The 56438-nt window shown below is 74.4% G+C and carries 55 protein-coding genes and 1 pseudogene (2 of these 56 only partly in view); 36 read left to right on the top strand and 20 right to left on the bottom strand.

Annotation, left to right across the window (positions count from 1 at the left end; all coding sequences use genetic code 11):
- The 3 genes from hemG to hemQ form a co-directional block, all read left to right on the top strand.
- Positions 1-220 carry the 3' portion of a protoporphyrinogen oxidase gene (hemG, locus tag BM414_RS19805; protein ID WP_093582190.1) on the top strand. Its footprint begins 1148 nt before the window's first position, so only the last 220 of its 1368 coding nucleotides appear in the window; its start codon lies beyond the left edge, outside the window; the stop codon is at positions 218-220.
- Positions 221-251: 31 nt separating this feature from the next.
- The gene (locus BM414_RS19800) at positions 252-695 is read left to right on the top strand and encodes a hypothetical protein (RefSeq protein ID WP_093582188.1); all 444 of its coding nucleotides are present in this window, start codon (positions 252-254) and stop codon (positions 693-695) included.
- Positions 696-765: 70 nt separating this feature from the next.
- On the top strand, positions 766-1494 hold the full coding sequence (gene hemQ / locus BM414_RS19795; protein ID WP_093582186.1) for a hydrogen peroxide-dependent heme synthase: 729 nt from the start codon (positions 766-768) through the stop codon (positions 1492-1494).
- A 74-nt stretch (positions 1495-1568) separates the two neighbouring features.
- Here hemQ and msrB read toward each other — a convergent pair whose 3' ends face one another.
- On the bottom strand, positions 1569-1988 hold the full coding sequence (msrB, locus tag BM414_RS19790) for a peptide-methionine (R)-S-oxide reductase MsrB (protein ID WP_093582184.1): 420 nt from the start codon (positions 1986-1988) through the stop codon (positions 1569-1571).
- Positions 1989-2101: 113 nt separating this feature from the next.
- Between msrB and BM414_RS19785 the strand changes: the two genes are divergently transcribed.
- Complete coding sequence (locus BM414_RS19785) at positions 2102-2566, top strand: hypothetical protein (protein WP_093582182.1); 465 nt, start codon at positions 2102-2104, stop codon at positions 2564-2566.
- A gap of 71 nt (positions 2567-2637) precedes the next feature.
- Here BM414_RS19785 and BM414_RS19780 read toward each other — a convergent pair whose 3' ends face one another.
- On the bottom strand, positions 2638-2841 hold the full coding sequence (locus BM414_RS19780) for a cold-shock protein (RefSeq protein ID WP_093582180.1): 204 nt from the start codon (positions 2839-2841) through the stop codon (positions 2638-2640).
- A 364-nt stretch (positions 2842-3205) separates the two neighbouring features.
- Between BM414_RS19780 and BM414_RS19775 the strand changes: the two genes are divergently transcribed.
- Entirely contained in the window at positions 3206-3448 is a 243-nt protein-coding gene (locus tag BM414_RS19775) for a hypothetical protein (protein WP_093582178.1), read from the top strand.
- 64 nt (positions 3449-3512) lie between these two features.
- On the opposite strand, the gene BM414_RS19770 is transcribed toward BM414_RS19775, so the two are convergent.
- A complete protein-coding gene (locus BM414_RS19770) occupies positions 3513-4946 on the bottom strand; it encodes a GmrSD restriction endonuclease domain-containing protein (RefSeq protein WP_245784842.1) in 1434 nt (477 codons plus the stop codon).
- On the bottom strand, positions 4874-5260 hold the full coding sequence (locus BM414_RS19765; RefSeq protein WP_093582176.1) for a hypothetical protein: 387 nt from the start codon (positions 5258-5260) through the stop codon (positions 4874-4876). Before BM414_RS19765 ends, BM414_RS19770 begins: the two co-directional genes overlap by 73 nt.
- Before the next feature lie 213 nt (positions 5261-5473).
- Between BM414_RS19765 and BM414_RS19760 the strand changes: the two genes are divergently transcribed.
- Positions 5474-5677, top strand: a complete 204-nt coding sequence (locus tag BM414_RS19760; protein ID WP_093582174.1) for a hypothetical protein — start codon at positions 5474-5476, stop codon at positions 5675-5677.
- Positions 5678-5793: 116 nt separating this feature from the next.
- On the opposite strand, the gene BM414_RS19755 is transcribed toward BM414_RS19760, so the two are convergent.
- Complete coding sequence (locus tag BM414_RS19755) at positions 5794-6150, bottom strand: DUF6223 family protein (RefSeq protein WP_093582172.1); 357 nt, start codon at positions 6148-6150, stop codon at positions 5794-5796.
- A gap of 194 nt (positions 6151-6344) precedes the next feature.
- Here BM414_RS19755 and BM414_RS19750 point away from each other — a divergent pair, with 194 nt between their 5' ends.
- The gene (locus BM414_RS19750) at positions 6345-7580 is read left to right on the top strand and encodes a sensor histidine kinase (protein ID WP_093582170.1); all 1236 of its coding nucleotides are present in this window, start codon (positions 6345-6347) and stop codon (positions 7578-7580) included.
- Positions 7577-8257: a response regulator transcription factor gene (locus BM414_RS19745; protein WP_093582168.1), complete on the top strand. Its 681-nt coding sequence runs from the start codon at positions 7577-7579 to the stop codon at positions 8255-8257. Before BM414_RS19750 ends, BM414_RS19745 begins: the two co-directional genes overlap by 4 nt.
- Here the strand turns inward: BM414_RS19745 and BM414_RS19740 are convergent.
- On the bottom strand, positions 8254-9987 hold the full coding sequence (locus tag BM414_RS19740; protein ID WP_175551696.1) for an alpha-keto acid decarboxylase family protein: 1734 nt from the start codon (positions 9985-9987) through the stop codon (positions 8254-8256). The two genes, BM414_RS19745 and BM414_RS19740, sit on opposite strands and share 4 nt — an antisense overlap.
- On the bottom strand, positions 9984-11186 hold the full coding sequence (locus BM414_RS19735; RefSeq protein WP_093582166.1) for an alpha/beta hydrolase family protein: 1203 nt from the start codon (positions 11184-11186) through the stop codon (positions 9984-9986). Before BM414_RS19735 ends, BM414_RS19740 begins: the two co-directional genes overlap by 4 nt.
- Before the next feature lie 173 nt (positions 11187-11359).
- Here BM414_RS19735 and BM414_RS19730 point away from each other — a divergent pair, with 173 nt between their 5' ends.
- The gene (locus BM414_RS19730; RefSeq protein ID WP_093582164.1) at positions 11360-12841 is read left to right on the top strand and encodes a class I adenylate-forming enzyme family protein; all 1482 of its coding nucleotides are present in this window, start codon (positions 11360-11362) and stop codon (positions 12839-12841) included.
- A gap of 7 nt (positions 12842-12848) precedes the next feature.
- On the opposite strand, the gene BM414_RS19725 is transcribed toward BM414_RS19730, so the two are convergent.
- Positions 12849-15773 (bottom strand): AfsR/SARP family transcriptional regulator, encoded by a 2925-nt coding sequence (locus tag BM414_RS19725; protein ID WP_139245957.1) that lies wholly within the window; start codon positions 15771-15773, stop codon positions 12849-12851.
- A 256-nt stretch (positions 15774-16029) separates the two neighbouring features.
- Between BM414_RS19725 and BM414_RS19720 the strand changes: the two genes are divergently transcribed.
- Positions 16030-17631, top strand: coding sequence for an FAD-binding oxidoreductase (locus tag BM414_RS19720; protein WP_217644825.1), 1602 nt, complete (start codon positions 16030-16032; stop codon positions 17629-17631).
- Positions 17632-17643: 12 nt separating this feature from the next.
- Here the strand turns inward: BM414_RS19720 and BM414_RS19715 are convergent, their stop codons facing one another.
- Positions 17644-18378 carry a hypothetical protein gene (locus BM414_RS19715; protein WP_245784841.1) on the bottom strand — a complete coding sequence of 245 codons (735 nt, stop codon included), beginning with the start codon at positions 18376-18378 and terminating at the stop codon, positions 17644-17646.
- 138 nt (positions 18379-18516) lie between these two features.
- Between BM414_RS19715 and BM414_RS19710 the strand changes: the two genes are divergently transcribed.
- Both BM414_RS19710 and BM414_RS31460 read left to right on the top strand, forming a co-directional pair.
- Positions 18517-19719: a cation:proton antiporter gene (locus BM414_RS19710; RefSeq protein WP_093582159.1), complete on the top strand. Its 1203-nt coding sequence runs from the start codon at positions 18517-18519 to the stop codon at positions 19717-19719.
- 7 nt (positions 19720-19726) lie between these two features.
- Positions 19727-20062 (top strand): annotated as a pseudogene (locus BM414_RS31460) (DMT family transporter); the annotation flags it as partial.
- 45 nt (positions 20063-20107) lie between these two features.
- Here BM414_RS31460 and BM414_RS30970 read toward each other — a convergent pair.
- Entirely contained in the window at positions 20108-20716 is a 609-nt protein-coding gene (locus BM414_RS30970; RefSeq protein WP_245784847.1) for an OB-fold nucleic acid binding domain-containing protein, read from the bottom strand.
- 152 nt (positions 20717-20868) lie between these two features.
- Between BM414_RS30970 and BM414_RS19700 the strand changes: the two genes are divergently transcribed.
- The gene (locus BM414_RS19700) at positions 20869-22398 is read left to right on the top strand and encodes a polysaccharide deacetylase family protein (protein WP_093582157.1); all 1530 of its coding nucleotides are present in this window, start codon (positions 20869-20871) and stop codon (positions 22396-22398) included.
- 16 nt (positions 22399-22414) lie between these two features.
- On the opposite strand, the gene BM414_RS19695 is transcribed toward BM414_RS19700, so the two are convergent.
- The 4 genes from BM414_RS19695 to BM414_RS19680 all read right to left on the bottom strand — a co-directional run bounded on the left by BM414_RS19695 (position 22415) and on the right by BM414_RS19680 (position 27302).
- On the bottom strand, positions 22415-24037 hold the full coding sequence (locus BM414_RS19695; protein ID WP_093582155.1) for an FAD-dependent monooxygenase: 1623 nt from the start codon (positions 24035-24037) through the stop codon (positions 22415-22417).
- Positions 24038-24143: 106 nt separating this feature from the next.
- Positions 24144-24989, bottom strand: coding sequence for a carbohydrate ABC transporter permease (locus tag BM414_RS19690; protein ID WP_093582153.1), 846 nt, complete (start codon positions 24987-24989; stop codon positions 24144-24146).
- Complete coding sequence (locus BM414_RS19685; RefSeq protein ID WP_093582151.1) at positions 24986-25975, bottom strand: carbohydrate ABC transporter permease; 990 nt, start codon at positions 25973-25975, stop codon at positions 24986-24988. Before BM414_RS19685 ends, BM414_RS19690 begins: the two co-directional genes overlap by 4 nt.
- Before the next feature lie 40 nt (positions 25976-26015).
- Positions 26016-27302 (bottom strand): ABC transporter substrate-binding protein, encoded by a 1287-nt coding sequence (locus tag BM414_RS19680; protein ID WP_175551695.1) that lies wholly within the window; start codon positions 27300-27302, stop codon positions 26016-26018.
- 277 nt (positions 27303-27579) lie between these two features.
- Between BM414_RS19680 and BM414_RS19675 the strand changes: the two genes are divergently transcribed.
- A complete protein-coding gene (locus tag BM414_RS19675) occupies positions 27580-28338 on the top strand; it encodes a FadR/GntR family transcriptional regulator (protein ID WP_093582147.1) in 759 nt (252 codons plus the stop codon).
- Between the two features lie 6 nt (positions 28339-28344).
- Here the strand turns inward: BM414_RS19675 and BM414_RS19670 are convergent, their stop codons facing one another.
- The 3 genes from BM414_RS19670 to BM414_RS19660 are packed head-to-tail and all read right to left on the bottom strand — an operon-like array spanning position 28345 to position 31076.
- Positions 28345-29109 (bottom strand): crotonase/enoyl-CoA hydratase family protein, encoded by a 765-nt coding sequence (locus BM414_RS19670; protein ID WP_093582145.1) that lies wholly within the window; start codon positions 29107-29109, stop codon positions 28345-28347.
- The gene (locus tag BM414_RS19665; protein WP_093582143.1) at positions 29106-29873 is read right to left on the bottom strand and encodes an SDR family NAD(P)-dependent oxidoreductase; all 768 of its coding nucleotides are present in this window, start codon (positions 29871-29873) and stop codon (positions 29106-29108) included. The genes BM414_RS19670 and BM414_RS19665 overlap by 4 nt, the downstream gene beginning before the upstream one ends.
- A gap of 12 nt (positions 29874-29885) precedes the next feature.
- A complete protein-coding gene (locus BM414_RS19660; RefSeq protein ID WP_093582141.1) occupies positions 29886-31076 on the bottom strand; it encodes a thiolase family protein in 1191 nt (396 codons plus the stop codon).
- 140 nt (positions 31077-31216) lie between these two features.
- Between BM414_RS19660 and BM414_RS19655 the strand changes: the two genes are divergently transcribed.
- The 3 genes from BM414_RS19655 to BM414_RS19645 are packed head-to-tail and all read left to right on the top strand — an operon-like array spanning position 31217 to position 34296.
- The gene (locus BM414_RS19655; RefSeq protein WP_093582139.1) at positions 31217-32347 is read left to right on the top strand and encodes an acyl-CoA dehydrogenase family protein; all 1131 of its coding nucleotides are present in this window, start codon (positions 31217-31219) and stop codon (positions 32345-32347) included.
- A gap of 25 nt (positions 32348-32372) precedes the next feature.
- On the top strand, positions 32373-33419 hold the full coding sequence (locus BM414_RS19650; protein ID WP_093582137.1) for an LLM class flavin-dependent oxidoreductase: 1047 nt from the start codon (positions 32373-32375) through the stop codon (positions 33417-33419).
- A gap of 49 nt (positions 33420-33468) precedes the next feature.
- Complete coding sequence (locus tag BM414_RS19645; RefSeq protein WP_093582135.1) at positions 33469-34296, top strand: mycofactocin-coupled SDR family oxidoreductase; 828 nt, start codon at positions 33469-33471, stop codon at positions 34294-34296.
- A gap of 148 nt (positions 34297-34444) precedes the next feature.
- Here the strand turns inward: BM414_RS19645 and BM414_RS19640 are convergent, their stop codons facing one another.
- Both BM414_RS19640 and BM414_RS19635 read right to left on the bottom strand, forming a co-directional pair.
- A complete protein-coding gene (locus tag BM414_RS19640; protein ID WP_093582133.1) occupies positions 34445-36115 on the bottom strand; it encodes a flavin-containing monooxygenase in 1671 nt (556 codons plus the stop codon).
- A gap of 67 nt (positions 36116-36182) precedes the next feature.
- Positions 36183-37124, bottom strand: coding sequence for an alpha/beta hydrolase (locus tag BM414_RS19635; RefSeq protein WP_093582132.1), 942 nt, complete (start codon positions 37122-37124; stop codon positions 36183-36185).
- Between the two features lie 275 nt (positions 37125-37399).
- Here BM414_RS19635 and BM414_RS19630 point away from each other — a divergent pair, with 275 nt between their 5' ends.
- The 19 genes from BM414_RS19630 (at position 37400) to BM414_RS19540 (ending at position 56198) form a co-directional block, all read left to right on the top strand.
- Positions 37400-38521: an NDMA-dependent alcohol dehydrogenase gene (locus BM414_RS19630; RefSeq protein ID WP_093582130.1), complete on the top strand. Its 1122-nt coding sequence runs from the start codon at positions 37400-37402 to the stop codon at positions 38519-38521.
- A gap of 8 nt (positions 38522-38529) precedes the next feature.
- Positions 38530-38976, top strand: coding sequence for a nuclear transport factor 2 family protein (locus tag BM414_RS19625; RefSeq protein WP_093582128.1), 447 nt, complete (start codon positions 38530-38532; stop codon positions 38974-38976).
- A gap of 66 nt (positions 38977-39042) precedes the next feature.
- A complete protein-coding gene (locus tag BM414_RS19620) occupies positions 39043-40509 on the top strand; it encodes an aldehyde dehydrogenase (RefSeq protein ID WP_093582126.1) in 1467 nt (488 codons plus the stop codon).
- Positions 40510-40670: 161 nt separating this feature from the next.
- Positions 40671-41876, top strand: a complete 1206-nt coding sequence (locus BM414_RS19615; RefSeq protein WP_093582124.1) for an ABC transporter substrate-binding protein — start codon at positions 40671-40673, stop codon at positions 41874-41876.
- A gap of 123 nt (positions 41877-41999) precedes the next feature.
- The gene (locus tag BM414_RS19610; protein ID WP_093582230.1) at positions 42000-42887 is read left to right on the top strand and encodes a branched-chain amino acid ABC transporter permease; all 888 of its coding nucleotides are present in this window, start codon (positions 42000-42002) and stop codon (positions 42885-42887) included.
- A complete protein-coding gene (locus BM414_RS19605) occupies positions 42884-43888 on the top strand; it encodes a branched-chain amino acid ABC transporter permease (protein WP_093582122.1) in 1005 nt (334 codons plus the stop codon). The genes BM414_RS19610 and BM414_RS19605 overlap by 4 nt, the downstream gene beginning before the upstream one ends.
- On the top strand, positions 43885-44718 hold the full coding sequence (locus BM414_RS19600; RefSeq protein WP_093582120.1) for an ABC transporter ATP-binding protein: 834 nt from the start codon (positions 43885-43887) through the stop codon (positions 44716-44718). Before BM414_RS19605 ends, BM414_RS19600 begins: the two co-directional genes overlap by 4 nt.
- Positions 44711-45427: an ABC transporter ATP-binding protein gene (locus tag BM414_RS19595; RefSeq protein WP_425432364.1), complete on the top strand. Its 717-nt coding sequence runs from the start codon at positions 44711-44713 to the stop codon at positions 45425-45427. Before BM414_RS19600 ends, BM414_RS19595 begins: the two co-directional genes overlap by 8 nt.
- A complete protein-coding gene (locus BM414_RS19590) occupies positions 45427-45915 on the top strand; it encodes a nuclear transport factor 2 family protein (protein ID WP_093582116.1) in 489 nt (162 codons plus the stop codon). Before BM414_RS19595 ends, BM414_RS19590 begins: the two co-directional genes overlap by 1 nt.
- Positions 45912-46694: an SDR family NAD(P)-dependent oxidoreductase gene (locus BM414_RS19585; protein ID WP_093582114.1), complete on the top strand. Its 783-nt coding sequence runs from the start codon at positions 45912-45914 to the stop codon at positions 46692-46694. Before BM414_RS19590 ends, BM414_RS19585 begins: the two co-directional genes overlap by 4 nt.
- Before the next feature lie 104 nt (positions 46695-46798).
- The gene (locus BM414_RS19580; RefSeq protein ID WP_093582112.1) at positions 46799-48466 is read left to right on the top strand and encodes an AMP-binding protein; all 1668 of its coding nucleotides are present in this window, start codon (positions 46799-46801) and stop codon (positions 48464-48466) included.
- Positions 48467-48476: 10 nt separating this feature from the next.
- Positions 48477-49643, top strand: coding sequence for an acyl-CoA dehydrogenase family protein (locus BM414_RS19575; protein ID WP_093582110.1), 1167 nt, complete (start codon positions 48477-48479; stop codon positions 49641-49643).
- A 16-nt stretch (positions 49644-49659) separates the two neighbouring features.
- Positions 49660-50586 carry an HpcH/HpaI aldolase/citrate lyase family protein gene (locus tag BM414_RS19570; RefSeq protein ID WP_093582108.1) on the top strand — a complete coding sequence of 309 codons (927 nt, stop codon included), beginning with the start codon at positions 49660-49662 and terminating at the stop codon, positions 50584-50586.
- Positions 50587-50588: 2 nt separating this feature from the next.
- Positions 50589-51122 (top strand): MaoC family dehydratase, encoded by a 534-nt coding sequence (locus BM414_RS19565; protein ID WP_093582106.1) that lies wholly within the window; start codon positions 50589-50591, stop codon positions 51120-51122.
- Positions 51119-52591, top strand: a complete 1473-nt coding sequence (locus tag BM414_RS19560) for an aldehyde dehydrogenase family protein (RefSeq protein WP_093582104.1) — start codon at positions 51119-51121, stop codon at positions 52589-52591. The genes BM414_RS19565 and BM414_RS19560 overlap by 4 nt, the downstream gene beginning before the upstream one ends.
- Positions 52588-53838, top strand: a complete 1251-nt coding sequence (locus BM414_RS19555) for a CaiB/BaiF CoA transferase family protein (protein ID WP_217644823.1) — start codon at positions 52588-52590, stop codon at positions 53836-53838. The genes BM414_RS19560 and BM414_RS19555 overlap by 4 nt, the downstream gene beginning before the upstream one ends.
- Positions 53835-54608 (top strand): SDR family NAD(P)-dependent oxidoreductase, encoded by a 774-nt coding sequence (locus BM414_RS19550; protein WP_093582102.1) that lies wholly within the window; start codon positions 53835-53837, stop codon positions 54606-54608. The genes BM414_RS19555 and BM414_RS19550 overlap by 4 nt, the downstream gene beginning before the upstream one ends.
- The gene (locus tag BM414_RS19545; protein ID WP_093582100.1) at positions 54605-55435 is read left to right on the top strand and encodes an amidohydrolase family protein; all 831 of its coding nucleotides are present in this window, start codon (positions 54605-54607) and stop codon (positions 55433-55435) included. The genes BM414_RS19550 and BM414_RS19545 overlap by 4 nt, the downstream gene beginning before the upstream one ends.
- Complete coding sequence (locus BM414_RS19540) at positions 55428-56198, top strand: enoyl-CoA hydratase/isomerase family protein (protein ID WP_093582098.1); 771 nt, start codon at positions 55428-55430, stop codon at positions 56196-56198. The genes BM414_RS19545 and BM414_RS19540 overlap by 8 nt, the downstream gene beginning before the upstream one ends.
- A gap of 22 nt (positions 56199-56220) precedes the next feature.
- Here the strand turns inward: BM414_RS19540 and BM414_RS19535 are convergent, their stop codons facing one another.
- Positions 56221-56438 carry the final stretch of an iron chaperone gene (locus BM414_RS19535; protein WP_093582226.1) on the bottom strand. It continues 232 nt past the right edge of the window, so the window shows 218 of its 450 coding nt (coding positions 233-450); its start codon lies off the right edge, out of view; the stop codon is at positions 56221-56223.

Raw genomic sequence — 56438 nt, 5'->3', positions numbered from 1 at the left:
CCTGCTCGGCCTCGAGCGCCGCGAGCCGCTGCAGACCCACCTGGTGCGCTGGGGCGGCGGGCTGCCGCAGTACCTGGTCGGTCATCCGCAGCGGGTGGTCGCCATCCGGGACGCCGTCGCCGCGGTGCCGGGACTGGCGGTGGCGGGGGCGGCCTACGACGGCGTCGGCGTGCCGGCCTGCATCCGGGGCGCCCGCCGCGCGGTCGAGGCGCTGGTCTGACGTCCGCGCGCGGCCTGACAGTCTGGGCGCCGTGACCGCCTCCCTCGTCCTGCGGGCCGCGCTGCTGGGGACCGCCGCCGGGGGACGCAGCTCCCTCGGTCTCGCCGCGCCCGCGCTGACCGCCCCGTCCCGCCTGCCGTGGCCGGTGCGCCTGGCCGCCATCGCCGCCGTGGTGGGCGAGGTGGTGGCCGACAAGCTGCCGGGCACCCCGTCCCGCACCATCGCGCCGAGCGTCGCCGTCCGGCTGGCGTCCGGTGCCGGCGGGAGCGCGCTGCTGGCCCGGCGGGGGAGCGGGAGCGGCGTGCTGCCCGTCCTGGCCGGGGCGGCCGGCGCCGCGGCGGGGACGATCGGCGGCGCGCGCTGGCGGGGCTGGGCGTCGCAGCGGGTGCCGGACCGGCAGGCGGCACTGGCCGAGGACGTCGTCGTCCTCGTGCTGGCCGCGCTGGCCGGACGGGAGCGCGCCGCGCGTCCCTGACCGCCGGTGTGTGCAGGAGCGCACGGACGGCGGGCGGACGGCGCGCTCGGGGGCGCGGGACAATGGGCGCATGAGCGAGCAGACGCAAGCCCCGACCGAGACGAAGAGCGTCGGCAAGCGGGCCAACGAGCTCAACACCCTCATCCGCTACACGATGTGGTCGGTGTTCCGGCTCGCCCGGCCGCTGGCCGACGACCAGCGCACCACGGCCGCCGACGAGGTCGCCGGGCTGTTCGAGGAGCTGGCCGGCAAGGGCGTCGTCGTCCGCGGGACCTACGACGTCGCCGCGCTGCGGGCCGACGCTGACGTCATGGTCTGGTGGCACGCCGAGACGCCCGAGGCGCTGCAGGAGGCCTACACGCGGCTGCGCCGCACCCAGCTCGGCCGGTCGCTGGACCCGGTGTGGTCGCAGATGGCGCTGCACCGGCCGGCGGAGTTCAACCGCAGCCACATCCCGGCGTTCCTCGCCGAGGAGGAGCCGCGGCGCTACGTCTGCGTCTACCCGTTCGTGCGGTCCTACGAGTGGTACCTGCTGCCCGACGAGGAGCGGCGGGACATGCTCAAGGAGCACGGCATGCAGGCCCGGCCCTACCCCGACGTGCGGGCCAACACGGTGGCCTCGTTCGGCCTGGGCGACTACGAGTGGATGCTCGCCTTCGAGGCCGACGAGCTGCACCGCATCGTCGACCTGATGCGCGACCTGCGGGCCAGCCGTGCCCGCCGGCACGTGCGCGAGGAGGTGCCGTTCTACACCGGCGTCCGCAAGCCCGTGGCCGAGCTGGTCCGCGACCTGGCCTGAGCCGCGGCCCTGCCCTGACGCACCGAGGGCGGCCCCCCTCCCCGGGGAGCCGCCCTCAGCCGTGGAACGCGCGCTCAGCCCTCGGCGGGCTGCAGCCGGATGCTCACCGAGTTGATGCAGTAGCGGTCGCCGGTCGGCGTCTGCGGGGCGTCCTCGAAGACGTGCCCGAGGTGGCTGTGGCAGGTGCCGCAGAGGACCTCGACGCGGGTCATGCCGAGGCTGCGGTCCTCGCGGAGCACCACGTCGTCCGCCGAGGACGGCTCGTAGAAGGACGGCCAGCCGCAGTGCGAGTCGAACTTGGTCTCCGAGCGGAACAGCTCGGCGCCGCAGGCGCGGCAGGCGTAGACGCCGACGGTCTTCGTGTCGACGTACTCACCCGTCCACGGCCGCTCGGTTCCGGCCTGCCGCAGCACCGCGTACTCCTGGGGGGACAGCTGGGCGCGCCACTCCGCGTCGCTCTTGGTCACCTGGGGCTGCGAAGGGGACGTCGTCATGCCAGGGGGAACGACCTCGGCCGCAGGCGGATTCCCCGCGTCCCCGGGCCCGGACCGGCCCTCGCGACTCCGTGTGGCGGGGTGCCGCCGTGCGCACGGGGAGACTGGAGGGCGTGACACCGCCCGACGCGCCCCTTGCCGACACCTGGTTCTCCCGCGACCTGCCCGTGCTGCGGGCCGTCGCCCGGCTGGTGGACGAGCCGAAGCACGGCGGTGCGCCGTACCTGCTCGGCTCCGTCGTCCCGGGCAGCGGGTTGCCCAAGGAGCAGGTGGTGGCCGCGGCGAAGGCGCTCGCGGCGGCGGGCTACATCGAGCCGCTGACCAACCACGCCGGCGACATCGTGCGGATCACCGGGATCTCCGCCGAGGCGCGGCGGCTGGCGGGGCTGTGGCCGACCCCGCAGGGGGAGTGGGAGCGGCTGCTGGAGCAGGCGCAGATCCGGGCCCATCGGGCACCGACGGACGTCGAGCGGGAGCGCTGGCGGGCCTTCGCCGACGCCGCGCGGGCGGTGGGCCCGGACGCGGGAGCGCTGCTGATGCAGGCGCTGGTCGGCGGCTACGTCCCCCGGGCACGCTGACCGTCCGGCCCCGGACGCGACAGCGCCCCCGCCCGGCGGACCGGGACGGGGGCGCTGTGCTGATCAGGAGATCAGAGCGGGGTGACGTTCGCCGCCTGCGGGCCCTTCTGGCCCTGCTCGACGTCGAAGGCGATCCGCTGGCCCTCGTCGAGCGAGCGGTACCCGCTGGTCTGGATGGCCGAGTAGTGGACGAACACGTCAGGTCCGCCACCGTCCGGGGTGGCGAAGCCGAACCCCTTCTCCGCGTTGAACCACTTGACAGTTCCTTCGGGCATTGCTCGCTCCTAGCTGCGGTGGTGCATCGGGGTCCTGCCAGAGCGCAGGGGCCTTCCCGACGCGACGAACCCTAGCCGTCCGGAGCGTTCTTGCCGACCCCCGGGCCCCGCGTGGCGGGTTCGACCTGGGACTCCTCACGCTGAGCGACCTCGCGGACCGGCCGCTCCGGCGTCCGGGGCCGGCGTCCACCCACCCGGGCGGCGGCGCGGTGACGGCCGCGCCGCCGGCCGACTCCGCGCGGGCGGGACACTGACCGCGGTCTTGCGGTGATCGTGCGGTTGCGCGCAGCCGGGGCTGCGGTGCGGCGGTCAGTGTCGTCCTCGCCGGGACGGATCCCGGCCCGCCGATCCCGAGGAGCCCGTCATGGAGACCCCCGCACGCCCGCTCGTGCTCGTCGAGCTGGGCGACCTCGAGGCCGCTGACCTCGACGCCCTGCTGCGTGCCGAGCTCGACGAGCCGGCCGCCGTGCAGGTCCCCGACGCCGTGGCGGACGGGCTGGCCGCCGACGAGCTGGCCGCCCTCCTCGCCGACGTCCTGCGCTCCACCGGCACCGCCGCGGCCCTGGCGCACCGCCTCGGCGCGCACGCCGCCCTGCTCGCCGACTGAGTCGGCTCCGTCCCGCCGGTCCTGGCCCCCGCACCACGGGGGCGCGGGGTCCAGGACCCGGCGGTCACGACTCGCAGCCGACCCCGTCGCCGTCGCGGTCGAACTTCGGCTGCCAGCCCGGGTCGCCCGGGTGGATGGGAGCGGCGCCGGCCGCCTTGACCTCGGTGCAGTTGGCGTACGTCGGCCCGCCCACCGGGGCCGGAGCCGGTGCGGGTGCGGCTGCCGGTGCGGGCGCGGGACGGGGAGCAGGCGCCGGGACGGGCACCGGAGCAGGAGCCGGGCGCGGCGTCGTCGGCACGGGACGTGCGGTCGTCGGCACGGCTGCCGGCGTGCTCGGCGCGGCGGTGGTCCGGGCCGGCTGCTGCACGGGCGCGACCACGCCGCCGGGCAGCGGCTCGCCTGGGCAGGCGCTCAGCACGGTGGCGATCGCGTTGCGCTCGGCCTGGGTCGTCCACAGCCCGTAGCTGACCTTCACCGCCACCTGCCGGGCCACGTAGGCGCAGCGGTGGGAACGCGCCGGCGGCAGCCAGGTCGCGGCGTCGCCGTCGCCCTTCTGCGTGTTGAGCGGGCCGTCGACGGCGAGCAGGTTGAGCGGGTCGTTGGCGAACCGGGTGCGCTGGGCCGTGTCCCACTGCTGGGCGCCCTTCTGCCAGGCGTCCGACAGCGCGACGACGTGGTCGATCTGCACGTCGTCGCTGGTGGTCTGCCCGCGCTGGAAGGCGATCGTGCGGCCGGAGTAGGGGTCGGCGAGCGTCCCGGTGAGGACGACGCAGTCGCGCGTGCCGGGCTTGAACGCCTCGCCGGTGAGGTCGCGGGCCAGCACGTCGTTGCGGGTGTCGCAGCCGTTGCGGTCGGTGTCGACCCAGCCGGCGCCGAACAGGTCGCGGTCGTAGCCGGTGCGCGGGGCGCGGCCCTGCACCGGGACGGCGGCGAGGGCGGCCAGCGCGGTGGTGGGCGCGGCGGTCCCGACGGCGCCGTCGGTGGCGGTGTCGGAGAGCACCCCTGTGGTGGAGTCGACCGGGGCCACGGCGGACTCGCGGGTCTCCGCCTGCTCCAGGGCGTCCTCGGCGGCGGCGATCTCGGCCTCCGCGGCGGCGCTCTCCTCGGCGGCCGACGACGTGCTGGTGGCGGCCGACGGCGTGCTCGCGGGCGCCGAGGCGGCGGTCGGCGCGGTCCGCGGTGCGGTGCCACCGCCGACGACGACGGCCGCGAGGCCCGCGGCGAGGACGGCACCGCCCACGCGGCGCGAGGCGATGAAGGCCCACCGCGCCCGGCCGGCGACGACCGCGCCGAGGCCGACGAGGAGCGCCGCGAGCCCGAGCGCGAGCAGTCCGCCGGGGAGTCCGGAGGTGGCGACACCGGCGACCAGGAACAGCAGGACGACCGCGGCCACGCCCCCGAGGACCACCCGCTGCCGGCCGCTCCCTACGGGGACGGGAGCAGGCGGCGCGGCTGCCCGGTGACGCGCGTCGTCGGTGAACGCGACGAGGACCTGCACCGGGTCGGTCCCGGCGAAGGGGACTGCACGTCGACGGTGGTCTCGACCGCGCCGGGCAGTGCGGCGGCGAAGGCGCGGTCGCCCGTGGCGTTCGACGTCAGCTTGGCGCCGTCGACGTGGAGGGTGACGTCACGGCCCGACGGCGTGGTGGAGACCAGCCGCAGGTACGTGGCACTGCTGCCCTCGCGCGGCGGGACCACGTCGAAGCCGAGGGCCGCGGCCTTCGACACCACCGCGCGCATCGGCGTCCCCGGTGAGCGCTGCCCGTGGTGGCGCAGGACCGCCTGGACGGCAGGGTCGGACAACGACGACATGAGCGATCTCCCCGCGTGCTCCGGTTTGCACCTGCCCGCCATGGTCCGCGGTGGGAACGCCGCCGTACAGGAACCGCAGGAGCCCCTGGGGCGGGTGGGGGGAGAGGGGCTCGAGGCGGCTCGGACACCCGGCAGGCGCCCCCGACGGCTGCAGGAGTACCGGATGCGGCCGATGTGGATCCGGACCACACGCAACCGCTTGCAGGAGGCACCATGACCAACCCCCTGGTCCCCCCGACCGTCACCACCGAGGAGGAGTGGCGGGAGTTCCAGGTCTTCCACGTCTTCCAGCAGACCCGGCACCTCGACCGCATCCGGACCTACACAGGCTGGCTCCTGGCCCTGGTGGTCGCCGGGATCGTGATCAGCGTCCTCACGGCCATCGTCGCTGCCGGCTCCGCGCCGTCCTACTACTGACGGCGCTCGGCCACTGTTCCCGGACGGCGGCCGCCGCGGCGGCGGCGCTCGGACAGGTGCCGGGATCCGTACTCCGGGGCGAGGACGGGCACCGGTCGGCTCGGGGCTCAGGGGAGTCAGCGCGCCGGGACGTCCAGCCGTGCGGCGCGACGGAAGCGGACCAGGGCCACCGCGCCGACGACCGTGCCGGCCAGCCCCAGCACCACGGCGACGACCGCGCCCGCGAGCCCGTTGCCGGTGCCGAGACCGCCCGCGGCGTGGACGGCGTGCAGCCCGCCGACGACCGCGCCGGCCGGCCCGGCCACCAGTGCGACGAGGGCCGCCGTCCGGCGGGAGCGGGCCAGGGCCACCGCGCCGACGACCACGCTGGCCAGCCCCACGACGGCGGCCGCGGTCGGTACGGATCGCCCGGTGCCGAGCTCGTAGCCGGCAGCGAGGGACGACGGTGCAGCGAGCAGGTGCAGGACGGACATCGGGGACCTCCTGGTCGACCGGGACGGACGCCGACGATCGTGGCGTCGCCGGCACGGGGTCGTCGTCGGGCCGCGGTCGGCCGTGCCTACGCCGTCGGGCGTAGCCGACCCGTCCGGGACCGCGCCGTCCGGCGGAGGTCGTCGCGCAGCCAGGAGGAGCCGGGCCGGGATCCGGGGACCCTAGGCTCGCGGCCATGCCGGGCCGAGCCGCGCCGCTCCGCCTACCCGTCTGGGCGCAGGACCTGCTGCTGGCGGCGTTCGTGACCGTCATGCAGGTCCAGGGCACCGTCACCCGCACCCACGGGGACCCGGCGACGGTCCTGCGCCCGCTGGCCGACCTCGGGCACCTGGGCTACGTCCTGCTGGTCGCCGGCGGAGCCGTCGTGGCGGTGCGCCGCCGCTGGCCGGTCGCGGTGTTCGCCACGGCCGCGCTCACCAGCCTGGCCTACTACGCCCTCGACTTCCCCGACGGGCCCGGCTGGCTCGGGCTGTTCGTCGCCCTCTACACGCTCACCGCCCTCGGCGACGGGCGCCGGTCGCTGCTGACCGCCGGCGCGGGCATCGCGGTCCTGACCGTCGGCTGGCTGACCAGCGCCGCCGACGTCGAGCCACCGGCCGCGATCGGGTGGGTGTTCTTCCGGATCGGCGCCTCGGTCATGAGCGCCGCGCTCGGGGAGAGCGTCCGCTCGCGCAGGGACGTCGCGGCCGAGGCACTGCAGCGCGCCGAGCTCGCCGAACGCACCCGCGAGCAGGAGGCCCGCGCCCGGGTCGACGCGGAGCGGCTGAGGATCGCCCGCGAGGTCCACGACACCGTGGCGCACGCGCTGGCCGTCATCACCGTGCAGTCCGGCGTCACCGCGCACGTGCTCGACCGGCGGCCGGACCGGGCGCGCGAGGCCCTGGAGGCGATCGCGCGGACGAGCTCGGAGGCGCTGCAGGACATGCGGGCCGTCCTCGGGGTCCTGCGCGACGACGACGGCCGGAGCCCGGAGCCCGGCCTCGGGCGGATCGGCGAGCTCACCGCCCGGGCGCGGGAGGCCGGGCTCGACGTCGACCTCGACGTCGACCTCGAGGCGCCCTCGCCGCCTCCGCCGGTGCCCGGCGCGGTCGGCAGCGCCGTGTACCGGATCCTGCAGGAGGCGATCACCAACGTGATCCGGCACGCGGGGCCGACCCGGGTGAGGGTCGCGGTGGACTACTGCGCCGACGCCGTGGAGGTCCGCGTGACCGACGAGGGCCCCCAGGAGGGCCCACAGGAGGGCCCCGGGACGGCCGCGCCGGGCACGGACGGGACGGGCCGGGGGATCGTCGGGATGCGCGAGCGCTGCCTGCTCCTCGGCGGTGAGCTCGACGCCGGCCCGCTCCCGGGCGGCGGCTTCGCCGTCGTCGCCCGGCTGCCGCTGACCCCGGCCGGCACGGTGGCGGTGTGACCGCCCCGGACCGGGGTGTGCCGATCCGCGTGCTGCTCGCTGACGACGAGCAGCTGGTGCGCTCGGGCTTCCGGCTCCTGCTCGAGACCGAGGACGGCATCGCCGTGGTGGGGGAGGCGACCACGGGCGCCGACGCCGTGGCGCAGGCCCGCGCCCTCCGCCCGGACGTCGTGCTGATGGACATCCGCATGCCGGGCATGGACGGCATCGAGGCCACCCGGCGGATCGCCGGCGACGACGGGCTGCGCGGGGTCCGCGTCCTCGTCCTGACCACCTACGACACCGACGCCCACGTCTTCGAGGGCCTGCAGGCCGGCGCCAGCGGGTTCCTGCTCAAGGACGCCGGTCCCGCCGAGCTGCTGCACGGCGTCCGCGTGGTGGCGGCCGGCGAGTCGCTGCTCGCACCTCGGATCACCCGGCGCCTCATCGCCCAGTTCACCGCCCGCCGGACGGCCGACGCGGCGGCGGCCTCCCGGCTGGCCGTCCTCACCGACCGGGAGCGCGAGGTCCTGGCGCTCGTGGGTCAGGGCATGAACAACGACGAGATCGGCGCCGCGCTGTTCCTCAGCCCGGCCACCGCCCGGACGCACGTCAGCCACGCCATGGCCAAGCTCGGCGCCCGGGACCGTGCGCAACTGGTCGTCGTCGCCTACCGGACGGGCCTGGTCGGTCCCTAGCGACCGGACGGCCGTCGGTCGGCCGCGCGAGCCGACTCCGGCGCCGGGACGCCGAGCGCGCGCGTGAGGGTCGCGAGGAGGTCGGGCACGTCGTCTCGGGGGACGACCGCCTGCACCAGGGTGAACCCGCCGGGGTCGGCGGCGGCGTCCGCGTGGGCACGGCGCAGGGCACCGACGGTCGAGACGCGCACCGCGCGGGCACGGGTGCCGCCGCCGAACAGGGCGGGCAGCGCCGTCCAGTCCCAGCGGGGGATGTCGTTGTAGGGCTGGTCGGCTCCGTGTATGGCGCGCTCGACGGTGTAGCCGTCGTTGTCGACGACGACGACGAGCGCGGGCAGCCGCTCGCGCAGGACCGTGCCGAGCTCCTGGACGGTCATCTGCGCGGCGCCGTCCCCGATGAGCAGGACGCCGCGCCGGCCGGGAGCGGCGGTGCCGGCACCGAGCAGCGCGGGCAGCGTGTAGCCGATCGAGGCCCACAGCGGCTGGCCGACGAACGTGACACCCGCGGGCAGGCGGTGCGGGGCCATGCCGTAGAAGGACGTGCCCTGGTCGGCGAGGACGACGTCCCCGGCGCGCAGGGCAGCGCTGGTCTCCCGCCAGAGGGCGGCCTGGGTGAGCGGGGCGTCGTCCGGGTCGTCGTCCTGGTCGTCCGGCTCTGCGGTGTCCGGCAGCGGACCCGGGCGCAACGAGGCGACGAGAGGCTGCAGGGCGGCGAGGGCGGCGGACAACTCCAGCGGTGCGAAGACCGCTGAGCCCACGCCGGCCGAGCGCGGGCCCAGCTCGATGGTCCGGGCGCGGGTGATCCGCTGCGTGAACAGGCCGCTGTTGAGGTCGGTGAACTGGACGCCGGCCAGGACGAGCGCCGCGGCGTCCTCGACGACCGCGCGGGTCCGCTCGGTGCTGCCGGCGGCACCCGCGTAGGTGCCGCAGAAGCCGGGTGCGGTCTCGTCGAGCAGGCTCTTCGCCCAGGGCGTGGTGGCGTGCGGCACCGGGCCGGCGGCGAGCAGCCCGGCGAGCGCGTCCGCCGCGCCGAAACGGTGCACCAGCAGGCCGGCGAGCACCGCCACCCGGTCGGTGGACCCCGCGTCCTCGAGCAGCCGGCCTGCGGCGGCGGCGAAGGCGTCGAGGACCTCGGGGTCGGTGCTGTCGCAGGGCGGCGGAAGCGGGTGGGCGGCCGGCTCCACGGACAGCTCGGCGACGTCCGCCGGCACGAGCAGGTACCCCGGCAGCCGGCGGTCGCGGACCTCGGTGAGCACCCGGTCGATCTCGGCGACGGCGGTGCCGGGCCCCAGGACGGCACGGGCGCAGGTGATGTCGGCGTGGGCGGCGGTGAAGTGCCCGAACGCCCCGTCGCCGAGGGTGTGGTGCAGGGGGCGGTGCTCGGCCTGCCGCGCCAGGGCCGGAGCGCCGACGACGTGCACCACCGGTACGTGTTCCGCGTAGCTGCCTGCGACGGCGTTCACGGCGCTCAGCTCGCCGACGCCGAACGTGGTGCAGAGCGCGGCCATGCCCCGCAGCCGGCCGTAGCCGTCCGCGGCATACCCGGCGCCCAGCTCGGTGGCACAGCCGGTCCAGCGCACCTGCGGGTGGGCGACGACGTGGTCCAGCAGCCTGAGGCTGTAGTCGCCGGGCACCCCGAACACCCGGTCGACCCCCAGCTCGGCCAGCCGGTCGACGAGGTGGTCGCCGACGGTGTACGGCGCGGACGCCGCGTTCGCGGTGGGGATCACGCCGGCACCTGCTCGTCGAGCCAGTCGAACACGCGCTCGCCCCGCAGGGCGACCGCCGTGGGCTCGCAGTGTGTGTCGGCGCCCTCCTCCGCGGTGAAGCGCAGCAGCGTCACCGGGCAGGTCAGCTTCGTGGCCAGTTGCGCCGACTGCCCGGGCCAGAACTGCTCGTGCTCGGGGTCGGTGACCAGCACCGGGCAGCGGATCGCCGCCAGCTGCTCGTCGGTGAGGGCGTAGGCGCGCGCGGCGGTGAAGAAGTCGAACGGCGAGCTGACGCCGTAGGGGCGCATCCGCCACTGCAGCATCGTCCGGGTGGCCGGCGACAGCTTGAGGGCCCAGCGCATCTCGGTGTCGAACCGGTCGCGGTCGCCGGAGTCCAGCAACCGCACGAGGCGGTGCGGCAGCTGGGTGAGCATGGTGGTGGAGACGTCGACGACACCGGGGTCGGCGACCGCCGCCGCCACCCGGTGCTCGGTGGCCAGTGCCCGCGGCACCCAGTAGCCGCCCTGGCTCACGCCCATGACGGCGATGCGGGCCGGGTCGACGTCGGGCCGGGCGACCAGCGCGTCGACCACCGGGGTGAGCACGTGCTCCCAGTCCGGCCGGAACGGGATGCCCTGCCGCACGAGCGCGGCGTTCTGCCCGGGGCCGTCGTAGGTCATCGCGTTCCAGCCGCGGGCCAGCGCGTCGGCGATGCCGCGGGTCCAGGCGCCGACCACCGAGCCGTCGCTGCCGTTGGTGTAGACGAGGGTGCGGCGCGGCTCGTCCGCCGGACCGGAGCGGAAGAGGTAGCCGGGCAGGGTGGTGTCCCCGTAGGGGACGGACAGCCGCTCGACGGCCACGTCGCCGACGGCGTCGGTGAGGTCGACGAAGCGGTCCCACGCGTCGCGGTGCCGTTCCCAGAGCTCGGTGAACTCCCCGGTCGCGTCGGCGTGGTCGGTCGCCTCGGACCAGTAGCCGGCCGCCCGCAGCCAGCGGGCCGCCGCGGTGCGCCGGTGCCCCCCGTCCTCGGCGGCCCGCGCCTGGGCGGCCAGCCGCTCGGCAGTGGCGCTCCACTGCTGCACCCAGGCCCGCCGGTCGCCGTTCGGGATCCGGTCGACGGTGGTGAGGACCTCGCCGACGTCGGCGGCGTGGGACCAGGTGGCACCGAGGACGCCCTCGACGGCGAACTGGAGGTCGGGGTCCTTGAAGAACGCGTGCACGTCTGTCTCCGATTGACGGGGGAGGACCGCACCGTCCCGACGCCGGCTCCAACGCGGCTCCAAGCGCGAGCGGGGAGGAGCACGTCCGCCGGCTGGCGCGCCGTTGGAGTCCGCAGGGCGACGGTGGCCGCACCGACCGCCCGGCGGAGGGCGGTCCTCCCGAGGGGACGACCGTGGACACCTACGTGCAGGACCTGGTGACCGTGCTGCAGCGCGACGGGCGCCGCCCCGTCCTGCGGCACGCGGGCACCGACACCACGGCGGCCGAGCTCGTGGCCGCCGCCTCCCGCCACGCCCGCGCGCTGGCATCCCTGGGCGTCGGCCCGGGCGACCTGGTCGCGATCTTCGCCCCCAACCGGCCGGAGGCCCTCGCCGTCCGCTACGGGGCGCACCTGGCCGGGGCCGGCTGCGTGTTCCTGCCGGCGCCGCCCGACCTCGACCGGAGGACGCGGCTGGTCGCCCAGGTCGACCCGCGGCTGCTGGTCGTCTTCCCGGAGACGGCCGGCCTGCTCCCGGACGACGTCGCGGCACCGGTGGCGGCGGTGGGCACGGTCCCCGGGATCGCGCTGCGGCTCGACGCCCTCGCCGCCGGCCTCGACGGCCGCCCGCCGCCCTGTCGCGCCCGTCCGGCCGACCTCGCGGTGGTCGTCCCCTCCGGCGGCACCACCGGTGTGCCCAAGGGCAGCCGGCGCGACTTCGCCACCTACACCGCGATGGTCGCGGGCCCGGCGCGCCCCGACCGCCGGCAGCTGGCCAACGGCTCGCTGGCCCACCTCACCCAGGTGCTGGTCGACCAGACCCTGCTCGGCGGCGGCACCGTCGTGCTGCAGGACTCCTACGACGCGGCGGCCACGCTGGCGGCCGTCGAGGACGAGCGCGTCACCGACCTGTTCCTCGTCGAGCCGCAGCTGTTCGACCTGATGGACTCCCCCGAGGTGGCGCGGTACGACCTCGGCTCGCTGCGGACGCTCACCCACGTCGGCGCGCTGGCCCCGCCGGTGCTGCGGGCCCGCGCCCGCGCGCGGCTGGGCCCGGTGGTCGCCCACACCTACGGCGCCAGCGAGGTCGGCATCGTCAGCGCGCTCTCGCCGGCCGAGCACGACCGGCCGTCCCGCTTCTCCTGCGCGGGACACGTCCTGCCGGGGGTGCAGGTCCGGTTCCGCCGGTCCGACGGGACGACCGACCTGCGGGCCGGCGCGGTGGAGGTGCGGTCGCCGGGGATGGCGGAGGGCTACCGGAACCGGCCGGACGCGGAGGCCGCGGCCTTCGTCGACGGCTGGTACCGCACCGGCGACCTGGGCTACCTCGGAGACGAGGGGATGCTGCGCGTGCTCGGCCGCGTCACGGACACGGCCGGGCCCGGGACGGTGCTGCCGGTCGACCTGCAGGAGACGGTGTGCCGTCTGCCGTCGGTGCGCTACGCCGTCGTCGTCCCCGACTCCGGACGCGGCGTGCGCGTCGTGGCCGCGGAGGCCTGGCCGGGCGGTGAGGTGGACGTCGCGTCCGTCCGGGCGGCGGTCACCGCCGAGCACGGCCGGGAGGTCGCAGCGTCGGTCCAGGTGCTCCCGGTCGACCGGGTGCCGCTCACCGAGCAGGGCAAGCCCGACCGGGCGGCCGTCCGGGCGGCGGCCGCCGTCGCCGGCGTCCCCGCCTGAGACGGGGTCAGGCGGACGTGGGGACGGCGCCGGTCGGGTCGACGACGTCGGCCAGGGTGAGCCGGGCGCCGTCGGTGCGCGCCCGCTCCGCGGCGCCCGGGTCGAGCGCGGCGGTGACGTCCCGCAGGACGTCCGGTGTCGCCTCGAAGGCGGGCCAGCGCAGGCCGTTGCGCAGCGCCTGCGTGCGGGCCGCGGCGAACAGCCGGACAGCCTCCTGCGGCCGGCCGGCCATCGCCGTGGCGACGCCCCGCAGCTCGAAGGCGACCGGCCCGTCGGAGGTGCCCAGCACCAGGCGGTGGCCGATCATCCGGTCGGACCAGGACAGGGCCGTCGCCGCGTCGCCGGAGCGGATGGCGGACACGACGGCCATCCCGGCCACCAGCAGGGCCACGTGCACGTTGCCCAGCTCCAGCGCCCTCTCGTGCAGGGTCCTCAGCCGGGCGCCGGGGAGGACTCCGGCGCCGCTGTCGACCAGGGCGGCGCAGGTCTCGGCGAGCAGGGAGAGGTCCGCGTCCCCGCCGGCCGCCCGCGCCGCCGCCGCCACGGAGCCGGCGACGACACGGGCCTGCTCCAGCGCCCCGGCCACCACCAGGGAGTGGGCCAGCAGCGTCTGGACCTCGGCCACGGTGCGCGAGTGCGCGTGCCCTGTGCCGTCGAGCAGTTCCGAGGCGACGGTGAGGTGCACGGCGGCGAGGTCGTCCTGGCCGCCGGAGGAGAGGTGGTGGGCGAGGGTGAGCCGCACCAGCGCCGCCGACAACGGGTCGGCCAGGTGCTCGGCCCCCAGCGCCCGCTCGGCCCAGGTGCGGCCCTCGATGGTCTTGCTGCGGAAGTGCCAGAACGTGCCCAGCCGGCCGGCGAGCCGCACGCCCTCGGCCGTGGGCGCCTCCACGAGCAGGTTCTGCAGCGTCGCGCGCAGCGTGGGCAGGTCGTCGTCGAGGGCGTCGAACCACGCGCTCTCCGCCACGCTGCCCAGGGGCGGCTTGGCGAGGGTCAGCGCGGTCGTCCACTCGTCCCGCCGGCGGCGCAGTGCGGGGGTGTCCGCGCCGGCCGCGTGCGCCGCGTGTCCGCGCACGGTGGCCTGCTGGGCGAAGAGCGAGGGGCCGCCCGGCCGCGCCGGCCCCAGCGGGGCCAGCAGCGAGTGGTGGACCAGGCGGGCGACCAGGTCGGCGGTGACCGTGCCGGACCGGGGTCCCGCGCCCGGACCGCCGAGGACGGCGCCGGCGGCGGCCACGGTGAACGGGCCGGGCAGGACCGAGGCGGCACGGTGCAGCTCCGCCTCGTCGGCGGGCAGCAGCGCGTAGCTCTGCTCGATGGCGGCGCGCACGGTGCGGTGGTGGTCGCTGCCGCGCCCGGTCCGCGCCAGCGAGCTCGGGTCGGCGGTGACCTGGTGGGCGATCTCGTCCAGGCTGAACGCCCGGGCGCGCGCCGCCGCGAGCTCCAGGGCCAGCGGCACGCCGTCGACGGCGGTGGCGATCCGCACCACCGCGCTGAGCAGGCCCAGGTCCTCCCGGTCGGCGCCGGCGTCGGCCAGCCGGTCCAGGAGCAGGGCGACCGCGGGGGAGGCGGTGACGTCGTCGTCCCCCTCGGGGAGGGGCAGCGGGCCGAGCCGGTGCAGCCGCTCGCCGTCGACCTGGAGCGGTTCGCGGCTGGTGGCCAGCACGGCGAGCGGGGTGGCGCCGGAGAACCAGTCGTCGACCAGGTCGGCCACCGGGTCGAGGACCTGCTCGCAGTTGTCGAGCACGAGCAGTGCGCGCCGGTCGCGCAGGTGGTCGCGCAGCCCCTCCGCGGGCCGGTCGGTGTCGGCGGGGGCGAACCCCAGCGCGGACACCACGGTGGACAGGACGGTGACGGCGTCCCCGGCCGCGGTGAGGTCGACGAACCAGACGCCGTCGGGGAACCGGTCCGCGACCGTGCGCGCGACCTCGATGGCCAGGCGGGTCTTCCCGCACCCGGCCGCCCCGACCAGGCTGACCAGCCGGGACCGCGTCACCAGGCCGGTCAGCTCGGCCAGCTCCTGCCCGCGCCCCACCAGGGACGCGGTGCGGTGGGGCAGGTGCACCGGTCGCGGGGCGGCTCCCTGCTCCCGGCCGCCGGCCCGCGGGGACGGCACGGGCGGCGCGGGCCGTGCCGGCGCCGGCGGACCGGCCAGCGTCGGGTCCTCGGCCAGCAACCGGCCGTGCAGCTCGCGCAGCTCCGGCCCCGGCTCCAGCCCCAGCTCGTCGCGCAGCACCGCGCGGACCTGCCGGTAGCTGCGCAGCGCCTCCTCCGGCCGGCCCAGGCGGTGCTGGGCCAGCATCCGCAGGCTCCACAACCGCTCCCGCAACGGCGTCTCGGCCACGGCCGCGCTCACCTCGAGCAGCGCCCGCTCCGGGGCGCCGTCGGCCAGCAGCGCCTCGGCCAGCAGCTCGCGCAGCTGGTCGCGCAGCTCCTCCAGCCGGGCGACGGCGGCGGTGGCCCAGGGCTCGTCGGCCACCGTCGCGTAGGGCCGCCCGCGCCACAGCGCCAGCGCCCGCTCCGCGGCCCGGCCGGCCTCGTGCGGACGGCCGGCGCCGAGCAGCTCCCGCGCCTCGCCGGCGAGCACGGCGAACCGCCGGGAGTCGATGGTCGCGGGGTCGGCGACCAGCCGGTAGCCGCCCGGCTCGCGCACCAGGACCGCCGAGGGGGAACCCGGCCGCCGGGCCGGTTCGAGCGCCTTGCGCAGCCGCCAGATGTGCGAGTCCAGCGTCGAGGGCGAGCGGGCCGGGGACTGCTCGCCCCACATGGCCTCGGTCAGGGCGTCGACGCTGACCTGCCGGTCCGCGCTGACCAGCAGCAGCGACAGCGCCGCGGCAAGGCGGGCGCCGCCGAGGGCGACCGGGGTCCCGGCGCGGTGGACCTCGAGCGGGCCGAGGTCCCGGAAGGACAGCAGGTCGGCCGGGGCGTCGCCGTCCACGATGGTCCCCCTCGCGTGCCACCCCCGTGCCCGCGACGACGGGGTCCGGCTCCCCGGCCGGGGAGCCGCTGCGCCAGCGCGCGCGGCCACCGTCGATGACGCTGCAGCGTCGGACCACTGCGTACCGCACCTGACCGCGCTCCGGTAGGGGGTTCCGGCCACGCTCCGTCCCCGGGTTGGAGCGCGTTTGGAGCGGCCGGCCGCAGGGTCGCCCGACCGGCCGCCCCACCGTGGGGCCCGAGTCCAGGGGGAGCTCGTGACGAGCGTGCGAGAGACCAGTGGCCACACCGAGGGACGCAGTGGGCGGAGCGGGCGGCTGTCCCGGCGCGGGTTCCTCGTCGGGTCCGGGACGGCGGCCGCCGGCGTCGCGGTCGCGACGGTCGCCGCGCCGCCGCGGCCCGCCGCGGCCCGGCCGCCGTACGCGACGGGCGACAGCCCGGTCCCGGCGGCCGAGGTGCTCCCCGGCGACCCGCGCTACCCGGCGCTGGTGACGGGGTTCAACCAGCGGTTCACCGGCACGCCCGCGGCGGTGGTCGTGGTGACCACCCAGGACCAGTGCGTGGCGGCGGTCCGTGCCGCGGTCGCCGCGGGCCGGCGGGTCACCGTGCGCGCGGGCGGGCACTGCTACGAGGGCTTCGTGACCGACAACCCCGGCGGGGTGGTCCTCGACGTCTCGGGGATGCGGGCGGTCACCCGGACCCCCGACGGCGGCATCCGGCTGGAGAGCGGGTGCACGAACTGGGACGTCTACGAGCTGCTCTACAAGAGCCACGGCGTGACGCTGCCCGCGGGCTCCTGCTACTCGGTGGGCCTGGGCGGCCACGTCGTGGGCGGGGGCTACGGGCTGATGTCGCGCGAGCACGGCCTGACCGTCGACCACCTGTCCGCCCTCGACGTGGTGGTCGTCGACGCCGACCGGTCGGTGCGGGTGGTGACCGCGCGCCGGGGTGATCCCCTGACCGGGGACCTGTTCTGGGCGCACACCGGCGGCGGGGGCGGCACCTTCGGCGTCGTCGTCGCCTACACCTTCCGCGACCTGCCGGCACCGCCGCCGACCGTCCAGCTGGCCACCACCACGTGGCAGTGGAGCGCCCTCGACGCGGCGTCCTTCGCCACCCTGCTGCGCAACTACGGCGGCTGGCTGGCCGCCAACAGCGGGCCCGACAGCCCCGGCCGCCGGCTGTTCGGGCTGCTCAAGCTCTCCCACGTCTCCGCCGGTACGGTCACGCTGCTCACCCAGGCCTCCGGCGAGGACCCCGCGCTGCTCGACGGGTTCCTCGGCGCGCTCGACGACGGCATGCCCGCGGCCGCGCTGCCCACCACCACGCGGCGCACGATGCCGTGGCTGCAGGCGACCCAGACGCTCAACGGCTCGGGCCCCAACCAGCGGGGCAAGTACAAGTCGGCCTACATGCGCCGGCCGTTCCCCGACCGGCACGTCGCGGCCCTCCACGCCGCGCTGACCGACGCCTCCTACCGAAACCCGCAGGCGCTGGTGCAGGTGGACACGTACGGCGGGCGGATCAACGCCGTCGCGAGCGGCGACACGGCGGTGTCGCAGCGGTCGTCGATCATGAAGCTGCAGTACCAGACCTACTGGACAGACCCCGCCGAGGACGAGCTGCACCTCGGCTGGATCCGCCGCTGCTACGCCTCGGTGTACGCCGACACCGGCGGGGAGCCGGCGCGCGACGACGTCACCGACGGCTGCTACGTCAACTACCCCGACGTCGACCTGCGGGACTGGCCGACCCTGTACTTCGGGCCGAACTACCGCCGCCTGCAGGAGGTCAAGGGCCGGTGGGACCCCACAGACCAGTTCCACCACGCCCAGTCGGTCCGCCCGCCGGGCCGCTGACCGGGTGCACCGTCACCGGGCGGTGGTGGGCGCGGGCCGCGGGACGGCGGCGAACAGGTCGACCAGCCCGTCCCAGCGGTTGCGGCGCCCCGGGGGAAAGCGGCGTAGCGAACGGGCGCGGCGCGCGCTGCCTTCCGGATAGCGCCGCCGCGCCCACGGCGAGCCCGGCCGGGCCAGCCGCACCGCGGCCACGAGGGCCACGAACGGGACGAACACCCCCACGACGCCGAGCACCACCCGGCCCTTGAGGACGGCCACGAGGGCGGCGGCGACGTGGACCAGCAGCGTCAGCGCGAGGAAGCCCTCGCCCCGTGCCCCGTCGGCGTCGAACGGGTTGGCGCCGATCAGCAGCATCACCCCGACCACCAGCGCGATCAGCACCGCGTCCACCGAGCTGCGGCCCTCGCGCGACCAGTACACGTCCTCCAGGTGCAGCCACAGCGCGAACTCGTCGAGGGTCAGCGCCGCGCCGGTCCCGAACAGCACGGCGAGCAGGGCGCCGCCCGCGCCGTCCGGACGCCAGGCGAACTCGGCCGTGCCGGTGCCCAGCAGCAGGAAGATGCCGTACACCTCGTGGTGCACGTGCACCCCGCCGACGCTCGCGTCCCGGAACGGCCCCCGGCCGGTGCGGATGGCGTGCGTGACGAAGCGTGTGACGAGGAAGGCCACGAGGAAGCCGAGGACCAGCCAGGCGACCAGCTCGCGGCGTCCACTGAGCACCGGCATCAGTTCCGGGTCCAGGTCCACGCCGCCTCCTCGCCGCGTCGGGCAACTCCGGCGATCGTGCCGCCGCCGTCGCCGCCGCGGGGGGCGCGCGCGCGTGCCTTCCGCTGGGCTCCGGGACCCGCGAGGATCGGTACGCGCTCCGGCGGAGGGGAGAACCGGGTGGACGACGTCGTGTCGATCGACACCCTGGCTGCCGTCGCTGCCGTCTCGCTGGTCGCGGCCGTCGTCGTCGGGCTGTTGCCGCGCCTGCCGGTGCCTCAGGTGGTGCTGCTGCTCGCCGGCGGCATGCTGCTCGGCCCGCACGTCCTCGACGTCGGGGCGGCGCAGGACGTGCGGGTGCTCGCCGACGTCGGTCTCGGGTTCGTGTTCCTCCTGGCCGGCTACGAGCTCGACCCCCGGCTGTTCCGCGAGGACGCCGGCCGGAGGGCGCTGCTGGCCTGGTTCGTCTCCCTCGGCCTGGCGCTGGGGGTGGTGGGGGTCCTGGCCGCCACGGGCGTGGTCCGGGCCTTCCTGCCGGTGGCGCTCGGGCTGACCACCACGGCGCTGGGGACGCTGCTGCCCGTGCTGCGCGAGAAGGGCCTCCTCGGCGGCCGGCTCGGGCGGTACCTGCTGGCCACCGGCGGCGTCGGCGAGCTGTTCCCCGTCCTCGCCATCGCGGTGTTCCTGGGCAGCCAGGGCCGGCTCGCCGCCCTCGCCTCGCTGGCCGCGGTCGCCGTCCTCGCCGTCGTCCTCGGCCTGCTGCGCCGCGGGGTGCGGGAGGGCGGCCGGCTGGCCGCGGTCGTCGCGGCGGGGCAGGACGACACAGCGCAGATCACCCTGCGCGCCACGGTGCTGCTGCTGATCGCCCTCATCGCCGTCACCGACCAGTTCCACCTCGATGCGGTGCTCGGCGCCTTCCTCGCCGGCGTCGTCCTGCGCCGGTGGGTCGGCGCGGCCGCGCCACAGCTCGAGGCCAAGCTCGACGCGGTGGGGTACGGCTTCTTCGTCCCGGTCTTCTTCGTCTCCTCCGGCATGGCGCTGGACCTGGCCTCGATCGCGGAGGCGCCGCTGCGGCTGCTGCTGTTCTTCGCGCTGATGCTCGCCGTCCGCGGCGGCCCGGCCCTGCTGGTCTACCGCCGCGTGCTCCCGGCGCGGCAGCGGGTCCAGACCGCGCTGGTGAGCGCGACGGCGCTGCCCGTGCTGGTGGCACTCGCCGAGATCGGCCTGCGCAGCGGCACCATGCTGCCCGAGAACGCCGCCGCGCTGGTCGGGGCAGGCGTGCTCACCGTGCTGCTGTTCCCCGCGCTGGTCGTCGCCCTGGACCGCCGGCCGGCGGCGGCGGCGCCGGTCCCGGCCGCGGGAGGCCCGGCGGGCACCGGGTGAGCACGCGGTGACCCCGGCCGTGACGGCGGCCGCCGCTGCCGCCGCCGGGCTGGCGCTGTCGGCCGCGGCCCTGTTCGCGCTGGCGTCGGCGGTGCAGCAGCGGACGGCGGCGGCGGTGCCGAACGGACCCGGTGGCAGCCTGCACCTGGTCGGGGCGCTGGCCCGGTCGCCGCGGTGGTGGGCCGGCACCCTCGCCGACACCGGCGGCTACGTGGCCCAGGCGGCCGCCCTCGGGCTCGGGTCGCTGCTGCTGGTGCAACCGCTCCTGGTCACCACCGTGCTGTTCGCGCTGCCGCTGGGCGCCCGGTGGGCCGGACGGTGGCTGGGCCGGGCCGACTGGCCGTGGGCCGCGGTGAGCAGGCGTTGCACAGCTCGAAGCCGGCGACGATCAGCTCGAAGCGCTCGACGTAGGCAGGGTCGTCGCGGTGAGTGCGGGCCAGCGGCGAGACCTCGCGCGGGTGTTCGACACAGAAGACCGGGCGGACGTCGAGTGCTGCACGCGGTCGTCGTAGACCTCCTTCACCAGCCGGCCGGGACCCCGGCCCAGCGCGGCCCGGGCGGCGGCGACGAGGCCCTCGACCATGTCCACTTCTCCGTGTGGTCGGCGAAGGCCTGGTAGGCCTCGAGCATCGTGAACTCGGGGTTGTGCCGGGTGTCGACGTCCGGCGGATCGCGCGCACGGCGGTGTGTCGACGTCCGGCGGCGGGAGCAGCGCCTTGCCGAGCACGGCGAAGTCCTCCACGCCCACCGAGAGCTCGCCCTGCCGGGTGGTGATGACCGTGCCCTCGGCGCCGAGCCAGTCCCCGCGGTCGACGTCGTCGAACTCGGTGTGCCGGGCGGCGCCGAGCACCGAGCTGTCGACGAAGAGCTGGATCGTGCCGGTGCGGTCGTGCAGCACCTGCAGCTTCTGCGGACGGGCGGTGCGCTGGTCCGACGCGGTGCCGGTCCCGCCGGCCGGCGCCTCGCCGGGGTGGTGCGGTCGCGCGGGCCGGGCCATCGGTGTCCTCCCTGGAGCGGGCCGGGTGTCGCGACCGGGACTGTGCCGACATCGTCTCCCACGCGACTCCGACGGGCCGGGCGTTGGAGCGGGATTGGAGCGGCCCGCCGGAGGGTCGCAGCCGACGCATCCGCCCCACGCCCGGAGGACCTGTGAGGAACGCGCCCCGGGGCAGGTCGGTCGCGCTGACCCTCGCTCTGCTCGTGGTGGCCGCCTGCGGCATGGACGGCGCGGACCGTCCCGACGGCGCGGACCGTCCCGACGGCGCGGAGGTCGTCGACCTGGGCGTGGTCGACGCCGGGCGGGACACCGGTGGTCCCCCGGACGCCGGCCCGCCGGCGGTCCCACCCCCCGCGGCGGTGGGCGCCGCGCCGCCGGTGCCGGACCCGGCCTCGGTCGCCGGCCTCGCCCTCGACCGGATCGCCACCCGGACACCCGAGGACGAGCGGCAGGTCACGACCGTGCCGCTGCCCGGCCTCGACCCGCTGGACCGGGTGCTGCGCGGGATCGTCGACGCCGACGTCGCGCGCTACGAGGCCGGACTCGCCGCCGGGCAGTGGAACTCGCTGACCGTCGACTCCGCGCCTGTCCTCGCCGCGGGCGAGGTCCTGGGGGTCCGGGTGTCCACCAGCGTCCGCACCGGCGGCCTCCCGGCGGCGACCACCGCCCGCACCGTCTACGCCGACGTCGGATCGGGGGAGACCTGGACGTCGGCCGAGCTGATCACCGACCCCGCCGCGCTGTTCGGGTGGTTCTCCGACGCGGTGGGACGCGCCGGCCTGGGACACGCGCTGCTCGGGCGTTCAGCCGTCCTCTCCGACCTGCGCCTCGCCCCGGACGGCTCGCTGACGGTGGTGGTCGGCGGCGGGGACGGCAGGGCCGAGCCGTTCGGCGACGTCGCCGTCCGGGTCGATCCCCTCGCCGCCGACGGCGTCCTCAGCGACGCCGGACGGCGGGTGCGTGCCGCGGCGACGGGCGCCGCGCCCTTCCGCGGGGTCCCGCCGCCACCACCACCGCCACCACCACCACCGCCACCCCCGCCGCCGGAGCCGGTCCCGTCCGCTCCCGCCGACGGGGTCGACTGCGCCGTGCTGCGGTGCATCGCGCTCACGTTCGACGACGGCCCGGGCCCCTACACCGCCGAGCTCCTCGACGAACTGCGCGCCGAGGACGTCCGCGCCACCTTCTTCGTCGTCGGACGGAACGCCGCCGCGCACCCGGACCTGGTCCGTCAGCTCGTCGCCGAGGGCCACGCCGTCGGCAACCACACCTGGAGCCACCCGCGCCTGCCCGACGTCGGTCCCGCCGCCGTCGCGACCGAGCTCGGCCGGACCGCCGCGGTCCTGGCCGACCTGGGGGTGACGACGTCGCTGATGCGGCCGCCGTACGGCGCCACCGACGCGACCGTGGCCTCGGTGACGGCCGACCGCGGCTACGCGCAGGTCCTCTGGGACGTCGACACCCGGGACTGGTGGAACCGCGACGTCGCGATCACCACCGAGCGGGCGCTCGCGGGTGCGCACCGGGGCGCGATCGTGCTGATGCACGACATCCACCCGACGACGGTCGAGGCGGTGCCCGGGATCGTCGACGCGCTGCAGACCGCCGGGTACACGCTGGTGACCGTTCCTCAACTCCTGGGACCGGATGCCGCGCCGGGCCGGACGTACACCCACGGCTGACGGGTCGGCGGGCTGGTCACGCCGGCTGCCGCTGGACGTGGAGCAGATCGGTCAGGTACTCGGTCACGGCCCGGTCGTCGGCGCGGGCCGACAGGTAGCCGAGGTAGCCGTCGGGCCGGACGAGGGCGAGGCCGGCGTCTCCGATGCCGTATCGCCGGGCCACCGCTCCCGCCGGGTCGACGAGGGCGTCCACGGGCGCCCCCTCGGCGGTGGCGACCACGGGGACGACGGTGCCGAGGGAGCCGAGGGCGCCGCGGAGCCGGTCGAGCAGCGCGCGGTCGCCGGCGGTCGTCAGCAGCAGGGAGCCGGGGCGGCGGAGCAGGTCCCCGATCCAGGCCTCGGCGCCGTCGGCCGTGGTCAGTCCGGGGACGTCGGGGGCGTGGTCGCCGGGGGAGGCGTGCCGCCCGCCGCCGGCGAGGCCGGTGACGGCCGGGCTCCGGCGGTACGCGATGGTCGTCTCGGTCATCGCCGACACGAGTCGGCCGCTCAGCGCCGGGACGTGCCCGAGGACGGTCAGCGCGAGGTCGCGCAGGTGCGCGACGGGTCCGGAGGCGGTCACCGCGTTCGTCATCGCGTTCGTCTGCCGTACCACCGCGGCTCCGACGGGATGCCGCTCGGCGTGGTAGGTGTCGAGCAGCGCGGGCGCGGCCCGGCCGGTGCTCACCAGCGCCAGCTTCCAGGCCAGGTTCACCGCGTCCTGGATCCCGGTGTTCATGCCCTGGCCGCCCGCCGGGCTGTGGATGTGGGCGGCGTCCCCGGCCAGCAGCACCCGGCCGTGGCGGTACTGCGGGACCTGCCCGTGGTGCACCTCGAAGTACGTGAGCCACCGCGGGTCGCCGATCCGCCACTGCCCGGCCATCCGCTCGTCGACCAGCCGCTGCGTCTGCCCGAGGGTCGGCTCCGCGCCGGGCTCCGGGGGATCGACGAGGAACAGCAGCCGCGTGCGCCCGCCGGGCATGGGGAAGGCGCCGCCGATGCCGTCCGGGTGGAGGAACATCCGGATGGTGTCCGGCGAGAGGGCGGTGTCCGCGGCCACGTCGGCGAACAGGAAGTGCTGGCCCCGGAACACGCCCTCGATGCGGGTGCCGACGGCCGCCCGGACCCGGCTGTGGCCGCCGTCGGTGCCCACGACCCAGCCGTACCGGTGCTGGGTGGTCCCGGCCGGGGAGGTCAGCGTGACGGTGACCCCGTCGTCGTCCTGGACCAGGCCGTCGAACGACGTCCCGCGCTCGACGGGGATGCCGAGCCCGGTGGCCAGCCCGGCGAGGATCGCCTCGGTCTCCGGCTGGGCCAGGTCGAGGATGCGGCGGTGGCGGGAGTCCACGTGCGCGGTGGTCTCGTGCACCCGCAGGGTGCCCTCCCGCCCGCTGTGCAGCTCCATGGCCGTGATCGCCAGGCCCTCGGCCTCGACCCGGTCGAGCACACCCATCGCGGCCAGGTGCTCCTGGGTGCGTGGGTGGATGACGACGGCGCGCGACTGCGCGGTCGGCTCGGCCAGCGCGTCGACCAGCCGGACGCGGGCGCCCTGGCGGACCAGCTCGCACGCCGCGGTCAGACCCACCGGCCCGGCCCCGACGACCAGGACGGTCCGGGAGTCGTCAGCCGTCGTGGCCTCGCGAGCGGGCGTCGGCTGGGTCATGGGGTCCTCCTCGGTCCGGGGTGCTCAGCCACCGTGACCGGGGCGGGTCCAACGACGCTCCAACTCCCGCCTGCCCGCGCGCGGGCCGTCCCCGCCGCCCGGGCACTCAGCCCTTGACGGCTCCGGACAGGAACCCCTGGGTGACCTGGCGCTGCAGGACGACGTACAGCACGACCACCGGGAGGATCGTGATCAGCGTGCCGGCCGCCAGCGGGCCGATGTCGACCGAGCGCCCCCCGATGAACAGGTACAGGCCCAGGGTCAGCGGGCGGTACTCACCGCCGGGCATGTACAGCAGCGGCACCAGGAAGTTGTTCCACTGCTGCAGGAAGGTGAACACGGCCAGCGCGCCCATGCCGGAGGTCACCAGCGGCACCATGATCCGCAGGAACAGCTGCCACTCGCTGGCACCGTCCATCCGGGCCGCCTGCTCCAGCTCGCCCGGCAGGTCGGAGAAGAAGGCCCGCATGAACCAGGCACCGAACGACAGTTGCGTGGTCGCCAGCACCAGGTTGACCCCGAGCAGGCTGTCCAGCAGGCCCATCGACCGCATCTGGAAGTACAGCGGGACCATGTAGGCGAAGAACGGCACCAGCAGGCCGAAGACCACCACGTAGAACGCCACGGTGCGGCCGGGGAACGGCAGCCGGGCGAAGGCGTAGCCGGCCATGGTCGACAGGACGACGACGATCAGCGTGCTCGGGACGCAGAGCAGGATGCTGTTGAGCAGGTAGTCGTCGAAGTTGCCGACCGTCCAGGCGGTCTCGAGGTTCTCGAGCGAGAAGGAGCTGAACAGGCCGAACGGGTTGGCCCGCACGTCCTGGTTGCTCTTCAGGGTCGTGGACACGACGAGGATCACCGGGAACACCGTGATCAGGGCGAGCAGCCCGAGCGCCAGGGTGCGCCCGACCCCGGGCCGGCCGGACGCGTGTCCCCGCCTCGGCCGGCTCACGCCCCGCGCTCCTCGATCGAGGCCCGCCGCTGCAGCCGGTCGAGCCACACCGCCACCGGCACGGCGAGGGCCGTCACCACCAGGGCCAGGGTCGTGCCGTAGCTGATCCTGCTCAGCTGGAAGGCGTTGCTGTACGCGTAGGTGCCGAGCACCTCGGTGGCGTTCGCCGGACCGCCGCCGGTCATCACGAAGATGATGTCGAAGACGGCGAAGCCGCCGATCAGCGTGAGCGCGGTGACCATGAGGAACACCGGCATGATCTGCGGGAGCACCACGTGCCGCAGCCGCTGCAGGTAGCCCGCGCCGTCGAGCGTCGCCGCCTCGACCTGTTGGTTGTCGACGTTGCGCAGCGCCGACAGGATGATCACGAAGACGAACCCGGTGGCGGTCCAGACCGCGGTGCCGAGCACGGCGTAGAGCGCGGTGCTCGGGTCGCCCAGCCAGCCGCGGGTCAGCCCGTCGAGCCCGACCGCCTCGAGCCCGCGGTTGAGCCAGCCGCGGGTCGGCGCGTAGATCCAGCCCCAGACCACGCCGACCGCCACCTGCGGCAGCACGTAGGGCAGGAAGAACACGACCCGGTAGAAGGTCGAGCCGCGCCGCACGCCCCACAGCAGGAGCGCGAGCCCGAGGCCCAGGACGAGCGGCCCGATGGTGCCCACGACGATCCAGATGAGGTTGTTCCTCGCGGCTGCCCACATCTGCGAGTCCTGGGCCAGCTCGGTGAGGTTGCCCAGCCCCACCCAGGGCGGCGTGGTGTCCAGGCCGTCGAAGTCGACGAAGACGTAGTAGACGGAGTTGAGCACCGGGAAGACGAGGAAGACCAGCATCAGCGCGACCGCCGGCGCCACCAGCAGCACGCCGAGGCGCGCCTGCTGCCGGCGGGTGGCGCCGGAGACGCCGGCCCGTCCGGGCCGGCGTCCCCGCCGGCGCGACGTCCCTGCGGAGGGCAGCGTCGCCGTCACGGTGGGAGCCGGCGTCGCGGTCACGCCGGCACCCCGGCGCGGACGGCGCCGAGGACCCCGCAGCTCACTGCTGCGACGCCGCCTGCAGCGAGGCCGCCACCTCGGCCGGTGTCGACTGGCCGGTGAGCACCGCCTGCATGCCGTCGAACATCGCCTCGTTGAAGGCCTCGGGCATGAGGACGTCGATGTTGTAGCCGAGCTCGCCGCCGCCCTCGGACAGCGCGGAGACCTGGTCGAGCACCTCGGCCAGCAGCGGGTCGACGTCGAGACCCTCGGTGTCCACGGGCCGGGCCGGGATGGACTGCAGGTTCTCCACCACCCACTGGCCGTGCTCCTCGGAGGCGAGGAAGTCCAGCAGCTGGATCGCGCCCTCCGGGTTGTCGGTGTTGGCGGCGACGAAGGGACCCGAGCCCAGGCCGCTGGCGAAGACGCCCTCGCCGTCGGGCGCGGGGAAGGGCACGTAGCCGGACTCGAAGTCGGCGGCGATGGCGAGGTCGTTCACGAACCAGCTGCCGGTGGGGATCATCGCCGCCTCGCCGGAGATGTACTGCGCCGTCATCGTGTCGTAGTCGACCGACACCGGGGACTCGCCCAGCCAGCCGTTGGTGTTGGCCTCCTGCCAGAAGGTCAGCGCGTCGACGACCTCGGGCGACTCCCAGGACCCCTCGCCGGAGAGCAGCGCCTCCATGCCGTCGGCACCCAGGGAGCTCGACAGCGCCATGCTCAGCAGGTGGCCGCCCGGCCAGCCCTCCTGGTCACCGAGGGCCAGGGGGACCAGGCCGGCCTCGCTGATGGTCCGGCACGCGGCCCGGAGGTCGTCGAGCGTCCGCGGCGGCTCGATGCCCAGGTCGGAGAGGACCTGGGTGTTGTAGTAGAGCCCGACGGTCTCCATCTCGCCCGGGATGCCGTACACCTTGCCGTCGTAGGTCACCCGCTCCTTGGCGAAGTCGTAGACCTCCCAGCCGTTCTCCTCGTAGGCGGCGGTGAGGTCGTAGAGGAGCCCGGCCTCCGCCAGGGCCCCGCCGAAGCCGGGGCCGGACCCCCAGTTGATGACGTCCGGGCCGTCCTCGGAGCGCAGCTGGGTCTGCAGCACCGTGCGCATGGTGTCGAGGTCGAGCTGCTGCACCTCGACGTCGATGCCCGAGGACTCCTCGAAGTCGGCGAGGTGCTCCTCGAGCCGGCTGAGCTCGTCGGCGTCCTCGAGCTGCTCGATCAGGTACCGCAGCGTGTTGGCGCCGCCGCCGTCCCCGCCTCCGCCTCCGCCCTCGTCGGACGCCCCCGTCTGCCCGGTGCACGCCGTCACCAGCAGACACACCGCCGAACCCAGCAGGACCTTCGGGGAGATGCGCACGGGTGGGCCCTTCGACGACGTCGTCCGAAACCGCGCGGAGCGCGGAGCGCGCATCGTCCGTCGGGGCAGGATGCGCCGTCAAGCCGACGGCCGGACCCGCCGACCGGGGCAGCGGGGCCGCCGAGGACCGGTGGTCGCGGCCGGTGCAGGTGGCCCGCTCCGGCGTCACCGGTGGGTCCACGGACGCACCGTCGGCGCCGGATCTCCAGGACAAGCCATTCTCATCAATATCAGGGATGTTCGGTCCGGTGATCCGGTCCCCGACTACCCTGGGGTCATGACGGCGATCACGCGGCCCCGCGCGGACGGGTCGGTCCCGCGCCCGATCAAGCGCGGAGCCAAGGTCGCGGAGGCGCTGGCGCAGGAGATCGTGCACGAGATCGTCTCCCGCAAGCTCCCGCCCGGGACCCTGCTGTCCTCCGAGGCGCAGATGCTCGAGGACTACGGCGTGGGGCGTGGCTCGCTGCGCGAGGCGTTGCGCATCCTCGAGGTGCACGGGCTGATCACGATGAAGCCGGGCCGCAACGGCGGCCCGATGGTCATCGAGGTCGGCACCCGCGACTACGGGCGGATGTCGACGCTGTTCTTCCACCTCGGGGGCATGACCTTCGGCCAGCTGGTCGAGGCCCGGCTGATCCTCGAGCCGATGATGGCCCGGCTGGCCGCCGAGCGGCGGGGCCAGGAGCTGGTGGGTCGGGTGGCCGACCCCGACGTGACGGCCGTCGAGGACGACGACGCCTACTACGACGCCACCACCCACTTCCACCGCGGCGTGGCCTCGATGTCGGGCAACCCGGTGCTCAACCTGCTCAGCGTCTCGCTCGAGGACATCTTCCGCGACCAGGTCAGCGGGTTCCTCTCGCCCAAGGACGAGCGCAAGCACGTGTTGGAGGTGCACGCCGCCATCGCCGCGGCCATCGCTGACGGCGACGCCGACGCCGCCGAGCAGCTCATGCGCGAGCACATGCAGGAGTACGCCGACTGGGTCACCAAGCGGCACCCGCAGCTGATGGAGCAGGTCATCAGCTGGCGGTGACCGGCCTCACCGCCCCCGCCACACCGGGGCGCGCTTCTCGGTGAAGGCCCGCGCGCCCTCCTTCGCGTCCTCCGACGCGCGGATCGGCGCGTAGACCTCCCACTGCCGGGCGAAGGCCTCCTCGGCCGGCCAGCCCTGGCCCTCGCTGAGGATCCGCTTGGTCCCCTGCACGGCCAGCGGGCCGTTGCCGGCGATCTGCCGGGCCAGCTCCAGTGCTGCCTCCAGCGCCTGCCCGGCCGGCACCAGCCGGTTGACCACCCCCGCGGCGTGGGCGTCGGCGGCGCCGATCCGGTCGCCGGTCAGCGCCCACTCGGTGGCCCGGGGCAGGCCGGCCTTGCGCGGCAGCCGCAGCAGCCCGCCGCCGCCGGCGAGCAGCCCGCGCCTGACCTCGGGCAGCCCGAACGACGCGCCCTCGCCGGCCACGATCAGGTCGCAGGCCAGCGCGATCTCGAAGCCGCCGGCCAGTGCCGGCCCCTCGACGGCGGCGATCAGCGGCTTGGCCGGCGGCCGTTCGACCAGCCCGGCGAACCCGCGGCCGGGGACGTGCGGCTTCTCCCCGGCCAGGAACGCCTTGAGGTCCATGCCCGCGCTGAACACCCCGCCGGCGCCGGTCAGCACGCCGACGAACAGCGAGTCGTCGGTGTCGAGCTGCTCCATGGCCGCGCCGATGCCCTCGGCCGCCGCCGTGTCGATCGCGTTCTTCGCCTGCGGGCGGTCGATGGTGACGACGAGGACGGCGCCGTCCCGCTCGACCCGGACCCCGGCACTCACTTCGGCTGCATCCGGATCGCGCCGTCGAGCCGGATCGTCTCCCCGTTGAGCATCGGGTTGTCCACGATGGCCAGCGCCAGGCGGGCGAACTCGTCGGGCACGCCGAGGCGCTTCGGGTGCGGCGTCATCTGGCCGAGCGAGTCGCGCACGTCCTGCGGCAGCCGGGCCAGGATCGGGGTGTCGAAGGTGCCCGGCGCGATCGTCACCACGCGGATCAGCTTGCTGGCGAGGTCGCGGGCGGCGACGAGCGTGAGCCCGACGATGCCGGCCTTCGACGAGGCGTAGGGGAGCTGGCCGATCTGGCCCTCCCACGCGGCCACCGACGCGGTGAGCACGCAGACGCCGCGCTCCTCGCCGTCGACCGGCTCGTGGGCGGCCATCCGCGCGGCGGCCTGGCTGAGCACGTTGAACGTCCCGATGAGGTTCACGCGCACGATGGACTCGTAGAACTCCAGCGACCCGGGCCTGCCCTCCTTGTCGACGACGCGCATGGCGCCGCCGCGGCCGGCGCAGTGCACCAGCGTGCGCAGCGGGGCGAGCTCGTCGGCCGCGGCGACCGCCGCGGCCACGGCGTCGGGGTCGGTGACGTCGGCCGCGGCGAAGCGCGTCTTGCCGCCGAGCTCGGCCGCGACGTCGGCACCGGCCGACGTCGGCAGGTCGACGAGGACGGTCGGCACGCCGCGCTCGACCAGACGGCGGGCGGTGGCCAGGCCGAGGCCGGAGGCCCCGCCGGTGACGACCGCGGACCCTGCAGTGACGTCCATGGGTTCAGCCCCTCAGTTCTCCGCCGACAGGTTCTCGATCACCATCGCGTTGGCCATCCCGCCGGCCTCGCACATGGTCTGCAGCCCGTACCGCTGCCCGGTGTCCTCGAGGAAGCCGAGCAGCGTGGTGGCCAGGCGCACGCCGGAGGCACCCAGCGGGTGGCCGAGGGCGATGGCGCCCCCGCGCGGGTTGAGCCGGGCGTCGTCGACGCCGAACTCGGCCTGCCAGGCCAGCGGCACCGAGGCGAAGGCCTCGTTGACCTCGACGGCGGCCATGTCCTCGATCGACAGGCCGGAGCGGGCCAGCAGCTTGTGGGTGGCCGGGATCGGCCCGGTGAGCATGAGCAGCGGGTCGTCGCCGGTGACGGCACTGGCCACGACCCGGGCCCTCGGCGTCAGCCCGAGGGCGGCGGCCCGCTCCTCGCTCATCACCAGCAGCGCGGCGGCGCCGTCGGTGAGCTGGGAGGAGTTGCCGGCGGTGATCCGCCAGCCCAGCGACGGGTAGCGGGCGGCGAGCGGATGGCCGGCGAAGGCCACCTTGAGCCCGGCCAGCCTCTCCGGCGTCGTCCCGGGGCGGATCGTCTCGTCGGCGGAGACGACGCCGTCGGGCGTGGTGACCGGGACGATCTCGCGGTCGAACACCCCGGACGCGGCGGCCTCGGCGGCGCGGGCGTGCGAGCGGGCGGCGTAGGCGTCCAGCTGCTCGCGGGTCAGCCCCCACTTGTCGGCGACCAGCTCGGCGGAGATGCCCTGCGGCACCAGGCCGGGGGAGTAGCGCTCGGTGACGCGCGGACCGTGCGGGTCGGCGTCGCCGCGGGCCGAGCCCATCGGCACCCGGCTCATCGACTCCACGCCGGCGGCGACCACGATGTCGTAGGCGCCGGCGACCACGCCCTGGACGGCGAAGTCCAGCGCCTGCTGACCCGAGCCGCACTTGCGCTCGATGGTCACCGAGGGCACCGAGTCCGGCCAGCCCGCCGCGAGGACGGCCTGCCGGCCCGGCGTCGCGGACTGCTCGCCGTTCTGGCCGACGCAGCCGACGAGGACGTCGTCGACGGTGGCGGGGTCGAGGTCGTTGCGGGCGGCGAGCGCCTGCAGCACCTGGGCGAGCAGGTCGACCGGGTGGACGCCGGAGAGCGCGCCTCCGGGCTTGCCGCGGCCCATCGGGCTGCGGACGGCGTCGACGATGACGGCAGCGGGCACGGTCCCGTCCTTCCTTACGCTGTGGTCGTTGACACAATAACCATGAGCACCAATAACATGGATAGGTCTGGTGAGCGGTTCTCCCGCGTCACCGGGCGGCTCCCGGCGACGGCGCCGGGGTGACCGAGAGGAGCGCACGCATGTCCTTCGAGCTGCCCGAGGCCCACCGCGACCTCCTGGAGCGGGCCTGGAAGACGGGGGACGAGGTGCGCTGGCGGGCCACCGAGGCCGACGCCGCCACCGACGTCGACCCGGTGATGCGCGAGGCGCTGCAGGCCAGCGGGCTGGTCTCGGTCACGGTCCCGGCCGCGCACGGCGGCGCGTCGGAGAACGTCGACCCGCTCGCGGTGACCGTCGTCCGCGAGGCCTTCGGCGGGGTGTCGGCGCACCTGGACTCGCTGTTCGCCATGCAGGGCATCGGCAGCTACGCGCTCTCGGTGGCCGGCAGCCCGCGGGTGCAGGAGGAGTGGCTGCCGCGCGTGCTCGCCGTCGAGGCGGTCGCGGCGCTGTGCCTCACCGAGCCCGACGTCGGCTCGGACCTGCGCTCGATCACCACCACCGTCGTCGAGCGCGACGGCGAGCTGGTCCTCGACGGGCACAAGTCGTTCATCACCAACGCCCCCGCGGCTGCTTTCTTCACCGTGCTCGCGAAGGAGGAGGCCGGGTTCTCGCTGGTGTTCGTGCCGGCCGGCACCCCCGGCGTCACGGTCACCTCCGGGCCCGACCTCATCGCCCCGCACGTCATCGGCGAGGTCCGCTTCGACGGCGTGCGCGTGCCGCTGGACTCCCGCGTCGGCCAGCCCGGGCAGGCCTTCCCGCTGGTGCTGCAGACGCTCGCCACCTTCCGGGTGTCGGTCGCCGGCTCCGCCGTCGGCCTGGCCCAGGCGGCGCTCGACGAGGCCGTCGCGCACACCACCGGCCGCGAGCAGTTCGGCACCTCGCTCGCCCGGCTGGGCCCGATCCCGCAGATGCTCGGCACCTGCTGGATGGAGGTCGAGCAGGCGCGGCTGCTCACCTACTCCGCCGCCTCCAAGGCCGCCGCCGACCCGCAGGGCGCGCTGCACTGGTCGTCGATGGCCAAGGTCGCCGCCACCGAGACCGCCTCGCGCGTGGCCGACCGCTGCGTGCAGATGATGGGCCGGTTCGGCGTGGTCACCGGCTCGACGATCGAGCGGCTCTACCGCAACGCCCGCCCGATGCGCATCTACGAGGGCGGCAACGAGGTGCTCCTGGGTCAGCTGGCGAAGACCCTGACCCGCCCCACCCGCTGACCCCGGCACAGAGAAGAGGACCGCCATGGTCGCCGTCGGCATGCTGCTCTCCGACGTCCCGAGCTCCGTCCCACCCGCCCAGCAGTTCGACGACGTCCGACGCATCGTCGCCGCCGCGCAGCAGGCCGGGATGACCTACATCGCGATCGGCCAGCACTTCCTCTACGGGGACCTGCGCTGGCTGCAGCCGGTGCCGCTGCTCGCGCGGCTGGCCGCCGAGTGTGACCGGGAGACCCGGCTGGCCACGCAGATCATGATCGCGCCGCTGTACCACCCGGTGCTGCTGGCCGAGGAGCTCGCCACCCTCGACGTGGTCACCGAGGGCCGGCTGGTCTTCGGCGCCGGGATCGGCTACCGCCCCGAGGAGTTCGAGTACCTCGGCGTCCCCTTCAAGGAGCGCGCCGCCCGCACCGACGAGATCCTCGAGCTGCTCGTGAAGCTCTGGACCCAGGACGAGGTCACCCACCACGGGCGGTTCTGGCAGCTGGAGGGCGTCAAGCCGCACCTCAAGCCGGTGCAGAGCCCGCACCCGCCGATCTGGGTGGGCGCGCAGAGCGTCGCGGGCGCCCGGCGGGCCGGGCGGTTCGGCGACGGCTTCCCGGTGACCCCCGAGGCCACCTACGAGGAGATCGAGGAGCGCTTCGCGGCGGTCCGCGAGGGCTTCGCCGCCCGCGGCAAGCCGTTCGGCCCGCAGCCGGTGCGCCGCAACGTGCTGGTCGCCGGGTCCCGGGACGAGGCGCTGGTCGAGTACGCCCGGGTGTCGAAGGGCAAGTACCTGTCCTACGCGAGCAAGGGCATGAAGTACGCCGGCGACGCCGAGACGCTCGACCGCGACTTCCTCACCACCGTCGCCCAGCACGCCGTCGTGGGCAGCGACGCCGAGGTGGTCGCCCAGCTCACCGACCTGTGCACCCGCTTCCCGGTCGACCCGCTGCTGCTGCGGCCGCAGTGGCCGTCGATGTCGGCCGACGACACCATCGCCGCGATCGAGCGGCTGGGGCGGGAGGTGGTGCCGGCCATCCGCGCGCTGCCCACCCCGCAGCCCGAACCCGTGCCCGCGGGCATGGCCTGACTGGACCTGGCCCGACGTGGACACGGCCTGAGGAGACTGGAGGACGGACATGGGACGGTTCGACGGGAAGGTCGCGCTGGTCACCGGTGGCGCGCGCGGTCAGGGACGCTCGCACGCGGTGCGGCTGGCGGCCGAGGGTGCCGACGTCGCCGTGGTCGACGTCGTGTCGCAGTTCGACTCGGTGCAGTACGCGATGTCGACGCCCGACGACCTCGCCGAGACCGAGAAGCTGGTCCGCGAGCACGGGCGGCAGTTCCTCGGCATCGTCGGCGACGTGCGCGACGTCGAGCAGGTGGACGCCGCCGTGGCGCAGGTGGAGGAGCAGTTCGGCGGCGTGGACCTGGTGTGCGCCAACGCCGGGATCCTGCCCTCGACCGGCCCGCACGCCCAGCGGCTGGAGGCGTGGCACGACACGGTCGCCACGAACCTCTCCGGCGTCTTCTACACGCTGCGCGCGGTGACGCCGGGCATGGTCGACCGCGGCCGCGGAGGGGCGATCGTCATCACCGGGTCGACGTCGAGCTTCCGCGGCGTCGCCTACAAGACCGAGATGCTCAACCCGGGGCACATGGCCTACGGGGCGGCGAAGGCCGGCGTCCTGGCCCTGATGCGCAACTACGCCATGGCGCTGGGGAAGCACGGCATCCGGGTCAACACGGTCATCCCGGCCGGCGTCGACACCCCGATGATCAGCAACGAGTTCTTCACCAAGGATCTGCAGGCCGACGCCCCGCCCGGGTGGATGGCCAACGTCATGGAGCGCGGTCCGGTCCAGCCCGGCGACATCTCCGACGCCGTCCTGTTCCTGCTGTCGGACCAGGCGAAGTACGTGACCGGCACGGCGCTGCCGGTCGACATGGGCACGCTGCTCATCTGAGCCGTCGCGCCCGTCGTCGACCTGCTGTCGTCCCAGCCCGTCCGGGACCGCAGCAGGTCGACACCCGACGCCGTCGACCGTCCCGCGCGCACGACAGGAGGGGGAGGGCGCCCGCGGGCGCCCTCCCCCTCCCGTCGTGCGCGGGGACTCAGCTCATGCCGGCGGCCACCCGCATCGGCCGGCGGACGAAGCCCTCGTAGCCGTTGGCCGCGACCTGGTCGCACTTCTCCCGGTAGACGCCCACCCCGCCGATGTAGGGCATGAACACCCGCGGCTTGCCCGGCACGTTCGAGCCCATGTACCAGGAGTCGGCGGTCGGGTAGAGCGTCATGTGCCCCACCTCGTCGACGTGTGCGGTCCACTCGTCCTCGGCCTCGACCGTGGGCTCCATCGTCGACAGCCCCTCGGCGCGCATCGCGGCGATCGCGTCGGCCACCCACTCCACGTGCTGCTCGATCGAGGTGACCATGTTGGAGAGGACCGACGGGCTGCCCGGACCGGTGATGGTGAACAGGTTCGGGAACCCCGCGACCTGGATGCCCAGGTAGGTCCGCGGACCGGCGTGCCACTTGTCCTGGAGCCGCACGTCACCGCGACCGCGGATGTCGACCGCCGTCAGCGCGCCGGTCATCGCGTCGAAGCCCGTGGCGAAGACGAGGTCGTCGAACTCGAACTCCGCCTGGGTGGTGCGCAACCCCCGGTGGGTGATCTCCACGATCGGCGTCTTCCGCACGTTGACCAGGCGCACGTGCGGCAGGTTGTAGGTCTCGTAGTAGTTCGTGCCGAGACACGGCCGCTTGGTGCCGAAGGGGTGGTCGTGCGGCTGCAGGGCGGCGGCCGTCTCCGGGTCCTCGACGATCTCGGCGATCCGGTCCCGGACGAACTGGGCCGCGGTGTCGTTGGCCGCCTGGCTGGTGATCATGTCGTTGTAGCTGACCAGCATGTCGACGAGGTTGTTGTCCTCGTCGTACCAGACGCTCTCGTAGCGTGCCTGCCGCTCCTCGGCGGGGACCTCCAGAGCCGACTTCTCAGGCGTCGGGACGGCGATGCCGAAGCCCGACTCCCGCGCCGCCTGGCGGACCTCGGCGTAGCGCGCCTTGACCGAGCGCTGGTGCTCCGGGTCGATCGGGTGGTTGCGGGCCGGCAGCACGAAGTTCGGCGTCCGCTGGAAGACGGTCAGCTCGGCGGCCTGCTCGGCGACGAGCGGGATGGCCTGGACGCCGGAGGAGCCGGTGCCGATGACGGCGACCCGCTGCCCGCTGAAGTCCACGCCCTCGGCGGGCCAGTGCCCGGTGTGGAACCAGCGGCCGCGGAAGAGGTCGAGCCCCGGGACCTCCGGCACCTTGGACGCCGAGAGGCACCCGGTGGCCATGACCACGTACTGCGTGGACAGCTGGTCACCCCTGTCGGTGCGCACGTGCCAGCGCTCGACGTCCTCGTCGAAGACCGCCTCGGTGACCCTGGTCCCGAGCCTGATGTCACGGCGCAGGTCGAACCGGTCGGCGACGTGGTTGACGTAGCGGAGCAGCTCGTCCTGGGGCGGGTACTTCTCCGTCCACTCCCACTCCTGCTCCAGGTCGGAGTCGAAGGAGAAGCTGTAGTCCATGCTCTTCACGTCGACCCGGGCGCCGGGGTAGCGGTTCCAGTACCAGGTGCCGCCGACGCCGTCGCCCTTCTCGAAGACCTGCACCGTCAGGCCCATGCCGCGCAGCTTGTGCAGCATGTACAGGCCCGACATCCCGGCACCGACGATGACGGCGTCGACCTCGGGGACGCCCTTCACCGCGGTGCGCGACGGCTGCTGGTTCGGCTGGTTCATGTGCTCGTGTTCCTCTCGGGGGAGTCTCCGGGACGCCCGTGCCGCGCGACCCGGGAGGGGCGCAGGATCAAGCGGGCTGGGTGGTGAGCTGCCGGTCGACGGCCTCGGCCACGTAGGTGATGCCGGCGTCGCTGCCGGGGAGCACGTTGACCATCGTGAAGAAGCCGTGCATCTGACCGTCGAAGACGCGCGACTGCACGGGCACGCCGGCCGCGGCGAGCGCGTCGGCGTACTCCTGGCCCTCCTGGCGCAGCATGTCGTGCTCGGCGAGCAGGACGACGGCCGGTGGCAGGCCGGAGTGGTCCTCGAGCTTGGACGGTGAGGCTTCCGGGTGCTGTCGCATGTCGTGCTCAGGGGCGTAGAGGTCCCAGAACCACACCATCGACTCGCGGGTGAGCAGCGTCTGGTTCTCGGGGTCGCGGTAGGTCTCGTTGTCCAGGTTGCAGTCGGTCACCGGGTACACGAGGACCTGCATCGCGATGGCCGGCCCGCCGGCGTCGCGCGCCTTGTGCGCGACGATCGCGGCGAGGTTCCCGCCCGCGCTGTCGCCGGCGACGACGAGTGGCACGCGGACCCCGGCGATCTCCTCGAGGTGCTCGTCGATCCACCGCAGCGCCGCCCAGGAGTCGTTCACGGCCGCCGGGTAGGGGTTCTCCGGCGCCATCCGGTAGTCGACGAGCACGACTGCGCACCCGGTGCGCTGGGCGAGGGTCTTGCCGAGCGTCTCGAACTCCGGCAGTGCGCCGATCACCCAGCCACCGCCGTGGTAGTAGACGACCACGCCTCGTGGGCTCTCGTTCGGCACGAGGACGTGCAGCGGGATCGCGTACCCGTCGTCCGCCGGCGCGCTCGTCATCTCCGCCCGGTGCACCTCGGGCCCGGGCCCGTACATCTCACCGAGGGTCGCGGTCAGACCGCGGGCCTCCTCCGGGGTCATCTCGTGCAGCGGCTTGGCGCCGCTCTCGGCCATCTGCGTGAGCAGTGCCGTCGTCGCCTCGTCCAGGGCCATGTCGCCTCCAGGGGTGTCCGCGCGGGTGTGCGACCGGATGGCTGTCCCACCATCGGGTGACTCAGACCACACAAACTAGGTAGACCATGCGCAGGGACACAAGCCTCGTCCGGCGCGTCCCGTAGAACCTGCGAAAGATGCGCATGGACTCTTCCGCCAGGCCGACGGGTGTGGCTACGGTCACCCTGCCGGGCCTGCAGACGCCTCTCCGGTCGCCGGCCCGCCTACGACCCCGGGAGCGACGACGCCCCGGGACCGTCCATCGAGGGAGCGCCGTGAAGACCGTCGGAGCACTGCTGTGGGAGCCCGGGACCCGTTCGGGGTGGAGCGTCGAGGAGATCGAGCTCGACCCGCCCAAGCGCGGCGAGGTGATGGTCAAGCTGACCTCCTCGGGCATCTGCCACAGCGACGACCACCTCGACACCGGGGACATCCCGCTGGGCTGGGCGCCGATCATCGGCGGCCACGAGGGGGCCGGGGTCGTCACCGAGGTCGGCCCCGAGGTCACCGACCTCGCCGAGGGAGACCACGTCGTCCTCTCCTTCCTGCCCTCCTGTGGCAAGTGCCGGATGTGCGTGGCCGGTCGCGGCAACATGTGCGTCCTCGGCGCGGGCGTGCTCGCCGGCTACGCGCCCGACGGCACCCACCGCATCCACGCCCGCGGCCAGGGCGTCGGGGCGATGAGCTACCTCGGCACCTTCAGCCCCTACGTCACGGTGCCGGTCGACTCGGCGGTGAAGATCGACCCGTCGATCCCGCTGATGCCGGCGTCGCTGATCGGCTGCGGTGTCCCCACCGGCTGGGGTTCCGCGGTCTACGCGGCCGAGATCCAGCTGGGCGACACCGTCGTCGTCCTCGGCACCGGGGGTGTCGGCATGAACGCCGTCCAGGGCGCGGTGCACCGCGGCGCGCGGAACATCGTCACGGTCGACCCGGTGCCCTTCAAGCAGGAGAAGGCCAAGCAGTTCGGCGCCACCCACTCGGTGGGGTCGTTCGAGGAGGCCCAGAAGGTCATCGAGCACATGACCAACGGCCAGGGCGCCGACCGCGTGATCGTCACCGTCGACGTCGCCCGCGGGGAGATCGTCGAGCAGGCCAACCAGCTCACCCGCCGCGGCGGCGTCATCGTGCTGACGGCCGCCGCGCCGGTGCTGCAGCGCGACGTCCAGTTCGACCTGTTCAGCTTCGCGATGTCGGGCAAGCGGCTGCAGGGCTCGCTCTACGGGACGACGAACTCGAAGAACGACATCCCGCTCATCGCCGAGATGTACAGGAGCGGTCAGTTCAAGCTCGACGAGCTGATCACCAAGACCTACAAGCTCGAGGACATCAACGAGGCCTTCGCCGACATGCGCGAGGGCAAGAACATCCGCGGCGTCATCGTCTACGACGACTGAGGCCCGCGATGACGCTGACCCGGCCCGACACCCGGGTGGCCGACCTGCTCGACATCCAGCGGGCCACCCACGTCTACGCCCGCGGCCTGGACCGCTTCGACCCGCAGGAGGCCGCGTCGGCGTTCACCGACGACGCCGTCTGGGACGCCACCGCCGTCGGCCTCGATCGGTTCGAGGGGCGCGCGGCGATCCTCGGCTTCTTCGAACGGGACGCCGCGGCGATCGCCGACCAGTTCCACGTCATCACCAACCACGTCGTCGACCTCGACGACGACGGGACGACGGCGAGCGGCACCAACTACGTGTTCTCCGAGGGCCACACGAGGAGCGGTGCCTCGTTCAAGGCGATCGCGCTCAACGAGGACACCTACCGCCGCACGCCCGGGGGCTGGCGCATCGCCACCCGCCGGATCTCCGCACTCACCCCACCCGAGCTCGAGGGCTTCGATGCCTGACCGCCGCATCCCGACCCCAGCGGCAGAAATGGCCATTTCCGCCGCTCTCGACCTGGAAGGACCGGCATGACCACAGTGGAGGAGCGCGCCGGGACCGGCGTGCGCTCGTTCGACAAGCTCTTCATCGGCGGCCACTGGGTGCCGCCGGCCACCGACGAGGTGATCGAGGTCGTCAGCCCGATCACCGAGCAGGTCGTCGCCACCGTCCCGCACGCGAGCCCGGCCGACATGGACGCCGCGGTCGCCGCCGCGCGGAAGGCGTTCGACGAGGGGCCGTGGCCGCGGATGTCGCCGGCCGAGCGGGCCGCGGCGCTGCGCCGGGTGGGGGAGGAGGTGGGCAAGCGGATCCCGGAGATGGAGACCTCCTTCACCATCGAGATCGGCGCGCCCGCGATCATCAGCAAGGCGTTCCACGCCAACGCCACCGCGATGTGGGACGACGCCGCCACGCTGGCCGCCGACCTCCGGCTGGAGGAGCGCCGCGCCGTCGCGGGCGGCGGTGAGGCGACGATCGTCAAGGAGCCGGTCGGCGTCGCGGCGGTGATCATCCCCTGGAACGGGCCGGTCGCCACGGCCTCGCTGAAGATCGCTCCCGCGCTGGCCGCGGGCTGCACCGTCGTGCTCAAGCCCGCACCCGAGGGCCCGGTGTCGGTGATGATCCTGGCCGAGGCGCTGGAGGCGGCGGGTCTGCCCGACGGCGTCATCAGCGTGCTGCCCGGCGGTCGCGAGGTCGGCGAGCACCTGGTGAAGCACGTCGACGTCGACAAGGTGTCCTTCACCGGCTCGACGGCGGCCGGCCGCCGGATCATGGCGCTGTGCGCCGAGCGGATCGCCCGCGTGACGCTGGAGCTCGGCGGGAAGTCGGCGGCGATCGTGCTGCCCGACGCCGACGTCTCCGCCGTCGCGCAGACGGTCACCTTCGCCGGCGTCGGCAGCTCGGGCCAGGTCTGCGCCGCGCTCACCCGCCTCGTCGTCCCGCGGGACAGGCAGGACGAGGTGGTCGAGCAGGTCAAGGCGATCATGGAGTCGCTCCCGGTCGGTGACCCCCGCGAGGAGGGCACCGTGCTCGGCCCGCTGGCCGCCGAACGGCAGCGCGACCGGGTGGAGGGCTACATCCGCACCGGGATCGAGGAGGGCGCGCGCCTGGTCACCGGTGGCGGGCGGCCGCCGGGGCTGGACACCGGCTACTACGTCCAGCCGACGCTGTTCGCCGACGTCGACAACGCCATGCGCATCGCCCAGGAGGAGATCTTCGGCCCGGTGATCGTGGTGATCCCCTACGACACCGTCGACGACGCCGTCCGCATCGCCAACGACTCCCAGTACGGCCTGTCCGGCGCGGTGTTCACGGCGGACCAGGCGGCGGGGGAGGCGATCGCCCGGCGGGTGCGCACCGGCCAGATCTACGTCAACGACTGGGGGATGTGCGTCACCCAGCCCTTCGGCGGCTACAAGCAGTCCGGTCTCGGCCGGGAGGGCGGTCCGGAGGGCATCGCCGGCTTCCTCGAGACGAAGATGATCCAGGGCATCTGAGCCCGGACGATCGCACGGGACGACGGCCCCACCCGCTCTGCCGGGTGGGGCCGTCGGCCTGTCCGCCGCCTTCCGGGCCGGCTCTCGGCGGGCCCTTTACACGGGAACGACCACCCCCTATGGTCCCCGTCACACGATGCCAATGATGCGCATCATTAGAAGTGATCGGAGCCACCGTGGACCTCGACCTGCAGCGTCGCCGCCGGCGCGCCGTCCTGGCCGGTCTGACGGCCGCCGTCCTGATGGGCACCGCAGCCTGCGGAGGGAGCGACGACGGCGGCGGCGGCTCGGCCGACGGTCTCCCGAAGACGATCAAGCTGGTCTCGGTGAACCCGACCACCGGCGTGGTGGCCTTCGCCGGGAACGCGGCCAACCAGGGCTACCAGCTGGCGATCCAGGAGATCAACGACTCCGACCTGCTGGAGGGATCGCAGCTCGAGCTCGAGCTGGTCGACACCCGCAGCGAGCCGCAGACGGCGGCCCAGGAGGCGACCACGGCGATCGCCGACTCCGAGGTGGCGGCCATCTTCGGATCGGTCTCCAGCAACGAGGCGATCGCGATGTCCCCGCTCCTGCAGCAGCGCGGCCTACCGGTGATCTACACCCAGGCCGGCAGCGACGGCGTCGTCGTCGGTGACTACACCTGGCGCGCGACCCCACTGATGAGCTCCTACTACCCGATCCTGTCGCGGTACGTGGAGGAGCAGGGCTTCTCCTCCCTGGGCGTCCTCTACACGAGCGCGACGCCGACGCTGCAGGAGGTGGGCAGCGAGACCGTCCCGCAGATGGCCGAGGACCTCGGCATCGAGATCACCGCGAGCATCGACATCCCGGCGACGACGCAGGACTACTCGGCGCCCATCTCGCAGGTCCTCGAGAGCGAGCCCGACGCGGTGGTCGCGCTGCTCGTCGGCGCGGCCAACGTCACCGTCATGCAGCAGCTGCGCCAGGCCGGCTACACCGGGCCGGTCCTCGGCAACTCGGGCGCCAGCGCGGGCAACCTGGTCCCGGCCGGCGCCGACGGCGCGGACATGGTCTGGCCGGTCGACTTCAACTTCCAGCAGACTGCCGAGTCCAGCCAGGCCTTCGTGGAGGCCTACCGCGCCGAGTACGGCGAGGACCCGCTCAACTACGCCGCCGAGGCCTACGACGCCGCCTGGTTCCTGGCCCGCTCGATCGCGGCCGCCGGCTCGGCCGACCGCGAGGCCATCAAGGACGCCATGGTCACCCAGGCCGAGGAGACCTTCGACGGCGCGCTCGGCGAGGGCCTGAGCTGGGAGGACGGCACCATCGTCGTCCCCGGTGTCGTCGTCCGGTGGACCGGTGAGGGCGAGGAGCTCCTCTACGAGGGCACGGGCGAGGCCTGACCGAGACCCCGGACGGGGTGGGCGGGCGTTCCCCCACCCCGTCCGCGGCACGAGTCCGTCGGACCACCCACCAGGGACGGGAGACCCGGTGACAGCACACCAGCAGCGACGAGGGGAGGCGTGATGCAGGACCTCGTCAGCGTCGTCACGCTCGGCTCGGTCTACCTGCTCTTCGCCCTCGGGATGAGCATCACCTGGGGCACGATCGACATCCTCAACTTCGCCCACGGCTCGGTCTTCATGTTCTCGGCCTTCTCGGCGTCGCTGGTCCTGGAGCAGACGACGCTGGGGCTGGTGCCGGTGCTGCTCATCGGCGTGGCCGTCGGCGCCCTGCTGTCGGTGCTCATCCAGGTGCTGGCCTTCGAGCAGATCCTCCGGCGGGCGAAGGACCGGCGCAGCGCCGAGATGCAGATCCTCATCGGTGGCATCGGGGTGGCGATCATCCCGCTGGCCATCGCCCAGCACCACACGCAGAGCAACCCCTTCGGCCTCAACGCCTCCAGCTTCACCGTCGAGTCGCTGAGCCTCGGCGGCCTGCGGGTCACCAACATCCAGGTGCTGACCGTGGTGCTGGCGCTCGCGCTGTGGGCGGCCGCGGCGGTGTGGCTGCAGCGGTCCCGGCAGGGCCTGGCGCTGCGGGCCATCGGCGTCGACGCGCAGACCGCCGCGCTCATGGGTGTCGACCGGCGCCGCCTGGCCCTGGTCACCATGGCCGTCTCCGGCGCGATGGCGGGCCTCTCCGGCGTCCTGTTCACCTACTCGCTCGGTGCCATCACGGCCGAGAGCGGGGACACCCTCCTGGTCAAGGCGTTCGCCTGCATCATCCTCGGCGGCGTCGGCAGCATGCTCGGCGTCGCCTTCGGCGCCTACCTGCTGGCCGCCGCGGAGGTCGTGATCCTCACCCAGACCAACGGGTCCTGGGTCGAGGCGGTGAGCTTCGGGCTGATCTTCCTCGTCCTGCTCGTGCGGCCCGCCGGCGTGTTCGGCCGCAAGGAGGTGCGGCGCACGTGAGTGACTTCTTCTCCTCGAACCTGGTCCTCGTCCAGTCGACGCTCAGCGGGCTGATCCTCGCGCTGTCGATCCAGGTGCCGCTGCGGATGGGCGTCTTCTCCTTCGCGGGCGCGGGCTCCTACGGCATCGGCGCCTACGCCGCCGGCATCCTCGTGCTGCGCTACGAGTTCGGTGCCCTGACCGCGATCGCCCTGACCGTCGTCGGCACCGCGGTGATCGGGTTCCTGCTCGGGGCGGTGATCAGCAAGCTCAACGGCCTCTACCTGGCGATGGCCACGGTCGCCTTCGACCTGATCATCAGCGTCGTCGCCATCAACGGCGGCGAGCTGACCGGCGCCTCCACCGGCCTGTTCGGCATCCTCACCGACTTCACGATGACCCAGATGGTCGCGCTGACCGTCGCGGCGCTCGCCCTGGTCGCGATGTCGGAGGTGGGCCGCCTCGGCCGCCGGGTCGACACGGTCCGCGACGACCCCGAGCTCGCGGCGTCGATGGGCATCAACGTCCGGCGCTACCGGCTGGCCGCCTTCGTGGTCAGCGGCGCCCTCGGCGGGCTCGCGGGGGCGATGAACGTCCTCGTGCGCAGCACCGTCGGCCCGCTCGACATCGGCTTCGGGCTCATCGTCCTGGCGCTCACGATGATCATCGTCGGCGGTTCGCGGTCGTGGAAGGGCGCCCTGATCGGGGCGGTCATCTTCACCTGGCTGCCCGACCTGCTGACCGTCATCGGCGAGTGGCAGGAGCTGGTCTACGGCGTCATCGTCGCGATCGCGGCCATCCTGCTGCCGCGCGGGATCTACGGCGTCCTCCAGGACGGCTGGCGGTGGGCCCAGCGCACCCGCCGGGACCGGCGCGCGGCGGCCCGGGGCGGACCGGTGGTGGACGACGACGGCGGCCTGCGACCCCAGGAGGACGAGGCCGCCGTCCTGGCGGCGCAGGCGGCCGACCAGCCGCACCGGGAGCTCGACCAGCTGTCGAGCCGGCCGCAGGGGGCATCGTGAGCACGTCCGTTCCGCAGACCGGCACCTCCGGCCCGCCCGGCCCGGCCGGCACGACACCCGTCCTCGAGCTGCGCGACGTCGCGGTGCACTTCGGCGGCGTCAAGGCCGTCGACGGCATCTCGCTGCAGCTGGAGTCCGGGCTGATCTACGGGATCATCGGCCCCAACGGCTCGGGCAAGAGCACGCTGATCGCCGCGGTCACCCGGCTGACCCCACTCACCCGCGGCGAGCTGCTGCTCGACGGCCGGCCGGTGCACGACGTGGCGGCCTCCCGGCTGGCCGGGCTCGGCGTGGCCCGCACCTTCCAGACCGTGCGGCTGCTGCCGGACCTCACCGTCCGGGCCAACGTCCAGATCGGCGCCGACGCCCGCTCCGGGGACGAGGCGCAGCAGCGGCGCGGACCGGCCGGGTGGCTGCGGCCGCGTGCGGCGTCGCCGGCGGTGGCCGAGGCCGTCGCCCGGACGCGGCTGGAGGGCTTCGAGGACCACTACCCGTCGGAGCTGTCCTACGGCACGCAGCGCCGGGTCGAGATCGCCCGGGCGATCGCGATGGGCCCGCGGCTGCTGCTGCTCGACGAGCCGACCGCGGGGATGAACCAGACCGAGCGTGCGGAGATCTCCGCCCTGATGCGGAGCATGCGCACCGACGGTCTGTGCCAGCTGCTGGTCGAGCACGACGTCCAGATGATGATCGACACCTGCGACTACGTGTTCGCCATGAACTCCGGCCGGCTGATCGCCCAGGGCGCGCCCGCGGACGTCGTCCAGGACCCGGCCGTCCAGGAGGCCTATCTCGGGAGGAAGTGGCGCGACCATGCTCGAAGTGAGTGACCTGCACGTCGCCTACGGCAAGATCGAGGCGGTCCGCGGGGTCAGCCTCTCGGTCGCACCGGGGCGGATCACGCTGGTGCTCGGCGCGAACGGCGCCGGCAAGAGCACGACGCTCAAGGCCCTCGCCGGCCTGGTGCCCGCGCAGCGCGGCTCGGTCGTCCTCGACGGCGCCGAGGTGCTCGGCCAGGCCCCGCACCGGCTGGTCCGGCGCGGCCTGGCGCTGGTCCCCGAGGGGCGCCGGGTGTTCGGCCCGCTCACCGTGGCCGAGAACCTGCGGATGGGCGGCTACACGGCCGGCAAGCGGCTCCTCGAGTCGACGCTGGCGAAGGTCTACGACACGTTCCCGATCCTCGCCGAGCGGCGCGACGGTGCGGCCGGCCTGCTCAGCGGCGGTGAGCAGCAGATGCTCGCCTTCGGCCGGGCCCTGATGTCGCAGCCGAAGGTGATGCTCATGGACGAGCCGTCGATGGGCCTGGCGCCGGTGGTCGTCGACTCGATCCTGGCCGGTGTCCGGCAGATGGCCGACGACGGCATCGGGATCCTCATGGTCGAGCAGAACGCCGAGGCCGGCCTCGACCTCGCCGACGAGGTCGTCGCCGTGGCCCGGGGCGAGGTCGTCTACACGGGCGCTTCCGGGGACGCCCGCAACCACGCCTCGGTGCTGCGCGCGTTCCTCGGCGAGGCCGCCCTCGCGGGGCGGGAGGGGTGATGGCGCCGCTCGCCGGCGACGACGCCGCCCTCCTCGGCGCCCGCAGCGCCCGGCTCTACGCCCGCTACGCGCTGGCCGTCGACCGCGGGGACCTCGACGCCCTGCGCGCGATGGTGACCGAGGACGTCGGGGTCACGCGCGGGGACCTGCCGGCCGAGTCCGGGGTCGAGGCGTTCCTCGACGTCTACCGCGCGCACGTCGCGATGGCCATCCCGGTGTGCCGGCACGTGGTCACCAACGTGCTCGCCGAGCGGGCCGGGGACGTCGTCACGACCTCGGCCTACTTCCAGGCCACGATGTTCGAGGAGGGCCGGACCCGGGTGGTCACCGGCACCTACGCCGACGACCACGTGGAGCGCGACGGCGAGCTGCTCATCGCGCACAAGCGCATCTCCGTCGACCGGGTGCTGCACCTGCCCGCGGCCGAGGCCCGCTTCGCGCACGCGGGCACCCCGGAAGCGGTGGCGGAGTCGGCGGGCCGGTCGTGAGCGCCGACGTCGAGGCCGCGCCGGCGCCGGTCCCCGCGACGGCTGCGCGCCCGCGCGGCGTCGTCGTCACCGGCGCGGCCCAGGGCATCGGGCGGGCGATCGCCCGGGGGTTCGCCGAGGCCGGGTCCGCGGTGGTCGCCGTGGACGTCTCCCCGGACCTCGCCCCGCTCGGGACCGGGCACGACGCCGTCGTCGGCGACGCGGGCGACCCCGACGTCCTCGCCCGCGCGGTCGCCCGCGCCGCCGAGCTCGGGGAGGGCCTGGCCACCTTCGTCGCCAACGCCGGCGTGACCTCGCCGGGGGAGACGGTCGGCTACCCGCTCGCCGAGTGGGACCGCCTGCTCGACGTCAACCTGCGGGCGGCGTTCGTCGGTGCCCAGGTGGCCCGGCAGGCGATGGGCCCGGGCGGCAGCATCGTCATGGTCTCCTCGATCTGCGCCGTCCAGGGCTTCGCCGCCCGGGCCTCGTACTGCGCGTCCAAGGCCGGGATCGAGGGGCTGGTCCGCTCCCTGGCCGTGGAGTGGGGAGCCGACGGCATCCGCGTCAACGCGGTCGCCCCGGGCACGGTGGCCACCGACATGCAGCGGGCGATGATGGCCAGCGGGCGCGCGTCCCCTCAGCGCTACCTCGACCGGATCCCGATGGACCGCTTCGGGGAGCCGTCGGAGATCGCCGACGCCGCGGTCTGGCTGGCCTCGTCGCGGGCGAGCTACGTCACCGGCGTCGTGCTCCCCGTGGACGGTGGCTGGGCCATCGGCGGGCTCCCCGCCCGGGCCTGAGTCCGGTCCGCGACCCGCGGACACCACTGGTCAAACAACCATGCACATGATTAGGTGGGTTCACGTCCGCACGTGGGGTGCGGGACCCCATCGGTAGGGGAGAGATGCGCTACTACACGGAGCTGGAGCCGGCCTTCCCGGACCAGGGCGACTGGACGCTCGCGACGGTACTGCGGCACCACGCGGCCCGCCGCCCCGACGCCGTCGCGCTCGACCTGCCCGAGGAGGGCCTGACCCTCACCTACGCGCAGGCGCTGCAGCAGGCGGAGTCGGTGGCCGACCGGCTCGCCGAGGCCGGTGCCCGCACCGGCGACCGCGTCCTGGTCATGGCGGCCAACTCCTCGCAGTTCCTGCGCACCTGGCTTGGCACCGGGATCGGCGGCACGGTCGAGGTGCCGATCAACACCGCCTACGAGGGCGTCTTCCTCGAGCACCAGGTGGCCACCTCCGCGCCGCGGTTCGCCGTCATCGACGACGTGCACGCGGCCAAGTTCGCCGCCGTCGGTGACGCCGCCCGGGTCGTCGAGCGGTTCTGGGTGGTCGACACCGGCAGCCGCGAGCAGGCGCTGACCCTGCTGCGCGAGCACGGCTGGACCGCCGGCCCGTGGGAGGACCTCGTCGTCGGCGCCCGCTCCGGCGCGCGGTTCCCGACGCCGCCGCCGCACGCGCTGGCCTCGATCTTCTTCACCTCCGGCACCACCGGCCCGTCCAAGGGCGTGGCCATGCCGCACGCGCAGATGTACTTCTTCGGCCAGGAGGTGGTCAGCCTGCAGCGGCTGACCCCCGAGGACACCTACTTCACCTGCACCCCGCTGTTCCACGGCAACGCCCAGTTCATGGCGGCCTACCCAGCGCTCATCGCCGGCGCCCGGCTGGTCTGCCGGCCGCGGTTCTCCGCCAGCCGCTGGGTCGCCCAGCTGCGGGAGTCCGGCGTCACGGCCACCAACCTCATCGGCGTGATGATGGACTTCGTCTGGAAGCAGCCCCCGCGCCCGGACGACGCCGACAACGTGCTGCGCACCGTCTTCGCCGCCCCCACGGCCAGTTCCATCGTCGAGGGGTTCAAGGACCGCTACGGCATCGAGGCGTTCACCGAGGTGTTCGGCCTGACCGAGACCAGCGCGCCGATCCTGTCGCCCTACGGCGAGGACCGGCCCGCCGGCGCCGCCGGGCTGGCGGCCGCCGACTGGTTCGACGTGCGGCTGGTCGACCCCGAGACCGACCGCGAGGTGCCCCTCGGCGAGGTCGGCGAGCTCGTCGTCCGGCCGCGGCACCCGTGGACCTGCTCCCTGGGCTACTTCGGCATGCCGGAAAAGACCGCCGAGGCGTGGCGCAACCTGTGGTTCCACACCGGGGACGCGCTGCGCCGGGACGCCGACGGCTGGTTCTACTTCGTCGACCGCTACAAGGACGCGCTGCGCCGCCGCGGCGAGAACATCAGCTCCTACGAGGTCGAGCAGGGCCTGCTGTCGCACCCCGGCGTCCTCGAGGTCGCCGTCGTCGGCGTCGCGGCCGACTCCGAGGCCGGCGAGGACGAGGTCATGGCCTTCGTCGTGGCCGACCCGGCCGGCCCCGGCGTCACCGCCGCGGAGCTGTGGGACTGGTGCACCGGCCGGGTGCCGGGCTTCGCCGTCCCGCGCTACGTCCGCTTCGTCGACGCGCTGCCCAGGACACCGTCGGAGAAGGTCCAGAAGGCCGTGCTCCGCGCCGACGGCGTCACCGCCGACACCCACGACCGGACCGCCGTCACCGCGGCGGCCGGCGCCCGCTGAGGAGACCGCCGTGGACTACGCCGAGGACCCCACCCACCGGGAGATCCGCGAGGCCGTCCGGGCCATGTGCAAGGCCTTCCCCGACGAGTACTGGATGCAGCACGACGACTCCCACGAGTTCCCCTGGGAGTTCTACGACGCGGTGCGCGACGCCGGCTGGCTCGGCCTGACCATCCCCGAGGAGTACGGCGGCGGCGGGCTCGGCGTCACCGAGGCCGCGCTCGTCGAGTACGAGATCGCCGCCTCCGGAGCGGGCATGGGCGGCTGCAGCGCCGTGCACATCGGCATCTTCGGCTTCCACCCGGTCATCGAGCACGGCTCGGAGTCGCTCAAGCAGCGGTTCCTGCCGCAGGCGGTCAGCGGCGAGCTGCACGTGTCCTTCGCCGTCACCGAGCCCGACGCCGGCACCGACACGACCAACATCTCCACCACCGCGCGGAAGGTCGACGGCGGCTGGCTGGTCTCGGGCAAGAAGGTGTGGATCACCAAGGCGCAGGAGGCGCAGCGGATGCTGCTGCTGGCCCGCACCAGCCCGCGCGACCCGGCCGCCAGGAAGACGGCGGGGCTGACGCTGTTCTTCGCGCCGATGGACCGCGAGCGCGTGCAGATCCGCGAGATCCCCAAGATGGGCCGCAACGCCGTCGACACCAACGAGCTGTTCATCGACGACCTGTTCGTGGCCGACGAGGACGTCGTCGGCGAGGTCGGGCACGGCTTCCGCACCATCCTGGGCGGGCTCAACGCCGAGCGGGTGATCAGCGCCAACGCCGCGCTCGGCATCGGCCGGGCGGCGCTGCGCCGCGGCGTCGAGTACGCCAAGCAGCGCGAGGTGTTCGGCCGGCCGATCGGGCAGAACCAGGGCATCAGCTTCCAGCTCGCCGACGCCGCGATCCGTCTCGACGCCGCCGAGCAGGTCGTGCAGAAGGCGGCCTGGCTGGTCGACCGGGCGCTGCCCTGCGGCCGGGAGGCCAACGCGGCGAAGTTCCTCTGCGCCGAGGCCGGCTTCCTCGCCGCCGACGTCGCCCTGCAGGTGCACGGCGGTTTCGGCTACGGCAGGGAGTTCCACGTCGAGCGGTACTTCCGCGAGGCCCGGCTCATGCGGATCGCGCCGATCAGCCAGGAGATGGTCCTCAACTACACCGCCGAGCACGTGCTCGGCCTGCCGCGCAGCTACTGACGGGAGACGGCCGGCGATGGTGCCCTACCGCTCGATCCTGTTCGTCCCGGGCCACAAGCCGCAGTGGCTGGACAAGGCCCTGGCCTCCGGCGCCGACTGCGTCGTGCTCGACCTCGAGGACTCGGTGCCCGCCGACCTCAAGGCGGGCGCCCGCGCGACCGTCGCCGAGTCGATCCGCGCCGTCCGCGCGCGCGACCCCCGCGTGGGCCTCCTCGTCCGGGTCAACCCGCTCGACACCCGGCTCACCGGCGCCGACCTCGAGGCCGTCGTCGTCCCCGGGCTCACCGGTGTCTTCGCGCCGAAGATCGAGACGGCGACCGACGTGCTGCGCTACGACGCGCTGCTCGACCACTTCGAGGCGCGCAACGGCGTGCAGGGCCTCGAGTACATCGTCCCGGTGGAGATGATCGGCGCGATCCAGAACGCCCGGGAGATCGCGGCGGCGTCCCCGCGGGTCGGCGCGATGATCGGCCCCACCGCCGAGCACGCCGACATCGCCCGCGCCGTCGGCTACCGGTGGACGCCGGAGGGCGAGGAGACCCTCTACCTGCGCAGCCGGGTGCTGCTGGCCTGCCGCGAGGCGGGGATCCACCCGCTCACCGGGCTCTGGGAGCGGCTCGACGACCTGGTGGGGCTGAAGACGTTCGCCGAGAAGGGCCGCCAGCTCGGCTTCCGCGGGATGATCGCCATCCACCCGGGGCACGTGCCGGTGGTCAACGAGGCGTTCACGCCCACCGCCGACGAGGTCGAGTTCCACGAGGGCCTGCTCGCCGCCTACCAGGCCGCCGCGGCCGCCGGCTCCGGCGCGGTCCGCTACCGGGGCGTGCACATCGACAAGGCCCACGTGGACACCGCCCGCGAGTGGCTGGCCCACGCCCGCTCGCTGCCGGGTGCGCAGGGCGCACCCGTCCCCACGTTCGACGCGCCCGAGGGAGGTCGCTGACCGTGCGAGGCCTGTACTTCGAGGAGTTCGAGGTCGGCCGGGTCTACCGGCACCCGTTCACCCGCACCGTGACCGAGTCCGACAACGTGCTGTTCACGTCGCTGACGATGAACACCCAGCCGCTGCACCTCGACCACGAGTTCGCCAAGGGCACCATCCACGGCCGGCCGCTGTTCAACAGCCTCTTCACCCTCGCCCTGGTCGGCGGCTTCCACGTGCTGGAGCTGACCTTCGGGACCACACTGGGCAACCTCGGCTACGACAAGGTCGAGTTCCCCCACCCGGTGTTCCACGGCGACACGCTGCGCGGTGAGACGACGATCCTCGACAAGCGGGAGAGCAGGAGCCGCACCGACAGCGGCATCGTGTGGTTCGAGCACCGCGGCTACAACCAGGACGACACGCTGGTGATGCGGTGCACCCGCGTCGGCCTGATGGCCAGGAGCCCCGAGCACGGCGGGTCCAACCCCCGGGTGCTGGGCGACGACACCCCCGTCGCGACCGCCCCCGTCACCTCCGAGGAGCAGCGGGCATGACCACCACCGAGACCGACCTGCGCACGTGGGTCCCGACCACCCGTGAGCTGCTGATCGGCGGCCGGCTCGTGGCGGGCGAGGGGCCGCAGATCGAGGCGGTCAACCCCGCCACCGAGCAGGTCACCGCGACCGTGCCGACGGCGACGATCGCGCAGGTCGACGCCGCCGTCGACGCCGCGCGCCGGGCCTTCCCCGCGTGGGCCGAGGCGAGCCCGCAGGAGCGCAGCGCCGCCATCTCCCGGATGGCCGACGTGTTCGAGGCCAACGTCGAGCGGCTCACCGCCTCGATCGTCAACGAGGTCGGCACCCCGGCCGCGTTCGCCGAGGTCATGCAGGTGCGGCTGGGCATCGTCCACCTGCGCTGGCAGGCCGAGGCGGCGCTGGTGGACCGGACCGTGCAGCTGGGGCCCTGGCACGACCCGGTGCTCAGCTACTCCGAGGTGGCCTACCGGCCGGCCGGCGTCGTGGCCTGCATCACCGGCTACAACTACCCGATCAACCTCGCCGTCTTCAAGTTCGGCGCGGCCCTCGCCGCCGGCTGCACCACCGTGCTGCTGCCCTCCCCGCGCACCCCGCTGACCACGCTGTGGATGGGCGAGCTGTTCGAGGAGGCCGGCATCCCCCCCGGCGTCATCAACGTCCTCGTCGGCGACGGGCCCTCCGTCGGCCAGCACCTGACCACCCACCCCGGCGTGGACCGGGTGTCGTTCACCGGCTCCGACGCCGTCGGCGCCCGGATCATGGAGCAGGCCGCACGCGGGCTGAAGGGCGTCACCCTCGAGCTCGGCGGCAAGTCGCCCAACATCCTGCTGCCCGGCATCGACGTCGCCGCGCTCGCCCGCGACATCCACCTGCGGTGGGCGCGCAACGGCGGCCAGGGCTGCGCGGCCCTGGCCCGGATGCTGGTGCACGAGAGCCTGGTCGACGACTTCCTCACCGCCTCCCGCGAGGCGTTCACCGCGCTCAGGGTCGGCGACCCGTGGGACCGCACGGTCAACATCGGGCCGATGATCCGCGAGGACCACCGGGCGCGCGTCCGGTCGTTCATCGACGACGGGCTGGCCGACGGCGGGGAGATCGTCCTGTCGCTGGACACCCCCGTCCCCGACCGCGGGTACTTCGTCAACCCGGTCGTGTTCGCCGGGCTGCCGCACGACAACCGCCTCGTGCAGACCGAGGTGTTCGGCCCGGTGGGCGTCGTCGTGCCCTTCTCCACCGAGGAGGAGGCGATCGCGCTGGCCAACGACACCGCCTACGGGCTGGCCGCCAACGTCTACACGCCCGACGTCGAGCACGGCCGGGCGCTGGCCGCGAAGCTGCGCTCCGGGACGGTCTGGGTCAACGGCGGCGGCAACATGCGCCCCGACGCGCCGTTCGGCGGCTTCGGCCTCTCCGGCGTCGGCCGCGAGATCGGCGAGTGGGGCATCCGCGAGTACCTCGAGCCGCAGCACGTGCAGTGGCGGCCGTGACCACCTGGGGGAAGAGCATGAACGACGACGCGGCGAGCAGCCCACCCCTGGCCGGGATCACCGTCCTCGAGCTCGGCACCATGTACGCCGCCCCGACGGCGGGACGCATGCTGCGCGACTTCGGGGCCCGGGTGGTCAAGGTCGAGGACCCGCGCACCGGCGACTTCGCCCGCCAGTGGACGCCGCAGCACGAGGGTCTGTCGATCGGCTTCGCCCGGCTCAACAGCGGCAAGGAGTCGATCGGCATCGACCTGCGCCGGCCCGAGGGCCGCGACCTGGTGCGCCGGCTGGCCGCGCGGGTCGACGTCGTCATCGAGTCCTTCCGGCCCGGGCGGCTGGAGGAGTGGGGACTGGGCTACGACGCGCTGTCGGCCGACAACCCCGGCCTGGTGCTCACCCGCGTCTCGGGGTTCGGGCAGACCGGCCCGTACCGGGAGCGGCCGGGCTTCGGCACGGTGGCCGAGACCGCCAGCGGCTACGCCTTCGTCAACGGCTGGCCCGAGACGCCGCCGACGTCGCCGCCGTTCGGGTTCGCCGACTCCATCGCGGGCCTGTCGGCCGCGTTCGGGACGACGACGGCGCTGTTCAACCGCTCGCGCACGGGCCGCGGCGACGTCGTCGACGTGGCGCTCTACGAGCCGCTGATGTTCATCCTCGGCGACCTGATCGTGAACTACACCGCCACCGGCTTCATCCAGGAGCGGGTGGGCAACGGCTCCGGCTCGGCGTCCCCCCGCGGCATCTACCAGGCCGCCGACGGGCAGTGGCTGTCGATCGCGGCGTCGAACCAGACCATCGCCCTGCGGCTGTTCGACGCGATGGGCCGGCCGGAGTTCAAGGACGACCCGCGCTACGCCACCAACGTCGCCCGCATGGCGAACAACGACGAGCTGCAGGAGCACGTCAAGGCCTGGGTCGCGCAGCGCCCGCGCGCGGAGGTCCTCGCCGACCTCGACGCCCACGAGGTGGTCGCCGCCGCGGTCAACGACGCCCGCGACATCGTCGAGGACCCGCACTTCCGCGAGCGCACGCTGGTCGAGCTGGCCGGCACGGCGCTCGGCCGCGTGCTGGTGCCCGGGCCCGTGCTGCACATGGGCAGCTACGCCGGTCCGGTCTACGACGGCGTGCCCGGGATCGGCGAGCACACCGAGTCGGCGCTCACCGGCCTGCTCGGCATCAGCCCCGACGAGCTCGACCGGCTGGGCAGCAGCGACGTCGTCGGGCCGGCCCCGGTGCGCGCGGCGTGAGCGCGCCCGACCGGCGACCCGGACCCGCCGTCGACCTCTCGGGCAAGGTCGCCCTGGTCACCGGCGGCAGCCGCGGCCTCGGCCGGGAGATGGTGCTCGGGCTGGCCGCGGCCGGTGCCGACGTCGTCGTCGCCAGCCGCGACCTGGCCAGCTGCGAGAAGACGGCCGCCGAGGTGCGGGAGACCACCGGGCGCCGGGCGCTGCCGGTGTCGGCGCACGTGGGCCGGTGGGAGGGCCTCGACGAGCTGGTCGACACCGTGCACGCCGAGTTCGGCCGCATCGACGTGCTGGTGAACAACGCCGGGATGAGCCCGCGCTACGACACCGTCGCCGACGTCTCCGAGGTGCTCTTCGACAAGGTGCTCGGGGTCAACCTCAAGGGCCCGTTCCGGCTCGCCGCGCTCGTGGGTACCCGGATGGCGGCCGGCGAGGGCGGCTCGATCATCAACGTGAGCAGCACCGGTGCCGTCCGCCCGCGGGCCGACATCGTGCCCTACGCCGCCGCCAAGGCCGGCCTCAACGCGGTCACCGTCGGCCTGGCGCACGCCTTCGGCCCGACCGTGCGGGTCAACGCGATCATGTGCGGCACGTTCCTCACCGACGTCTCCGCCGCCTGGGACATGGAGGCCTTCGGCCGCCGCGCGGCCACCTTCGCGCTCGGCCGCGGCGGGCAGCCCTCGGAGATCGTGGGGACGGCGCTCTACCTCGCCTCGGACTGGTCGTCGTTCACGACCGGCTCGGTCATCACCGTCGACGGAGGACAGCCGTGATCATCGACGTCCACTGCCACGCCTGGCCCGACCAGCTCGCCGACCGCGCGCTGGGCCCGCGGGTGCCGCAGTTGCCCCGCGTCGGCGACGGGAGGATCTCGACGCTGCCGTCGGTGCTGGAGCGCTCCGGGGTCGACCGCGGCGTGCTGCTCGGCATCGCCGACGCCGCGAAGTACGTCGACGGCACCAACCGGTTCGTCGCGCGCAGCCGCGGCGGCAACCTGCTCGGCTTCGGCACCGTGCACCCGGACCTGCCCGTCGACGAGAACATGGCCTCGCTGCGCCGCAACGGCATCCCCGGGGTCAAGCTGCACTCGCTGTTCCAGGGGTTCGCCTACTCCGACTCCCGGGTGTGGGACCTGCTGGAGGCGTTCGGCTCGGAGATCGCCGTCATTGCACACGTGGGCGCCGGCGGGGACCGGGAGAGCAACGAGCGCGCGACACCCGGGATGATCCGCGACATCGTCCGGCGCTTCCCCGACCTGCGGATCGTGGCCTGCCACTTCGGCGGCTACCACCGGCTGGAGGAGGCCGAGGCCGACCTGCTGGGCCTGCCGGTGTACCTGGAGACGTCGTGGCCGCCGACCATGGCCGAGCTCGCGCCCGAGCGGGTGCGCTCGATCATCGACCGGCACGGCGCCGACCGGATCGTCTTCGGCTCGGACTGGCCGATGGCCGACCCCGCGAAGGAGATCGCCGCCATCCGGGCGCTGGGCTACGACGAGGAGACCACCGCCGGCATCCTCGGCGGCAACTTCGCCCGGCTGATGGGCATCGTGCAGGGCGAGCCCGCGCCGGGACCCTCGGTGGAGCCGGTCCGTGGCTGATCCCGTCCTGGTCGACCAGCGCGGCGACGCCACCTGGATCACGCTCAACCGGCCCGACCGGCGCAACGCCTACGACCCGGAGATGGCCGAGGCGATCGTGGACGCCCTCGACGCCAGCACCCGCAGCCGCGCCGTCGTCGTCACCGGGGTGCCCGGCTCCTTCTGTGCCGGCGGGGCGCTGACCAACCTCTCCGCGCCGGACGTGACGGACATGCGGGGGCTCTACCGGGCGTCGCTGCGGTTGTTCGACGCGATCCGCAACCACCCGCGCCCGGTCATCGCGGCGGTCAACGGGCCGGCGGCCGGCGGGGGCAACGAGCTCGTCGTCGCCTGCGACCTGGCGATCGCGGGGGAGTCGGCCACCTTCGGGCAGACCGGCCCGCGGGTGGGCAGCGCCCCGGTGACCGGTGCGACCAACGTGCTCGGCGTGCAGATCGGCGAGAAGCGGGCCAAGGAGATGGCGTTCCTCTGCCGGCGCTACACCGCCGCGCAGGCGCTCGAGCTCGGCCTGGTCAACGCGGTCGTCCCCGACGACGAACTGGTCGGCGCCGTGGACGCGCTCGTCGAGGAGCTCGCCGTCCTCTCGCCGCGGTACCTGGAGATCGCGAAGGTCAGCTCCAACGTGTGGTGGAACGCCGCGCGGGACTCCTTCACCAACGGCCTCGGCATGCTCGTGCAGGCGATCGGCAGCCCGGACATGGCCGAGGGCGCGACCGCCTTCCTCGAGAAGCGCCGCCCGCGGTTCCCCGCCCCCGACGCCTGACCGTCCCGGGGACCGGCCGAGGTCAGGAGGTGGCGGTCCTCACCAGCTCGACGACCTGCTCCTCCACCGCGGGGCTCCAGCCCCTCAGGGCGAACGACACCGGCCAGAGGTCCCCGTCGTCGAGCTGCGCCGTGTCGTTGAAGCCGAGGGTCGCGTACCGGGAGCCGAACTTGCCCGCGTCCTGGAAGAAGACGACGACCTTGCCGTCCGCGTCCGCGTAGGCGGGCATGCCGTACCAGG

Origin of the sequence: Geodermatophilus amargosae (genome assembly GCF_900116515.1) — a bacterium.
In the GTDB taxonomy this organism is placed as follows: domain Bacteria; phylum Actinomycetota; class Actinomycetes; order Mycobacteriales; family Geodermatophilaceae; genus Geodermatophilus; species Geodermatophilus amargosae.
Note: the sequence above shows the minus strand (reverse complement) of the source record. Positions and strands in the feature narration are given on the sequence as shown.

Coding starts and splice junctions, on each gene's coding strand:
- hemQ (WP_093582186.1), top strand. CDS start 766: ATGAGCGAGCAGACGCAAGCCCCGACCGAGACGAAGAGCGTCGGCAAG.
- msrB (WP_093582184.1), bottom strand. CDS start 1,988: ATGACGACGTCCCCTTCGCAGCCCCAGGTGACCAAGAGCGACGCGGAG.
- BM414_RS19780 (WP_093582180.1), bottom strand. CDS start 2,841: ATGCCCGAAGGAACTGTCAAGTGGTTCAACGCGGAGAAGGGGTTCGGC.
- BM414_RS19775 (WP_093582178.1), top strand. CDS start 3,206: ATGGAGACCCCCGCACGCCCGCTCGTGCTCGTCGAGCTGGGCGACCTC.
- BM414_RS19765 (WP_093582176.1), bottom strand. CDS start 5,260: ATGTCGTCGTTGTCCGACCCTGCCGTCCAGGCGGTCCTGCGCCACCAC.
- BM414_RS19760 (WP_093582174.1), top strand. CDS start 5,474: ATGACCAACCCCCTGGTCCCCCCGACCGTCACCACCGAGGAGGAGTGG.
- BM414_RS19755 (WP_093582172.1), bottom strand. CDS start 6,150: ATGTCCGTCCTGCACCTGCTCGCTGCACCGTCGTCCCTCGCTGCCGGC.
- BM414_RS19750 (WP_093582170.1), top strand. CDS start 6,345: ATGCCGGGCCGAGCCGCGCCGCTCCGCCTACCCGTCTGGGCGCAGGAC.
- BM414_RS30970 (WP_245784847.1), bottom strand. CDS start 20,716: ATGGCCCGGCCCGCGCGACCGCACCACCCCGGCGAGGCGCCGGCCGGC.
- BM414_RS19695 (WP_093582155.1), bottom strand. CDS start 24,037: ATGACCCAGCCGACGCCCGCTCGCGAGGCCACGACGGCTGACGACTCC.
- BM414_RS19675 (WP_093582147.1), top strand. CDS start 27,580: ATGACGGCGATCACGCGGCCCCGCGCGGACGGGTCGGTCCCGCGCCCG.
- BM414_RS19665 (WP_093582143.1), bottom strand. CDS start 29,873: ATGGACGTCACTGCAGGGTCCGCGGTCGTCACCGGCGGGGCCTCCGGC.
- BM414_RS19655 (WP_093582139.1), top strand. CDS start 31,217: ATGTCCTTCGAGCTGCCCGAGGCCCACCGCGACCTCCTGGAGCGGGCC.
- BM414_RS19650 (WP_093582137.1), top strand. CDS start 32,373: ATGGTCGCCGTCGGCATGCTGCTCTCCGACGTCCCGAGCTCCGTCCCA.
- BM414_RS19645 (WP_093582135.1), top strand. CDS start 33,469: ATGGGACGGTTCGACGGGAAGGTCGCGCTGGTCACCGGTGGCGCGCGC.
- BM414_RS19640 (WP_093582133.1), bottom strand. CDS start 36,115: ATGAACCAGCCGAACCAGCAGCCGTCGCGCACCGCGGTGAAGGGCGTC.
- BM414_RS19635 (WP_093582132.1), bottom strand. CDS start 37,124: ATGGCCCTGGACGAGGCGACGACGGCACTGCTCACGCAGATGGCCGAG.
- BM414_RS19625 (WP_093582128.1), top strand. CDS start 38,530: ATGACGCTGACCCGGCCCGACACCCGGGTGGCCGACCTGCTCGACATC.
- BM414_RS19620 (WP_093582126.1), top strand. CDS start 39,043: ATGACCACAGTGGAGGAGCGCGCCGGGACCGGCGTGCGCTCGTTCGAC.
- BM414_RS19610 (WP_093582230.1), top strand. CDS start 42,000: ATGCAGGACCTCGTCAGCGTCGTCACGCTCGGCTCGGTCTACCTGCTC.
- BM414_RS19590 (WP_093582116.1), top strand. CDS start 45,427: ATGGCGCCGCTCGCCGGCGACGACGCCGCCCTCCTCGGCGCCCGCAGC.
- BM414_RS19580 (WP_093582112.1), top strand. CDS start 46,799: ATGCGCTACTACACGGAGCTGGAGCCGGCCTTCCCGGACCAGGGCGAC.
- BM414_RS19570 (WP_093582108.1), top strand. CDS start 49,660: ATGGTGCCCTACCGCTCGATCCTGTTCGTCCCGGGCCACAAGCCGCAG.
- BM414_RS19560 (WP_093582104.1), top strand. CDS start 51,119: ATGACCACCACCGAGACCGACCTGCGCACGTGGGTCCCGACCACCCGT.